Here is a 57,671-nt window from a genome sequence, read left to right on the forward strand (position 1 = left end):
TACTATTTATGAGCATTATTAGCATATTATACATTACAAAACAAATGGGAAGTACTATACAATCACTAAGTGGTTCAATTAAGGCTACTGAAGAAAAAACACTTCCTAAATCAACGAAAATAAATTTATTCCAAATTGAAAGTGAAGAACTTTTATTTGAAAAACCAACTTCAAATATTAATATATTATTTGAAATCGAAGCCGAAAAGGAAAGAATAAATAATCTAATAAAAAATACTAGCGATTTTAATTCTGCAAATGCTAAAGAATTAAAAATTTTACTAACAAGACTATCCAATTATAAAGCTAAACTTAACTTGTCTGTAAAATCCCATGAAATTCAAATGGTAAGCGTAAATAATTATTTATTTAAAATACAAGAATATATAAATTCTCTACATAAAAACTCCATTTCTATTGAATTAAAAACTGAGCTTATGCAATTAGATGAATTTATTAACTCTATTATTAACTCTTAAGCAAACTAACAGCCATATAAGTTATAGCTTATATGGCTGTATATATCTTTATCATCTCATACTCTACTCTATATAAAATAGAAGACTTACACAACTCACTATAGTATAAATCTTTTATTATATATATAAGAAATATTTAGCTGCAATTGAAATTATAGTAAAATCTATGTAAGATTATAATCAACCATCTTAGAATGTAATTTTATATTATGAATTAACTCAACACACATTGTAATTATATTTTTTTAAATTTCATTAATATATTTTTGTCTTTTTTAGAGTATCAAATTTTCCATTTGAAAAACACCATGAAGCCATTTTATATTAAATCTTACCTACATTTGTTTTATTTAATTAACATATCTACTTAGATTCTAATATTTTTGCAGAATCATTTGTTATCTTAGCTAATAAATCATATTCTTCTTTTCCTAAGATTTCTTTATAACGATCGTGTAACTTTACCCTATACTTCTGTATATTTTCTTGAATTTCTTCTCCATCTTTAGTTAAGTATATATGAGATAACTTTCCTTCAGCTCTTCTCTCAACTAAACCATTCATTACTAATTTATCTATAAGTCTAGTTATTGTAGATGGCTTTAAATGAAGTTCTTCGCATAATTCCTTTTGTGTTATTCCAGGTTTAAATTTTACCCCAAGAAGTACATATACATATGAAGGCGACATTCCTAGTAACTTCAATTCGTCTTCAGCTATTTTAGCTGCTACCTTTTTTAATCTAGTCGCAGTAAAAAATAAACACTCGCAGAAATTTTGTTCAAGCATTATATCCTCCGTTCTAAACTCTTATAATTTTATCTATAATAATATATTAAAGAAAATTTCTAACATTTGCAACTAAGTTAATGCCACTATTTTATATAAAAGTATTTCTTTTTTATATATTTCTACTATTAAAAGGATTATTTAATTGTATAAACAGAGTTCTTGGCTTCAGAGGGAGTTTTTACTCCCGCTGAGGCTTAGAAATCGTTATCCAGGGACGTAGCCGTTCTTTACTCCCACTTTGAAGAAGATAGGAGTATTAGAGCGGGTAGCCATCGGATAAATAATATCTAAAAAAAAGTTGATTAATATTAAAATAATAATCAACTTTTTTAAAACAACTGTATTTATTTAATAAGTAATTGTTCTTTTGCATGAACAATAGCTGTACATAAATCATTGTATTGTGTATTTATATTAAATTCTTTACCTTTTCTAGATACATATCCATTTATATAATCAATTTCTGTAAGACGATGATTTTGAATTAAATCTTGATGCATTGATGGATAATGCGCTCCAGCTTGGCTTGGATCGTATACCCCCTCTACTACTTTTGCAACTTCTTCAACATTTAATTCTACTCCATATTTAGCAGCAATATCAGCAAATTCTTTTATAATGTTACGAATAAGTTGTGGCGCTTCTTTTAATTCTCCGAATTCCTTAATATTACAATCTAAAATTGTACAACAACTATTTAAAGTTCCATTTACGCAAGCCTTACGCCATGTTGAGAATATTACATCTTCGCTATAATGAGCTTTTAATCCAGCTTGGCTTAGTATGTTGCAAATCTCTTTTGTTTCTACTTCCATGTTAGGATCAATGTTTTGTACTTCTAAGCTTCCATCTCCAGTTAACACAACATGTCCAGGACCTGCTAAGCCAGCTGTCCATAAAGTTACTCCCATAAGTATATTTTTTCTATCAACATATTTTTCAACAGTTTCGTTATGACCTAATCCATTTAATAGGCATAATACTTTTGTATGCTTTCCTAAAATATTTTTTATAGATTTCAGCATAGATTCTAATCCCATTGACTTAGTAAATAAAATTATTAAGTCTGGAGCTTCTATAGCATCTTCAGGTAACATTGCTGGTATTTTCACCTTGTTAAATGCTCCATTTTCTTCAACTGTTAACCCTTCTTTATTTATAATATCTACATGTTCTTTCCAAGCATCTATTAATAGAACTTCGTTTCCAGCTTCATGTAACATATATCCAAAACGTGAGCCCATAGCTCCTGCTCCAACAATTGCAATTTTCATTTCAATTCACACTCCTCTTTTGTATCAACTTAAATGTATTTAAAAATATTTTCATCATATAAATGTATAACTTTTCTACAGAACCAATCAATAACAAATGCACCTACAAAAGGTATCACAATGAATGCTAATAACACTGCCATGATTGAACTTGAGCTGTTTATAGCCGCTAAAGGACCAACTAATCCAGTTATTCCAAATCCAGCACTTTTAGCTGTACCTGATATATTAAATAGATATCCACCTATTCCACACAAGATACCGTTGGCAATAATAGGTACTGCTATTATAGGATACTTAACTAAATTTGGCATCATCATTTTCATAGCACCTAATAAAACAGATAAAGTAACTCCACTTTGATTTACTCTACTTGATCCAATTACTAAAATAGCTGTACAAGCAGTAACTCCAATAGCAGCTGCTCCAGCACCTAGTCCTGCTATTCCTATAGCAATTCCTATTGCTACAGTTGAAATTGGTGAAATAATTAAAATTGAAAATGAAATACTAATTAAAATACACATTAATAATGGTTGTAACGCTGCAAAGTTATTAATTCCATTACCTATTATCATAGTAATTTTACTTACATAAGGAAGCATAAACATACCAATAATACCGACACCTGCTCCACCTATAATTGGTAATAGCAATATTGTTAAAGATCCTAGCCTATCTCCGATTGCTCTAATAACATACACTGCTATAGCTGAAAGTAACATTATATTTATTAAATCACCTATACCAACCATCTGTACACCATGTTCAGTAACCTTATAAGCACCTGATCCTAAAAATACTGCTGATCCAACAATGATTGATTTCATAGGATTAAAATTAAATTGTAAAGCCACTAAAACCCCTACAAGAAGTGGCACTACAAACTGCATAATACTTACAGCATTATAGAAAGTAGCAAATATAGGTGAAACATGTATTAAGCTTTTAAATACTGAACCTAAAATTGCGTTTGGAATTAATCCAACAACAATTCCAGTTGCAGTTCCAGCCAAAACTTTATTTAAATAATCTTTAGGTGTTAATTTTTCTTTAGATGTTAAATTTTCTTTAGGTGTTACTTTTTCTTCTTTTACTATAATCTCTTGCATCATATCTTTCTTCCCCCTATCATAAAATTCATTTCTAATTATTGTTTATTTTTTATCATCCAGTCTTAAAATTTTTAAAGTCATTTTTACATTAATTACTAGTAATCTGTTTAAAAGTTAATTATTTCGACTTAATTCTACTTTATAAGTCACTCATTTGTATGTACAACTAACTTCCGGGAGTAAATATATCATATTTAAACATAAATTGCAATACGTTTAAATAATAAAAGTTAAAAATATAACAATTAATTTTATAAAACAACCGTTTTTGGATTTTTTAATAATTCATCGTAATCTAAACTTCTTTTAAACATATCATCAAAACTAATTCATTTTATAATGCTGTTCCATAATAATGAATCTCAATCCATTTACTCATAGCATTTTTGTAAATACCAAGTATAATATAATAAAAATAGCCGAACAAAGCATAACTTAACACTTTAATCGGCTATTTTATATAGTTCTATTCAATTATAACTTCTATCTCTCTAAAAGCAAATCATATCAATGGCTTTAAAGAAAGCCTACTATTCCTCCACTATCCTATTTACTATCTTCTCTGCCAATGGAATAAATATATTAGCCAATGGCACAGAAATGGCTGTACCAACCAATGAAGATTTTAAAAATGCTATAAAAAAGCCTGATCTAAATCCATAATTTATTATTACCATAAAAAAGGCAATGGGTATAGATATAAATACAGCAGCAAGACATGAAAATACAACTCCCCTATACTTCTTATTTATTTTCACAAATATCATCCCCCTTATTAATCTCTATTCAGTGCCTTTACTGACATATTCTTCAATATATCGGATACCATTTTTAATTCTCCATCATTTACATCTGATGAAATCAAATCATCCCAAGATTTTAATGCATTATATATTCTGTGTTTAACCTTTAAAGCCTTTTCTGTGACTTGTATTCTATAGGACCTTTTGTCACTTTGATTTTTTATTCTTTTTATATATCCTTTATCCTCAAGGCTCTTTATGCTCCTTGTTATCGCTGCCTTATCAATATAATATATTTCAGCTAAATCCTCTTGAGTCAATTCTTTATTTTCATAGAGCTTTATCAAATATATATATTCACCCGATGTTATATTTAAGTCCTTCAATTCATTATTTATAAATATCTGAAACTGTCTATACAATATAGATATCCATCTGCCAAATTCTTCATATATGTTTTTCATATTTATCACCATTTTTATTTTATAATATTTTACTTGACAAGTCAACTATATGACAAGCAAGAATGTTCACAACCCTCGGGGTCGTTGCGACCATCGATATAATCATATCTTGAAATCAATATTCACTCCTCCTAAAAATTACAATACTAATTTATAATATGCTTTTATCCTCAACATAGTTACACTAGCTCCCTCTTATTAGCATGGTTCTTGAGCCTTCTAGCTCATTCTTATGGGCTCAATAAAATAAAGACAGGAAGAAGCCTTCCCTGCCTCTTTATATATACTCATGTACTGAGTATATATTGTTTTCTTGTTCTCGTATTTCCGTTTTTGGTTACTTTCTTACTTCCTGCTTGCCTGTTATACTGGGCTTATCATCCATTATGAATTTCTTCTGAGCTTCCTCATCTGAAAAGTACAAGCTTCCATCTATTAATGAAATTGTAATTTTAAAAACCTCCATTACTTGTGGTACGGTTCATCGACCCAATTCTAAATTTATTTAATTTGATTAATCATGCCTTCAGAATAACCTGCATATTCAGTATTTGGGTAATCCTTCTTAACTTTTTCAAAAAATACAAGTGCATTTTTATTATCATTAGCTTGTTTGTAACAAGTTCCTATTTGATAAAGAACCCAGGGCATGATATCCAATTCCGGTGCAATTTTTTGAACCATTATAAGCTTTGGTAATGCCTCCTGATACTTTCCCTGTTTATATAATTTATTTGCCTCATTATATATAGTCCATACATGATTTGTTTTTATATTATTCCACAGCTTATCAAGTCTTGATTTTTCTGTATCATCAAGTTTTAAAGACTTTAGTGTTATCAAATTATTCAATGCTTTTTCATAATTTCCTTCTGCATAGGATTTCTCAGCATCACTTAGCATTGAAATAATGTTATTTTTATTTTCAATGTTATTTTTAATATTATTTTTATTTTTATAATTATCAAATTCTAATTTTGTAGTCTCTAAATCCTTTTGAAGCTTCTTATTTTCTTCATTTATCTTATTATTTTCTTCATTTACTTTCTTATTTTCTTCATTTATCTTATTATACTTTTCATTTATTGCCTTTTGTTGTTCAAGCTCCTTGTTTTTATTAATCTCAGTATTTTCAGTTTTACTAAACATACCTTGAATGTTGGAACGATTCCAATAAGCCAATCCTGAAATAGCGATGATTATAACTGCTATTAAAAATGATGAAATACACTTTTTTGAAACATTACTAGCCTTTTTTATTTTGCTTCTATTATTATCTGAATTTGAGCTAGCACCTTTTATGGTATCAAGGGCTTTTGAAATAGTCCTCTCAGCATTTAGCTCCTGCAAATACTCATTTGCCAGCTTAGTATATATGTTGTATTTAGCTAGTTTCTTGAAAGTCTTCTCAGCCTTATTAAAATCCTTTGTATACACATAACATAGGCCTAAAAATTTTATTGCTTCGCAAAAATCTGGATTAAGGGATAAAGATTTCTTTAAATCTGTTATAACTAAGTCCACACACTTTAGTTTTAAATTTATAATAGATTTGTTGTATAGAGCTATGGATTTCCTAACATTACTAGGAATCTCATTAGAATTAAATTCCTCAGAACTAATATTAATAGGGTTTATTTTTTCTATTTCGTAATCAAAATTCATAAGTTTATCTCCACCTTTATTTCAGACAAAGTACTATTTTTATTCATCTATTACCACAAACATCCTCAATTTATATATTTTCCAAATAAATCTAAAATATATATATTCATTATACATTTTTAGACATTTTCTTTCAATACATTACGCCAAAGAATTTTTTCACCACGTATTTGTGAATATAACTATACATTTAATTAAAAACCTATTGTTACTTAATACTAAAAAAGCATCTGCGACATTGATATACTCCCTTCATGGAAACAGTTTTATTATTTTAACTGTCTACCATAAAGGGAGCATATCAAATTACAGATGCTTTTAAACTTTAGTGTTTTTAAAAGTTAATATGATATTTTATCTAATATTTATACCTAACTAAAATTTTATTAAACTGACAATTTAGCCCTTTCTTCACAGCAATCAATTGCCCTATCATTTTCAAGTTGTTTTAACATTTTCATTTCATATCCTATGAAAATAAACGTTATTATCGATGAAACAAAATCTGAAATCGGTCCTGATATCCATACACCATTCAATCCATAGAAATGTGGAAGTATCAGTATAAGAGGTATAAGAAGTATAATTTGTCTTAATAAACTTAAAAACATTGAATATTTAGCTTTTCCCACAGCCTGAAAATAATTAGTGCAAGTTGCTTGCGGTCCAACAAAGGCAAAGGCCATAAGATAAATTGAAAGTCCATTTGCTCCTAGAGCTATAAGCTTAAGGTCTGTCTTATTAAAAATTTGAATAATTTCAACTGGGAATAATTGAACTAAAATAAATCCAACTGTTGATATACACGTATTTACAATAACTGCATATAACAATGCTTTTTTAACTCTGCCCATATTTTTAGCACCATAATTATATCCAATTATAGGCTGTGCCCCTTGATTTACACCAAACACAGGCATTAATATTAAAACAGCAATGCTCATTATAAGAGAATAAGCTCCTATAGCAAGATCTCCACCATACTTTGCCAAGTTTGTGTTTATAGTAATAGTAACTAAACTAGCCGCAACCTGCATAGCAAAAGGAGACATACCTATTGCTATTATTTCCTTAATAACAGATTTTTCTAACTTCATATTCTCTTTTTTTAGCTTTAACATGCTTTTGCTGCCTGTGAAATATTTATATATCCATATTGAACAAACAGCCTGTGAAGTAATAGTTGCCAGTGCTGATCCTACTACACCTAACTTAAATCCAAATATTAATATAGGATTTATAATTAAATTAAGTATAGCACCTATAAGCATAGTAATCATAGCTGTTTTAGGATCACCTTGTGAACGAATTATAGGATTTAATCCAAATCCAACATTTTGAAGTACAGTACCTAAAAGTACTATGCCTCCAAATTGCTTTGCATAAGGCATGGTTTCTGCACTTGCACCTAATATTTTTAAGAGAGGCTCCAAAAATATAAGTCCTAAAACAGTTACAATTATTGATATTATTATTGTAAGAACATAAGAAGTACCTAAAATCTTTTCCGCCTCATCTTTCTTCTTTTGTCCTAATTTTATAGAAACTACTGCTGCAGCACCCGTTCCCACAAGCATTCCTACTGCCATAATTATGTTTGTAATAGGAAAGGTAACTGCCACACCTGAAAGTGCAAGTGACCCAACTCCTCTGCCAACAAATATCCTGTCTACGATACTATATAAGGCATTAACAAGCATGCCTATAACAGCTGGAATAGAAAATTTAAGGAGGAGTTTGCCTATACTTTCCGTTCCTAGTTCTTTTGATTCATCCATATTTTATTGCCTCCTTGATTCTAATTATTATATTTAGCTTCCTAATCATATGAATATAATTAAAGCGCATTAAAATATGCTATATACTTATTTTTCTATAGCATTAAGATTATTATATAACTTTCTCATCCAGGATATAAAAATTATTCTTTCATCATCAGAAAACCCTTGAGAAGCCTCATCTTCAATCTCTTTTAAAATTGTTATAGATATATCTTTCAGTTCTCTTCCCTTTTCCGTTAGATAAAGTCTTTTAAATCTTGCATCTTCATCATCCTGTTCTCTATATATAAAGCCTTTTTTTAATAATATATCTACAAGTCCAGAAACAGAAGCTGCTTTTAAGCATAAATTTTCTTGGATTTCCTTTTGAGTAAGTCCATCCTTATTCCAAAGCTGATATAAAATTGATTTTTGTGATGTAGTTATATCATACTTTTGAAACCTTTTATCATGAACATTTTTCATAGATCTATCAATCTTATTAATCCAATATCCAATCCAATCCTCAGGTTTTTCCCTCATAAATTAGTTAGCCTCCTAACTTTTTCTTATATAAGCATAACAAATATCGAATTTCACTGCAAGTAAATTTAATTAAAGACTTAAATCCTGCTATGCTCCAATGCACATCTATAGCTGCATTAAACATATACAAAAATCTATAGAACAACTTGCCCTATAGCCTTTCTCTAAGACTTATTTTTAATTTATAAGGTTCCGCAAACATATCATATATAGAATTTTCAATTACACAGTGTTTAACTGTAAACAAAAATCCATCATTTACTGGATAAGCTACTTCCTTACTATTTAAGATTACAAGAATCTCCTCATTGGTTAATTGTTTTTCTATATTATTCTCTGTAAGTACTTTTCCACTTGAGTCTTTAAATTCAAATATTACTCTCATAGTTTTTTCTCCTTAAATTGTTATTTACATCTCACTTATATTTATATTTGGATTTTTATATCTTCCCTTGTTTTGTGTGCTCTTACCATATTCAATAGCTTTTACTGGACAAAGATTAATACATGCTAGACATTGTGTACATGTATCTCCCCATTCTGGCTTTTCTTTAACCTTAATGGTTTTAGAATTACATACTCTTTCACATAATCCACACCCAGTACACTTATTATTTACATTGAATTTTTTTGTATTCATGGCATGTTTATTGAATAAGGGATTTATGACTGATGTCAATATTCCTGGCAAGAGTCCCTTTTGAATTTGAAATATGCCTGTTCTTTTTTCTTTAATAATCTTATTAATATTTTTCAAGGTTTCTTCTGCAGACTGTAGCTTCTTACTTTCAACCTCTTTTGAATCAACATTACCCATAATAATATAGTTATTAGGCATTACAAGTGAAAATCCACTACTTAATTTCATGTCCTTTTTATTTAAGTAATTATCAAGAACCTTCATAGTGTTTCCTATATTTTCTCCGCAAGTTGCTACAGAAAAAATATAATTATTGTTATAATTATTAAACTTTAGTTTTTCAATAAATTCTAAAACCATCTTAGGCGGTGCCCAAGCATAAACCGGAAATACAAAGCCTATGGTTTCTTTACTTTTTAAAGTATATTCAAAACTCACATCCTTGCTGTTCATTTCTTTTGATATAGAAATCAATCTTTCATCGTTGTAATTTGCAATGCTTTTAGCTGCCTCTAAAGAGTTGCCAGTGCCTGAAAAATAAAATATCATGATAAACTCCCTTTTCTATATATTAATTATTATTTTATTATCCTTAGCTATTATTTTTTAACTTAATTGTTATTTCTTCGCACACATTATTTATGGACGGATTGTTCATGTCAGATACTATTGCCATAAATTCACCAATGTTATTCATTATCTCTTTAGTTTTTTTAAGTTCTTCTAATAATTTTATGGTACTTTGATTATCATCAATTTCTTTTATTGTATCATATAATTCACTGTATTTTTCTTTCCAGTATTTTATATACTTAGCTTTACCTAACGCATCATATATAAGAGCATCATTTAGAACTACAGTAAGTATTCTTTCCCTATAATTTTCATCCTTCATGACTTCTAGTACTTCATACATACAGTTTATAGATTTTAAATAGCTGTCACTAATTACTAATATTGCATAACTACTTTTTCTTATTCTTTTCATAAAAACTTTTATACTTTCCCAAGTTTCAATATCTCTTTTATCCCTTTGAAATATAACCTGTCTACTTTTAAAGTAGTTATCTATTTCATTTACAATTTCCTCGTCTCTCCAACAATAGGATAGAAAAATATTGTTATTCATGTAACCTCATCTCCCTGTAATCAATAATAAATTTTATTCTGTACCCTTAAGTTTTTTACTTATTTTTAAATTATTAAATCTTCATATCCTAGTACAATCCTATATCTAGCTTGCCACTTGCCATGTGAGTGGCACTAAATTTTATAAAGCATCCATCTACAGGTTTTTAAATCATACTTAATTTCAAAAAGTTTCATTGCATCATCAATTAAGCTTTGGCACTTAAATACAAGCATGATGTTACCAGCAAGCTTTTCGGTTTCTTTTACAATAACTTTATCAACTTTTATTACCTTTATGGTTTCATCCTCCATTTGCAGTCTAAATCTTAAAGGCCTTACATCACCTTTATTGCTGGTGTAAGAAACTACTTCGATCGGCCTTGCTATGATTTTCATAAATCTCACCTTCCCCTATAACATAGAGCTAATTAACGGGTAGTCCTCTTCTCCTATACCTCCACACATTGAACTTAAGCCTGAATGCAGAAAGCATGATCTCATGATAGCTTTATTACCATACTTTAATCTAATTTCATCCACTGCCCTGTTTAATTCTCTATCCTTATCATAATTAAAGGAATCAAGTATACTATATTGATAAAAATCATTTTTACAAAAATCTGTTATATGCACCCCTAAATGTCTTACCTTATTACCCTTCCATACATTATCAAATAGTAGGCATGCTACTTCATATATTTTTCTAGTGGAATCTGTAGCTGTAGTTAACTTCTTTTGGCGTGAATAAGATATTAAATCACTGCCTCTTATTGATACTGAAACCACCTTGCAACAGTTACCTGAATTTCTAAGTCTCATGCTTACTGTTTCACATAAAGATAAAAGTACCTTATGTGCTGTTTCTTTATCTTCTACATCAAAGGGAATTGTTGTAGAGTTTCCTATACCTTTCATATCAATATAATTACTTTTTCTCACCTTTGAATTATCTATACCATTAGCATAATTCCATATTAACTCTCCATGACTTTTTAAAATACTTTTTAGTATATCTACATCATAATTTGCTAAATCTCCTATTGTATTAATGTTTAATTTGTGCAATTTAGGAGTTGTGGCTCTACCTACCATAAATAAATCTTCAACTGGAAGATGCCACATTTTCTCCTTTATCTCCTGTGGAAATAGGGTGTGTATTTTATCTGGCTTTTTTAGGTCTGAAGCAACTTTTGCAAGCAGTTTATTATTTGATATTCCTATATTTACTGTAAACCCTAATTGATTCTTTATTCTTTCTTTTATAGTTTCAGCAAGCTTCATATAATCTGGATATAAATTTTCCATATCAGAAAAACCTAAAAAACTTTCATCCACAGAAAATCTTTGTATGTTAGGTGTGTACTCTTGTAATATCTCATGCATAGCTGAACTGCATTGCATATACAACCAGTATCTTGGCGGCACCACTACTAATTCGGGGCACTTTATTCTAGCATTATACAAAGTTTCACCGGTTCGAATATTATATTCCTTTGCAGGAATTGACTTTGTCAAAACAATACCATGTCTACTTGACTCATCTCCACCTACCACAGATGGAATTGTTCTAAGATCTAATTGCTCTCCTTGCTGAAGCCTATAAGCTGCCTCCCAAGAAAGGTATGCACTATTTACATCAACGTGAAAAATTAATGTACCCATAAACCATCAACCTCTTAATAAATTTAATTGATCACTTCCAGAACATACGTTCGTATATATTATATACCATTTTTATACTTTTTATAAGAGGTTTTTTAAAAAAATTATGCCTCAATTAAAAACGGTAAATTAAAACGACAATTTGGCTATTATTATCAAGGAGAAAAAACAAATGCAATAAAAAAAATTCTGATACCTTATTTTATAAAGTATCAGAATTTCTGGTTTTTATGAGTAATTGATTTATACTCATTTTATAATATTAGTTTTTATAAAGTTATTAACTTTTTAGAGCTAATATTACATCTAAAGAACATAACAATCTAAGTTGCACTAATATAGATAGTTTATTATCTTGTTATAATCTTTCGACTATAATAAAACAAATCACAACCTATAATAATGATTTCCTCAACTATATAACATATATAATAAACCTTATAGAATCTCTCGACCCTATAAAATCTATTTCAATACATCATATAATCTTAACTCGACCTTATACTATAAGTTTCAGCCTCATTATAATGAATTTATTTTTCAAAATCAACTATAATAAAGCTTTATCTCACAGTATAAAATCTTATCGCCGACCATACATAGACCCTTATAGATCTATGTAAGATCTTTGTTCGACCTATATACACCCCAAAACCTAAGAGCATATATAAGTCTTCGCTCAACTGTCATGTTCCTTATGCTATTATTGTGCTCAATCATAAAAATATAATACATTGTTTTTTTATTTTAAAAATTTAAATCCTTTTATTTTAATAAAGCTTCGCAAATACTTTCATATCCCACAGTAGCTTTTATGAGTTCATGAATTTCTATATGTTCATCAATGGTATGAGCTAAATTTTCACGAGATGGTCCAAATCCAATTGTTTTGATTCCTGCTTCTCCTGCATAGTGACTTCCATTTGTACAGAAAGAGTAGTATGTTATTATTGGATTCAAGCCTAACTCCTTTAGAGAACTGTAACATTCCTTAACAAAATCATCTTCCCTTGAATACTTCCATGCTGGGAAAAATCTTTCATCAGAAATCTTCTCGCCTGTATAGCATTTTTCTTCTCCTCTTGCATAAAAAGCTTTAGCATTAAATTCCGGATCATCCTTTTTTATTTCTTCAATTAAATCTAATACTGGTTTTAAAACTTCTTCTTTTGTTTCACCAACTAAAAGCCTTCTGTCATAAGTTATTCTGCAATAATCTGGCACTACAGAAGCTCCTGGATATGGAGATGACTTTATGTCAACTAATTCAAGTATTCCATGTCCCAATTCTTCATCATAGCTCATTTCCATTTTTCTTATCTTGTCAATTAATTTTGATGCCTTATACACTGCATTTATTCCTTTTTGAGGATTTGCTGAATGAGCAGGCTTTCCATAGGTTTCAACAATAATTTCCGCTCTGCCTCTTTGTCCTATTTTTAAGCTACATTCTGAAGCTTCTCCAATTACTACATAATCGGGTTTTACCCTTTCACTTATCTTTCTTGAAGCAACTCCTTCAAAACACTCTTCATGAACTACTCCTGCCACATAAAGCTCGCCTTCAAATTCCTTATTACTTCTCTTTGCAAAGTTTGATACTCCACAAAGCATAGCTGATAAAGCACCCTTCATATCGGAAGTTCCTCTGCCATATATCTTTCCATCAATAATTTCTCCACCAAAAGGGTCTACTGTCCACTTAGAACTATCTGCTACTTCTACAGTATCTATATGAGCATCAAATAATACCCTTTTACCTGGCTTATTTCCCTTTATACACCCCACTATATTTCCATATTCATCAACATAAAAACTATCAAATCCTAAATCGTTAAATATAGATTTTAACTTTTCTACTACTTGGCCCTCTTTACCTGAGTAGCTTTTAACTTTGATAAGCTCTTGGCACACTTTAATAACATTTTCTTGGTTTTCCTTTGGTAACATTAGCAATTCCCCCTCATACTAATATGTAATCAATTCTTACTACTTCACCATAGATTCCATTAACTTTCATCCCCCTGAAAATATATTAAGCAATGTTTATGCCAACAATATTAATTTGTATTTCACAAATTGATAAATTTATAAATCTATTTTTATAAATTTGATAAACTCTATTATAATTAAATTTGTTTATCTATAAATTTCTATCAAATTGATAAAATTATTAATTTGGTAGAAAAATTAACACATTATTACTATCATAGTGATAATAATTGTTAAAATGATAAAATTTAGCCATGTATATAGTACGTCATGTAATAATTTAACAATTCACTATATAAACTTACCAAAATGATAAATATAATACACTTAGTAGATCTACCATCCTAAGTTTAAAGAGATGATTAACAGTTGTTAGCAAAAATGAATAAATAGCTGCTAAGCATCTCTTACCTTTTTCATTTATTATTAATTCAAAGTAATCATATACTGTAATTATTATCATAAATTATTAGTATAAAAAATAAATTTTCGTAATTCAATGTTACAAATCAAAATAATAATAATTTGGAGGACTAATTATAATGAAAATAAAATGTATTTTTAAAGGCTTTCTCAAACTAGCATTTTTAGTAATTGTGATGTTTATGAGTCTAGCTGTAAGCTCATCTATTGTGGGCATTAGCAGCAGTTCAGATGCAGCTAACACCTCAATTTTACCAATACTTGCTTATAGCTTTATGAACACAGTTATAATTGCTTTGTTTATTGCTAACTCACGACTTAATAGAATAAAGCTTATTGCTGTAACGTCTTTAATTTTTTTCAGTATACAATACTTTATGACACAAATAGAAACCCTATATTTTAATTCTGCAATCAATATGCCAATAAAGGTTATTATAAAAGTTATTATAAGTGGCGCTCTAAATTCAATTATTTTTTCAACTGTAGCAGTTATTATATTAGGTAAATTTAAAAAAGGACTAGTTGTCCCTATAAAAAACTCCTCTATTCCTAAGCCCATTGCTTACATGGCTATTTTATCAATTGCTTACACTTTTATTTACTTTATATTTGGATACTTTGTAGCTTGGCAATTTTCAGAAATAAGAGTTTTCTATACAGGTTCTAGTGATATTCTAAATATGTTTAATCATTTAGCAAACGTGCTCCGTAATGATACTTGGCTGCCCTTATTTCAAATCTTTAGAGGATTTTTATGGGCTGCTATAGGTCTTATAATTATAAATTCCTTAGCCGTTAAAAAGAGTATGGAATATTTAATATCTTCCCTATTGTTTAGTGTATTAATATCCTCTCCATTGTTATTTTCAAATCAGTACATGCCTGGAGCTATAAGGTTTGGTCACTTTATTGAGTTATTTACCTCTATGGTTTTATTTGGAGCTCTATCTATATTTGTAAAAGATAAACTTATGAGTAGTGAGAAATCTAATTTAAGCGCGTAAAAACGGGGACGGTTAACAACTATTTTATTTGTTAACCGTCCCTTTTTTCTCTTTATTATATTTAAATTTAATCTAAATATAATAAAACCTTCTCATCTAAAAAGATAAGAAGGTATCAACTATTTTTTGTGCTAACTTTTATTCAATAAATAATAATTACTCCTTTTAATAAGCTATTACTTATTGAAACAGTGATTTCAGCGCGATTTTCATAGGCTTTTTTCTATGAAAAAAGCACCTGCAAATTGCAGATGCTTTTAACTTGCCACTTGCCATGTGGGTGGCACTATTCTTCTCTTACCACATCTATTAAATTATCCTTTTTCATTCTTCTAAGAGGTGCCTGCACAGAAATATAGCCAATGATCATAGCCCCCGCTACTGCAATAGCTATGGAATCCATAGGTATTTTGTAACTTTGCTCTCTTACATTATTCATACCTTTATAGATAGCATAGGATAATAAGGACCCTATTATTGAACCATATAAGCTTCCTACAATTCCATAAAGCATTCCCTCAAGGGTTATAATTTTTTTAAGTCCCTTTTGAGTAAGCCCAATACACTTTAATGCTGCAAACTCTCTTCTTCGTAATATTAAATTTGTGGTTAGCGTATTAATAATATTAACGCTGCCTATTAATGATACCACCACAACAAAGCCAAATAATAAAATTTTAACCATCAATATAGACGCTTTTGTTTTTCTATTTTGATCTATAATATTTATAAGCTTTAAATTCCCTTCCCCACTTATTATAGATTCAATATCTTTTTTAGCTGCATCTTCTGCCTTTGCATCCTTTAGCTTTATGTTTAACGCTGAAGGCTTTATATCCTTGCCTATTAACTTTTCAGCAACCTTTTCTGTAGTTATTATTTTAATATCCTTTTCATATCCTCTAAAATCAAAGGGGTTGCTTTCAAGAACAGCCAAGACTTTAACTTTATTTACATCTCCCTTTCCAAATTCAGAGGTATTCCCCTCTTCATTAAATCTATTTTCATTGCTTTGGAGAAGTATTTCATCTCCTACCTTTAAATCCGTTACAGGTCCGTAATAATTATTCTTCGTTTTTTCATTATATACTCTGTTTTTTCCTACTATAATTACTCCGTTTTCATTGTTTAATTCATCAGCACTTATACTTCCTTCCTTTAAATGCTTCTTTCCAACTTCTAAAGAAACTTCATCATAAACAACTAAGGAAGCATTGACCAAAGTCTTATCTTTTCCTTGATATTTTATATCCTTGTATACTCCACCTATAGTCTTTATAGGATCTAATTCCTTAGTTTTATCTATAACTGCATGAAAAAACTTTGGATTATATACCTTATACGAAACTTGTGTTTCAGGCAGCCTTTCTATGTTCCTTATAACTTTATCTTCAACACTTTTAGTATTATCATCTCCAGAAGTTACTACTGAGAAATGTACATTGTTGGACTCATTCATTTCACTATAAACATTTAATGACATATCCATAAAAGCTTTAAAGGTTATAAATAAAGTTACGCTGATTACTATTGAAAATACAGTAGTTCTATATCTTTTTCTGTTCCTTTTTATATTCTTTGAAGCTAAAGCTCCTTCAAATCCAAAAATTCTTCCTATAATCAAACTCTTTCTTTTCTTTATCTTTTCTTTTGTTATAGAATTTCTGCTGCTGATTGCAACTAGTGGTGAAATTCTTCCTGCAAATACTGCTGGAATCATTGCTGATGCATAAATTGAAAGTAATCCAATAATACTACTTATAATCAAAACATCTATCGTAATAGTTGGCTTAATGAAAACAAGCTCACCCTTGCCTATAATTTTAAAGGCTAAATCTATTCCATATAAAGCAATTATTCCTCCAACTAGCCCTATAGGAATACCTATAGCTGCAAGAAAGGTAGCTTCTCTTAATATAATTTTTCTTATTTGTCTTGGAGTAGTTCCTACAGCCCTTAAAAGACCAAATTGTTTAACCCTTTCCACCACACTTATCTGAAAAGCATTATATATAACAGCTATAGTTGCAATTATTACAATTCCAATTATTACTGACAATGAGCCTAATAATTCCTTAGGGAATCCTTCGCCTTGCATTGCTAGTAAATTAACATTTTTCATCACTGATTTCTCATCTGATAACTTTTTAAGCTCATCAAGGTTTGCTCCTAGCTTTTTATTAACATGTAACTCCGCTAGTAAAATTCTTTCATTTTCATTTACATCAGAATTGTTTGTAATTATTTCTCCTATTCCCGAACTTTGACTCATAAAAGTATCGCTTAATATTCCCACCAAAGTGTACTCTTTATCTAATATTTTTATAGTGTCTCCCAGCTTTGCATCCTTATTTATCTTACCAAGAAACCAACTTTCTAAAACTACTTCCGTACCATTTTCTGGAAACTTACCTTCTTTAAGAGTATATGGTAGTAGTTTTACCCCCTCATCTGTTACAAATATTTCTTGTCCTTTAAGATTACTACCTATATTTATTTCTTTTCCTTTTGCATAGGTACCACTTCTTAAAACATTTGGATTGCTCTTTATTTTAGTGATAAGATCATCATCAGCTTTAGAATACATAATGTGCCAGGAACCATAAGTATTTTTCATATCCTGCACTTGTGCCTCTTGCATACTCTTTAGGAAAAATCCTATGGAAGACACTAAAGCAACTGATAATATAATCCCAATTAAAGTAAGTATTGTCCTTTTTTTGTTTCCTATTAGATATTTTCCTGTTATCTCCTTGTAACTCTTAATCATATTTTCCACCTCTAATCTATTTCAAATATTTATCTGAAACTATTCTTCCATCCATAATTGTTATTACCCTATCTGCACTAGAAGCTATATTAACATCATGAGTAATCAAAATTAAGGTTTGATTATATTTTTTTGCTGAAAACTTTAAAAGCTCGATAACTTCCTTAGAATTGCTACTATCAAGATTTCCAGTAGGCTCATCTGCAAGTATTATAGAAGGTTTATTAAGAAGTGCTCTTCCTATAGATACCCTCTGCTGCTGGCCTCCTGAAAGCTCTGATGGCAAATGATTTTTTCTATCTTCTAGACCTAAAAGCTTTATTATCTCAGCTAAATACTCCTTATCTACCCTATCGTTATCAAGTAAAGCTGGCAATGCAATGTTTTCTTCTACATCAAGTATTGGTAATAGGTTAAAAAACTGAAAAATGAACCCTATTTTTCTTCTTCTGAATATAGCAAGCTTTTCTTCCTTATATTTATAAATATCCTCTCCATCAATAATAACCTTTCCTTCAGTAGGTCTATCCAATCCTCCTAAAAGATGAAGTAAAGTACTCTTACCGGAACCCGAGGCCCCCACTATAGCTACAAATTCACCTTTGTTTATACTTAAATCCACACCCTTTAGTGCTTCTACTTTATTTCCTTCTTTTCCATAAATCTTTTTTAAACCTTTAACCTTTAATATCTCCATTTTTCTACCTCCTAATATATTTTCTATCCTTAAAACGATATCTATTAATTAAAATTAGAACTAGCTTCTAACATTCAATTCTAATCTGCCTTTTCTCAATGATATTATTATAATCTTATTTAGACAAAGGCTCCATGACAGCCTACTTACAAAGAAAAAAGTTATCTTACAGTTTAGTAAGATAACTTCAATATTTTAAAAATGTAATTATAAAACTTGTTCCCTCATGATCTTTACTTGTAACTTCAATGTATCCCCCATGCCTTTCAACTACTGACTTTGCTAATGCCAGCCCAATTCCTATGGAGTCACTTTTTTGTGATTTCTTACTCTTATAAAACCTCTTAAATACATGGGGTAAATCTTCTTCTAGAATAGATTCTCCAGTGTTTTTTATGATTATTCTTGTATATATAGGGTTGTCTTCTATGTTGATGGTTACCCTTCCACCTTCGTAAGCATGTTCTATTCCATTTTTAACTATATTACTTAGTGCTTCTTGTAGCCATAGCCTATCATGCTTTAAGATTACAGTATCCTTTGATATAAGTTCTACCTCAATCTTAGCTTCCATAGCTTTGCTTTCCAGTATTTCCAGAGTTTCTTCTATAGTTTCATTTAAGCTCTGCTCCTCCATATCAAGTTCTATGGCATTAGCATCTATTTTAGCAAGCTTTAGCAAACTTAAAATAAGCCAGCTCATACGATTAAGCTGATTTTCATTATTCTTCAAGAAAGTAGTTTGCTGCTCTTTTGTTAAATTCTTATTTAAAAGAATATCATTATATAAAATCATTGTAGAGAGAGGAGTCTTTAACTGATGAGAAATATCTGAAAGTAAATCTACTAAAAACCTTTTTTCTTTGTTAAGAGCAAATAGGTTTCCCCTAATAACCTCCCCCATGGAATTAAAGGATTTTGTGAGCTTTGATAAATCTCCTTCCTTCTCTTCACTAAGTTTTAAATTGTAATCTCCTTCCACAATTTTTTTAGCTGCTAAGCTAAAGTTTCTCATACTTTCATAAAAATAACCATGCTGAAGATAGTTAAGAATAAAAAGCAGCATTGTAAGGATAATTCCTGCACTAAGCATACCTACTTCCATGCTTTTAAAATTCTCCTTTATATAAGGGAATAAACTTATATCTAACTTTTCGCTCAATCCATATTGTCTTAAAATTTCTCTGCCTTTTGTCTCTTCTTCCTTACTTACTTCCCTTGTCAAAAGTGGTACTATTTCTTTTTCAAGCTTTGGATCAGCTTCAACTATATTAGCTGTAACACTTGCAAAAGCCTTTACATAATTACTTTTTAGTTTTTCATTATAAGACTTTATCATAAAATAATTGCAAGTTAAGAATATAATCATTATCAAGAGAAATATACTAGAGCTCTTCTTTATTTCTGGATTATTAAAGTATCTTTTCATAACACTACTCCTTAACTACTTCCTTATTCCACTTATACCCCAGCCCTCTTACAGTTACGATATACTTTGGCTCCTTAGGATTTTCTTCTATCTTCTCTCTCATTCTTTTTATGTACACAGAAAGGGTATTTTCATCAAAGAAAGCCTCCGCTCCATCCATTAGCTCTCTCAATATTTTTTCTCTTTTCATTAAGGCATTTGCATTTGACATAAATATTAGAAGCAGTCTATATTCCTGAGCTGTAAGAGCTAATTCCTTGCCATTTTTTTTAGCAAGCGCCATGGATGTATCTATAATAATATCTCCACTCACCAACTTATTTTCAGAAACCGCTGTCTTACAATTTCTTCTCAAAATTGCTTTTATCCTTAGCAGCAGTTCCTTTACTCTAAAGGGTTTAGTTATATAATCATCTCCGCCCATTTGAAAGCCAAGCACTACATTTACTTCTTCATCTAGAGCAGTTAAAAATATTACTGGTACATCCCTTTTCGTTCTTATGTGCTTACAAAGCTCATATCCATTACCATCTGGCAAATTTACATCTAATATTATTAAATCAAAATCTTCTCTTTCAAAGAGTGCTTTTCCCCCCTCTAAAGTGGAAGCACTAAAAACTTCATAGCCTTCATCTTTAAGAGTAAATTCTATGCCCATTGATAATGCCTCATCATCTTCAACTAATAGTAATCTATTCATACATTCCTCCATTACTTTAAAATTACAATTAATATTTTCATTTTAATTAGATTATACATCTATATTACAATTATTAACACACTTGTCATGCATATAGCAAATTGGTCACAGTTAACAGCAATATTTAATCATCTGGGCTAATTGCATTTATAAAGATAAATGTTTAACTTCTAACAAGAGATGTTTTAGGGCTATTATGCCGCATGTTTGGAAACAGTATAAGGATGAGATTTTTAATTTTGTAAAAACTGCAAAAATGTTAAAATATTATCTTTAATATGACATATAGTTGTCCTATTCTATAACGTATAATGGCCTTATCAAATATATGGAGGTTATTCAAAATGAATTATGAAATCGTAAATTTGGAGCAAAAAATTGTTGTAGGTGTTAGCGCAATTACAAGCAATAATAATCCTAAAATGGGTGAAGTCATAGCTGGTCTTTGGGTAAAGTTATATGAAGGTGGCGTACACTCTATGATCAAAAATAAAGTTAACGAGTATGCTATTGGACTTTATTCTGACTACTCAAATGACCAATACTGTGTAACTGCAGGCAATGAGGTTTCAAAAGCAGACAATGACCAGTTGACTGTAAAAATCATTCCTGCTGGAAAATATGCCAAGTTTTCTATTCATGGACATATGGAAAAAGCAGTTGCAAAGGCTTGGGGAGAAATCTGGCAAATGGACTTAGACAGAAGTTTCACAGGAGATTTTGAGGAATATCTTAATAGTGACTGGGAGAATGCAGACATCGATATTTATATTTCATTAAAATAAAACCAAGATCAAGTGATTCTTAGACTCAGGTGGAGTTTGCTTATGAAGAATACTTATCTCCAGCTGAGTCTTAGAATCACTTATCCAGGGGCGTATCATCCGTTATCTCCCACCTAAGAGGATGGGAGTATTACGGATGGTTGCCATCGGATAAATCCATACAAAAGCATAGAATTAGAATATTTAATAATAATTATTTCATGGATGCCAAACGGGTAGCAAGTTTAAGTTTGCTACCCATAAATATCAAAATGAAAATTTTATTTGCTTTCTTCAATTAAATATAAAAGATTATCATCTACATTATAAAATAACGGTACAACTGATATGTTTGGATACTTTTCACTTAACCTTTTTGTTTCACTCAATAAAAAATCTATTTCATTTTCAATTTCAAACATTGGAGCAAAACTTGTAAAATGTTCTTCTGCATGTTTTTCATCCCATCCAGCATTCTCAACTAATCCTTTTATAAAATTCTCCTTTTTAGATATTAAATTTACCATTCCGCAATTATTATGACCTATTAAAGCTATGGTCTTAATTCCTCCAATAGCAACAGCATAGGATACCTTAAATTCGCTATATCTCAAATTTCCTCCGCCTGTTCGTAAAATATACGCAAAATTATTTGGAATCCTAAGTTGTTTACGATTATCCATGCACATTCCTACTAAGAGTTCAGCCTTAGTATATTTTTCAATATCATACCCCAAATTATGATATTGTAACAACTTTTCAATTGGAGTGTTTATATATTGTGATGATATGTCCTTTTTATCTAATACCTTTATTAATCTATTCATAAATAGCCCTCCTTACTTTATATACATAGAAGTAATTACAAACTGTCTTTATTATCTTCTTTAAGTATATAGTTTACTATAGTATATTTAACAGCTCAAGCCAAGTCTTTTTTTAATGTCTGAAAATGTGTAATGCCCAAAGGGACGGTTAACAACTGTCTGATAAAATCACAGTTAGTTGTTAACCGTCCCTTTTCATTATAAATATTCTCTTTTAAATTCTACATATCCATTTTTTCTTAATTTACAAGCTGGGCACTCTCCACAACCATTTCCTTTTATTCCATTGTAACAAGTTAGGGTTTCTTCTTTCACAATACTAAGAACTCCTAAGTCACTGGCCATTTTCCAAGTCTCTGCTTTATTTATCCACATTAAAGGAGTAAGAATTTCAAACTCATAATCCATAGCTAGATTTAATGTAACATTTAAGGATTTTATAAACACATCTCTACAGTCTGGATATCCACTAAAATCACTTTGAGAAACACCAGTTATAATAGTGTTTATTCCTCTTTGTTTTGCAAATACTGCAACAAAGGTTAAAAATAACATATTTCTTCCATCTACAAATGAATTAGGTACTCCCTCCGTTGGTGCATTTTTATCAACAGTTATATCCTGTCTAGTTAATGAGTTTGGTGCTAATTGATTTAATAAATTTAAATCTAAAATATGATGTTCTACATTATATTTTTTACATATATCCTTAGCACATTCTAGTTCTAGTTTATGCTTCTGATTATAATCAAAGGATACTGCTATAACTTCTTCAAACTTTTCCTTTGCCCAAAATAAGCAAGTTGTACTATCTTGTCCACCACTAAATACTACTATAGCTTTTTTCTTGTTCATTTATTATACCACCCTTAAATTTTTATTTAGTATAAAGCATCATCAACTTATTATTTAAAATTGTATCCGTATTAAATCTTCCTCTTAAAGTAGTTGATATTGTTTTAGTTCCTGGCTTTTTTATTCCCCTAGTGCTCATACAACCATGTTCACCTTCTATAATAACTGCTACATCTTCTGATCCAGTTATCTTTTCCATGATTTCTGCTATATCACTTCCAATTCTCTCTTGAAGCTGCAGCCTGCGACCTACCATATCCGCTATTCTTGCTATTTTACTTAAACCAATAACTTTTCCATTAGGCACATATGCTATTGCCACCTTCATGTTATACATCAATGCTAAATGATGCTCACAATGGCTAAATATTTCTATGTCTTTCATAAAAACTATATCATTAGAATTTTCTTTTATAGATAAATCATCCTCGAAAGTGGTATTAAACATTTCTGCAATCTCATCGTTAGTAAAGCACATTCCTTTAAACACTTCTTCATACATTTTAGCTACACGTTTAGGCGTGTCCTTTAGCCCTTCTCTATTAGGATCATCACCTAAAGCTACCAAGATACCCCTTATATGTTCTTCAATTGCTTTTACATCAATTGCCATGCTATTATACCCCCTTTTTGCTTGGTTCCCATATAATTTTATGAAGTTGTACCTGTAAGTTAACTCCATTCATTTTATTATGCTTCATAAATTCTACTATATCTTCCATTTGAATTTCCCCAAATACAGGACTAATATAAACACTAACTTTATCTACAAGATTATACTTATTTATTATATACTTAACTTTTTCTAAATCCTCAATAGTTCCAGATACAAATTTAACTGTATCTTTCTTAGTTAAATAATTAAAATTTTCTATTGTCATTTTATCTTCCATATTACTTGATGGAAGCTTGTAGTCCATGGTAAAGCTTGGTGCATTTTCTATTGTAGCAAACTTATTTAAAAGTATAGTTCCGTTAGTTTCTATTTCAACCTGAATTTCTTTATCTTTAGATAGAACCTCTAAAAGTTCTATTATTCCTTCTTGAAGAAGAGGCTCTCCCCCTGTTAAAGTTACATTTCTAACACCTGTGGATTTAATGTACTTATATATATCATTACAAGACATTAAATCATATGGTCCATCTTTTTCATTGGCCCAAGTGGTATCACAATAGCTGCAGTTTAAATTACACCCTGCAAATCTTATAAATACTGCTAATTGTCCGCAAAGTAGCCCTTCGCCATTAATACTAATAAACTTCTCAACTACCTTTAAATGCACTTTAAATCCCCTCACTTTCTTCATATACTGCACTATTAGTAGGAGTTTCATAAACCGTAGCTCTTTTTACGTTGTATCCTTTATCCTTCATTGTTTTAAAGAAAAATGCTGCAAAATTTTCTGCTGTTGGCCTGAAATCTACTTCTATAACTTTAAATCCGTCCTGGCATATACAGCGTAATGTTTCTTCCCTCATAGTTCCTTCTTGAATTATTAATGCATGATCATAATAGTCTATAACAGCTTTAATATCTCTTTTTAAATCACCAAAGTCAATTACCATGCCATCAAGCTGGCCGCCCTTTACTAATGTTTCTGACTGCACTTCAATTTCAACTTTCCATCTATGTCCGTGGATGTTACCACATTTTCCTTCATAATTAGCAAGGAAATGAGCACTATCAAAGCTGTGATCTGCTTTTAAAATGTACATATTTACTCCTCCTAAATTTATCTTAAAATCTTACTTCCATAGTAGCAGCATCCAATTGCTCCATTAAATTGAGGTTCTTCTACGGATACTATTTCTTCATAATCATTCTTAAGATATTCCTTTATTGCAGTGTTATTAGCAACACCGCCAGTTAAAACTAGCTTTTCCCCTCTAAATTTAGTTAAAAGATGCTGTAATCTTTTATATAGAGAGTAATTAACCCCCGCACATAATCTTTCTATACCTACACCTTCAGCTATTTTACCAATGAGCTCCGACTCAGAAAATACTGCACAAGTTGAATTTAAATCCACAGGATTCTCTGAGTATTTACTCATTTCATCAAGGGATATTTCAAGTACATTTGCCATATTTTCTAGATATCTGCCGCAGGAAGCAGCGCATTTTTCATTAAGCTCCAAATCCGTAGTGATACCTTTTTCTACTTTAACTACCTTAACGTCTTGACCCCCTACATCCAAAAGTATAAAGTCTTTTAAATTAGCTTGATAAATAGCTCCATAAGTATGAGCTTTTATTTCGTTTATTGGCGTAAAGAGTCTTAAATCAGTATTGTTTTTTCCGTAACCTGTAGACACTGCTTTATCAACTTCACCTATATTAAGCTTTTCTAAATCTACAATAATCTTACCATCAAAGCTGCAGTAATCTCTATAAAAACTCATTGTACTTACTTTTTTCTTTTGGATTATATTATTGTTTTCCATTAAAACAATCTTAACTTCTCTACTTCCAAGATCTATTCCTAATATTTTCATCTTTCAGCCTCCTTTAAATCAAGAAGCATATCAAGAAAGGCTTCTAATCTAAGTTTTGTTCTTGCATCTAATGTATTTAACTTGTCTCCTTCAATATTTAAGATTGGAATATTCAATTGACTCTTTAATACTATATCTTCTACTGCTCTATGACAAAAAGCCTGAGTGTAGTGAATTATACCATCTAATTTTCTATCTTCAATTTGCTTTTTTAATTCTTTAATTCTAAATTCAGTATCATAAGGATAAGTATAGTCGTAATACTGCTGAAATATATTTAAAGCTTTATCTCCTCTAGGGAAAGCAAATTCTCTTTGAACCTCATTATATACAAAATGAGCATTAAAATTTTCAACAAACTCATATATATCTCCAGTCATTGGAGGAACCCCAATATACCCTAATCTTAGTTTTTTATTTATTGGTTGTCTCTTCTTAATGTCATCAATGACCTTTTTAAGGTCAGCTTCAAATGAATCTATGTCTCCATTCAAGTCACTTAAACTCACCTGATATAGATGATTTTCAAAACCAGTGGCCTTATTTTCCTTATATGTCAATTCATCAATTTCTTTACCTAATTGTCTAATTTCATTTAATTTTTTTCTAGCTGCTTCAACTTCTTCCTGATTCACATTGAAGATATCCATAAATCTTTTTATTTCATTTTCTACATCCTTAAGATTATGACTGTTTGGAAAGGAAAATGGATAAACCTTTATTCCTCGTAACTGAAGTACTTCAATAAGTGCTTTAGTATTAGAACAATCTCCCCCCATAACTCCAACTATTTCTTTAATGTTATTTTCTAGACATACTCCATAAATCCCCTTTATCCAAGCACATAAGCTTTTAGGAAATCCATCTCTTTCAGCTATATCTATATATTTCAAATAATTCTCTGAGGTTATAAAAATATTATTTAAATCTATCGGTGTATACCCTGCAGCAATTATAACTTCTATTGGTACTGTTGTAGTTAAACCTATTTTTTTCATTATAATTTCTCCTTACCTTAGGAATTATATATCTATAATTTTTATTTTTTGCAAATAAAAAAGGGCATAAGCCCCCCATAAACAAAAAACTACCTAAGCCGGTAGTTACGTCCTAGTTTTGTTTATAGACAGGATGGTTACGAACTGTCTTTATTACTTTTTATTTGGCTACAGTTTACTATAAAACTTTCCTTAAGTCAAGTTTAATAGCCGATCAATGCATTTTATTACACATTAATCGGCTTATTTTATAAACTTAAATTTCTTCGGTAACGTTGATATTAATGTCAGGTCTACCTGTGTAATAGCCCTGTGAAAAATCCACACCTAATTTTTCAATAGTATCCAGTATTTCTTTATCCTCTACAAATTCTGCGACGGTTTTTACTTTAAAGGCTTTTGCCATATTTACAATTGCCTGAACAATATATGAATTTTCCTCTTTATCATTTATTTCTTTAATAAATGAACCATCAATTTTAAGATAATTTACATCTAATTTTTTAAAATAATCCATGGACGAAAAACCTGTTCCAAAATCATCAATTGAAAATCTATAATTATTCTTTTTACATTCATTAATTATTGAAGTAAATTTTTTAAAGTCCTTTATATTTTCCGTTTCTGTAATTTCAAATACTATATTTTCATGTTTAATATTATATTTATCTACAATTGAATCAATTTTTCTTAAGTAATTAATATTATCTATCTCTTTTACAGATAAATTAAATGCAAAAACTAATTTATTTTCTTTATCTATTTTACTTTTATAATATAATGCTTTTTCAATTATTATTAAATCAACGGTTTCTATCAAATCATTTTTTTCAGCAATTACAATAAAAGGATATGGATTCAAATAAATTTCTCCATATTTTATTCTCATAAGCACTTCATATTTTTCTACTTCTTTTGTTCTTATATCGATTATTGGTTGAAAAAATGGTACCAATCTCTCTTCCTTTATTGCTTCTTTTAATAATATCAATTTATTATTATCTATTTCTATATCTTTTGCTAATATTTCTAAACTAGAGCATATATACTTATTTTCACCATATTTTAAATCATCTACTATTTTTTCTATCTTAAATAAACTATCATTAGCGTTTTCCATTTCCAATTTGTTTATATCTATAAATGCCAAAAATGATTCTATTTCAATACTTTTATTTTTTATATTAAATTCCCTATATTCCAACTTTGATAAATTTTTATCAATAAAATCTAAAAGCTCCTCTTTATTTCCATCTTTAAATAACAAAGTAAAAGATTTATCACTATAGCTATATAAAGTTGCCCTATTATCAAAGAGTTCTTTTATTAATTTTGCATATTTATTTATAGCTATTTCATATAAGTTTCTTCCATATGCAAATTTAATGTTGCTTAATTTCTTAATACTAATTATTAGCAAGCTAGCATTGTCACAATACTTAGCATTTCTTATGATGTCAGTATATAATTTGTTTTTTGTTTTAAAACCCGTTAAATCACTAAAATTATAAAATCTATTTATAAAATAATTTGCAAGTATAAGAAGTAATAAACAAATAATACTACCTATAGCTATGATACGAAAATTTGACACATTCTTTTCATTACCTATTATAGTGGGTTTAGTAAAAACAAATATTTTACATTGTAAATCTTTCATGTTATTGTAACATCCATATATCTCATTATTATTAATATCTTTATAATTTATGTAGCCTGAAATATTATTATTTATTCCAATCCATTTATCTTTAATTTCGTTAATATTATTATCTATTGAATTCCCAGATGATGAAATTATTACATTGTGAGCACTAAATACTAAATATATGTCATAATCATATACTTTTTTTACAAGTAAATTATATATATTTTCTAGTAGTATATCCTCACCAACAACACCAATAAATTTATCATCTTTGTATATAGAGTAACTTATTGTTATGCATGGTTTTTCAGTGGCTATATCAGTATAAACATTGCTTACAATAGGAATCCTTGATTTTCGGGCATCTTTGTACCAATTTCTTTCTCTTAAATCATGTTCCATATAACTTAGTTTTACTATTCCATTTGAATTAATCTTATTACCAGATAAATCATCAACAAAATATATATTATGTGGCGTATCGGATAATAAGTTTTTATCTTTAAATATACTTGATATTATATTTGTATTATCTGTTAAAGTATCCTCTAGAGAATTACCTAGAAGATTTGCTATTACACTCCCCTTAGATTGTACAGATAATTTTTCATAGGAAATTTGTTGATTAATAAAGTAAATACACTCCTTATTGTTATTGCTTAAATTTAATTCATACATAGTTTTTATATCACTATGTTCTTTAACTGTGAACATTATAATTGCTCCAATAAAAATAGTGATAATAATTGAAGATATTAGTAAATGATTTTCAATATGCTTAGTCATAATTCACCCCTATTAACCAAAAAAACAGGCATAACACGCCTGTCCAATCCTTAAAATGTAAATTAACAGTCTTAATAAAATTCTATAGTCCTTATTTTTTTATGATTTTGCCAAAACATACCAATTATATTATATTACCAAAAATATCATAATGCAATAAAAAAATTCACCTAATAAAAAATATTAAATTGATTACTTAAATGAACCATAAAAACATTTTAAATCATTTATATAAATCTGCTGCAAGCTTTCTTAAATTTATCTCATCTATTACTTGAAAATAATTATGCTTCTTTCTTATAAGTCCTTTTAAGCAGAGAAGGTCTAGTGTTCTCAATAAATGTCTATAACTTGTTCCCAAGAGTTCTGATATCTCAGTTAAATTTTCATTAAATTCTATTATCATTTCACCATTATTGTTTACTCTTTCTCCAGTAGCAAGAATATAACTAGCTAACCTATTTTGAAGAGAATAAAGTAAGTTTATAGAGCTATTTTTTGAACATCTATTTAATTTTTCACCTAGAGAGTTGCACATAAATTTTAAAAACTTCACATCATTAAGCAGGTATGTCCTTGCATTTTCTAAAGAAATACCTATACAATAAGCATCTTCTATAACCTGTACACTTGAAGAAGCATTTTGAGGATTGATAATTTCTAAGTCCCCTAAAATTTTGAAATCTTGATAAAAGCAAAGTAGTAAGGATTTTCCATTACTAAGTGTAGTATACACTTTTGCTTTACCTTCTACAAAGAAAAAAAGATAATTAATATCTTCACTTTCCCTGCAAATATGTTCATTCTTTTTAAAAAGAAACAATTCCATTAAAGGCTTCATATCATTAGTGAATATATCAGTAATTCCATATTTCAAAATATACTTATCTAGTAACTTTAAATCATTAATCTTTATCATAGTTCCTCCCTTCAAACTCATATAACAATTAGCTTATATTTTCTCTCAATTATGACATATGTCATAATCCCTTACAACTGTTTTGTGATAAATTAAACTTAGAATTTTAAGGAGGGAATAAATTCTATGAATACTTCAATTTCAGCCATTATAGGTGCTTTAATATCTGTAATGCTTATGTTTAATGGAACCTTGTCTGCTGCTTCTGGAAACTATACTTCCAGCGTAATCATTCATATTGTTGGACTTGTTTTTATCACACTAGTGATGTTAATAAACAAATCAAAGATTAAACTTAAAAAAGATATTCCTATATATCTATACAGTGCTGGTGCTATAGGTGTGTTTACTGTTCTTTTTAATAATTTGAGTTTTTTAAAACTTGGAGCATCTTTAACTATCGCTTTAGGTTTATTAGGTCAGTCGCTTTCATCCATAGTTATAGATCATTTTGGTTTATTAGAAATGCAAATTTATAAATTTGAAAAGAGAAAACTTATTGGCTTACTATTTATTATTTTAGGAATCTTTATAATGACCATTTATTAGAGGAGGATTAATAATGTTATATATACTTATATCAATTTTAGCTGGTGTTTCCATTGTAATTGCAAGAATTATTAATTCCAACTTAGCTAAAATAATTGGTATTCTTCAAGGTACTTTTATTAATTATATTATCGGACTACTTTTTTCTCTTATATTTTTACTTTTGAGTAGCGAATTTCTACGTATACCTAGTATAAAGTTTGAATCAATTCCTCTATGGGCTTACCTAGGAGGGCTATTAGGTGTATTAGTAGTTGTACTATCAAGCTATATAACTCCAAAAATTTCTGCCTTTTATTTGACTTTGCTTATTTTTATAGGTCAATTATTTTCAGGAATAATCATTGATTATTTTACTTTAAATGGATTATCAATAGGTAAAGTTATAGGAGGATTTTTAGTATTACTTGGACTTACCTATAATTTACTAATAGATAAGAAACATGAAATGCAAGCTAGTAGTGAACAACCTATAGTATCCAGTACAAAGTCTATGGATAGTTAGCATTTATTTAATAATTATTTGCAACTTGCCGCTTGCCACTTGCCATGTGCCTGGCACTTGACATCTATGCTACACTATATAAAGAGGTGTTTGAAATGAAAAAAATAGTAAAAGTAGTTGGTGCAATTATTGAAAATGAACATAATGAAGTACTTTGTGCTCTTCGTTCCACAAAAATGACACTACCAAATCTTTGGGAATTTCCTGGTGGGAAAATTGAACAGGGTGAATCAATTGCCGATGCAATAGTACGGGAAATTAAAGAAGAACTTAACTGTGATGTTGAATTCATTAATATATTCAATGACAATACTCATGAATATGAAAATTCTATAGTAAATTTAATTACTGCAAAGTGCAAAATTGTAGATGGACACCCTGTTGCAGATGAACATGCAAAACTTATATGGTTAAATAAAGAAAACTTGCTTTCTTTAAACTGGGCACCTGCAGATATTCCAGCAGTTAAATTATTGGTATCAAAAATCAAGTAGGAGGGAAAATTAGATAAATTTTCCCAACCTCAAAAATGAATTGCCTTTAACAATAATTCACTTTCCCTAACTTTCACCACCAAGAAATTATTATTTTACATTTTACCCCAGGGGTCTGGCCCCCTTTATTCATATCTCAAAGCATCGATTGGATCAAGTTTTGCTGCTTTTTTAGCGGGATATAGTCCAAAGAAAATACCTACTGATGATGAAAATAAGAAAGCAATGAGTATAACTTTTAACGATACTGGAATGTCTACTTTCATTAGCTTACTTGCCATTTTCCCTGCTGAAATACCTAATATCGTTCCAACTATTCCTCCTATTAAACACAAGATAACTGATTCTGATAAAAATTGGAGTTTTATATCGCTGGTTTTAGCGCCAATTGCTTTTCTTATACCTATTTCTCTTGTTCTCTCTGTTACAGATACAAGCATTATGTTCATTACTCCTATGCCGCCAACTAATAATGATATAGCTGCAATTGTTCCTAACCCAAGTATAAGCATGTTTAATATCTTATTAATACTATCAAGTTCTGCAAAACCTTTAATAGCTGTGTATTTACCTGAGTTTCTATGTTTGTTTTCAATAATTCTTATTATTTTAGAGCTTATGTCATCTGCTTTTGACATATCTGATACTATAACAGACATATAACCTATATCAGTAGATTTCATTATTTGTTCTCGTATTGTTATAGGTATATATATCTGTCCTGGCCTACCACCATCAAAGGAAGCTAAACCCTCTTCACTCTTTAAAACACCTACAATAGACAGATCCAAATATTTATCACCTATATTTATTTTTGCCTTTTTTCCAACTGCACTTTCTGCATCATTAAATAATTCTTCCGCTGTTCGCTGATCTATCACTGCAACATTTTTGTTAGTATCAACATCATGCTCATTTAAAAATCTTCCGTTGGAAAGCTTTATATTTTGAATCTCTGGATATTTATGATTTGATGCACTTACATATACCCTCTTGGATTTATCGTTTGCTTTAAAGGACCCCATGCCACTGACTATAGGTACAACTGCAGTAACTTCTGGCACCTTATCTGTTATTAAGTCTACATCTTCTAAGGTAAAATAATCCCTTTTTTGTATATCATCTGACGAGGAATTCATCTGTAAATTTATTACATTGGTACCCATACCCTCAAATTCTCCTGTAATAAACTGCTTTGCCCCTTCTCCAATTGATACTATTGTTATAACAGATGATATACCTATTATTATTCCAAGCATAGTTAAAAAAGACCTCATTTTATTCGCCTTTATACTTTGAATAGCAGATTTTAAACTTTCAAGAAAATACATTTATACCTGCCCCCTAATTAATGTTCTATTTAAAACAGGCTTATCAGCCACTATATTTCCATCCTTAAAAAGAATATTTCTCTTTGTATATGCCGCTATATCTGGCTCATGAGTTACCATTACTATGGTTACACCCTCATCATTTAACCCCTTAAAAATACCCATTATTTCTTCACTGGATGCACTGTCCAAATTTCCTGTAGGCTCGTCTGCTAAAAGTATTGATGGATTATTAACTAGAGCCCTTGCAATAGCAACTCTCTGCCTTTGACCTCCAGATAATTCATTTGGCTTATGATGTATTCTGCTTTCAAGCCCTACCTTTGCCAAAGCTATTTCTGCCCTTTTACGCCTCTCTGCTAAAGGCACTCTATTATACATCATAGGCAGCTCAACATTTTCAAGAGAACTAAGCTTTGGAAGTAAGTTAAATGACTGAAATATAAATCCTATTTTTTTATTTCTGATTTCAGCAAGACTATCGTCATCTAATGTAGATATATCTCTTCCATCCAAAATATATTTACCAGAAGAAGCCCTGTCTAAGCAACCTAAAATATTCATAAGTGTGGACTTACCTGAACCAGATGCGCCCATAATTGCAACATATTCATTCTCCTTAACCTGAAAGTCAATACCCTTTAAGGCCTTTAGCGTAATAGCTCCCGTATCATATATCTTTATAAGACTCTGAATTTCAATAACCATTATTTATGTCCTCCAGCTTCAGAAACTTTGTCTCCTTCTTTTAGAGTTTTTTCTGGACTCAATACGTATCTTTCTCCTTCTTTTAATCCACTTAAAACCTCAATATTATAATCCGTTTCCAATCCTGTGGTGATGTATCTTCTAGCTATTGTATTATTATCACCTATAATAAAAACATATTTTTTACCTGCATCTTCTTTTATTGCTTCAAAACCTATTTGTAGTACATTTTTCTTTTCATTTAGAATAATTTCCGTATCCACTTCATACCCCATTTTAACATTTGCATCCGGCTTGTTTATGGATACTTTTACATTCACCTTTGAATCCTGATCTGTTGAATTTAGCTTCTTTTCTGCCCGCTGTCCAATATCTGTGATAGCTCCTGTGTATTCTTTATTTCCTCCATTTACCTTAATTATTGCCTTTTGTCCCTTCTTCATCTTTATAGCATCATACTGACTTACATCCATGGAAGCCTTATATAATGAAATATCATCTAGTATAATCTTCTCCCCTGCTTCTGGATACTGATTTACTTTAGCATCTAGTTTTGTAACTCTTCCATCCACATTTGCTCTTAAGTTACAATCCTCAATCTTCTTTTTAATACCTTCAATTTCTGACTTAACTAGTTCAATTTGATTTTTTTGATTTATAATCTTATTGTTTATAGTTGAATCCATGTTAGAATAGGTACTTTTTGAATTTGCCAGAGCAATTTCAGCACTTTTTACAGCATTTTGATTATCCTTAACTGCTTTTTGGGCTGCTTCAAATTCATTGGCTGATATCAATCCACCTTCAAATAACTTTTTACTTTGTTCAAATTTTTTATTTACATCTTCCAGGTTAATTTTGGCATTTTCAAGTGATATCTGCGCTTGTTTTAATGCATTTTCAGAAGTTAGTTTGTCGTTTGATGAGCTGTTTTCTAATATGTAATTTAAATTATATTCTGCATTAGATAAATTAAGTTTTTGCTTTTCTAACTGACTTTTAAAATCGGAGTCATCTAACTTGGCCAAGAGATCACCCTTTTTGACAGTTTGTCCTTCTTCTACAAAAACCTCTACAACCTTTAGAGAAGGTGATAATGATATTTCGTTTCTGCCGTTTGATTCAATACTACCTGTAAGTGTTACCGATTGAGTTAACGGACCTTTTTTAATTGTTGCAATGCTAACTTCTTTAATCATTGCCTTCTGAGACTTTGAATAGGAATTAATTCCAAATGCCACTACTACAATGATTATAAGTAAAACAACTATCATTGGTTTTTTAAACCTAAATATAGATCTTTTAGATTTTCGTGGCTTATTATTCCCGAAACCTGTATCTGAAGTAGATTCTGCAATTGGCTTTGCATTTAGCTTTGTATCTACTTCTATGCTTGATTGATTTTCTAAATTTTCATTATCCATAATTCTCCCCCTTTATACATATAAATCATTCTAATGTTAGGCTCATTTTGTGATTTCTTTTATTTTTCATTAAAATGCCCTAATAATTAACTAAATCACTTCGAAAGAAGATATTTAGTTAAATTATCAGGGTAATTTAATTTCATCTTTACTATCCTAACTTCATTAAATTTCAATAAACTCTAATTAAGTTATATTATTGAAGTAATTGCCTTTTATGCCATTTATGATACCATATATAAAGTAATAGTTCAATATTTCCAATTCATTCATAATAAATTTAATATATTAATTATTTCTTAACAACTACAATTAAACTTCTTTCTTGCGAAAAAAATTATTGATTATAAAAATCCATTAACCCTGGTCTTTTGTATTATTTAACAATTACCACTTCTTCAGTACTACTTTGAATTTTACTTTTTCTTTCATAAGATTCAAGTATAAGCATAAAGCAAGATGCAACTATGCTTATACTGCCAACTATCTTCCAAGCATTATTTATATTTACGAATCTTAGTACTTGACCCATACCTATAGGTCCTAATGTATAACCCAATCCGTATATCATAGGAATAACTGCACTCATCCTTCCCTTATGAGATGCTGGTGTATGATTTGCAATAAATGGTGATGTACTAATTGCAAGTGATATTTCTCCTAAAGTAAATATAAATGTGCTTATAAAGAAGTATGTTAATCCATTATAGAATCCTAGCATTCCGAATCCTAAGGCATATAGCAATCCCCCATAGACCACCCTTCTAATACTCTTAACATTCTTAGATATATAAGTAATTAAAGGAGTAAATAGTATTACCACTATTCCATTAAGACCTGATATGCGCCCCAAAATTTCAGCTTTATTTTCCGGATGAATGGATATAAGATGAAGCGGCATCAAGTATGACCATTGAGAATACACAAAATTAAATCCACATATAATTATTGCAAAGTAAATTAATATTGGTCTTTTTATAAGCACCTTAAAAATAGAACCTTCCTCGCGCCTTTCCATAATACGGTCTTCATCAGTAATTTCTTCCTTAGTTTTATGAATAGTTTCTTTAATAAATAGTGTGATTAATGTAAGAGAAATTAAAGCTGTTATTGCATCCCCTATAAATATAAGAGATAAGTTTTTTTCATATAAAAGCCCACCCATAACTGGTCCTATGGCAAACCCTAAATTCCATCCCATATATGAAAGAGCATATGCTCCTTGTCTATTTTTATTAGTAGTTAAGTCCGCTATTAAAGAGTCATGAGCTGGCCCAGCAGTAACCATTGAAGCTGATGCTAGCATTAATACATACACCATAGTAATAGATGGCTTCATAAATCCGCAAGTTATATAAAATAATGCAGCTAAGCAATCAAATATAATTATTACTTTTTTTCTTCCAATGCTGTCCGCCAGTTTTCCCCCAAGCATAGCAGCTGGCAGGTGTAATATACCTGTTGTACTTATATACACTCCTACCATTTATTCTGATAGTCCTATTTTGTCTTTTAGTATAATTGTTAATAATGGCATTACAAAACAACCAAAAGCATTAATTATTCTAGCAACAAATATTACATATATTTCTTTAGGCAATCCTACATAGGGCTCTATTAGCTGTTTTAAATATTTCATTTTGTATCCACGTCCTTGCATAATATTTAATTTATTAATTAATCTTCATTATATTTAATCCATTCTTCCATTAACCCTTCTAGTTCCTTTTCAAGGATCACCTTTTGAGAAGCGTATTTACTTAGTTCAATATAATCAGAACATAGAGAGTTTATTTTAATATCCACTTCAGAAATCTCTTGCTCAAGCTTATTTATTTTTTTCTCTATTTTTTTAGTTTCTATTTCTTTTTTCTTCACCTCATTTATTTCTCTTATCTTCTTTGGCTTTTTTTCCTTTATCTCTTCCTGCCTTTCTTTTAGTTCACTTCTTTTAATTTTATAGTAATCATAATTTCCCATGTAACTTGATAGCTGCTTATTTTCAAGAGCCACTATTCTATTGCAAATTTTATTTATAAAATATCTATCATGAGATATAAAAAATATAGTTCCTTTGAAGTCTATTAATGCATCCTCTAGGATTTCTATTGAATCAATGTCCAAATGATTCGTAGGCTCATCTAATATCAATAAGTTTATGTCTTCATATAAAAGCTTGCTTAGTTTAAGTCTTGTTTTTTCTCCTCCTGATAAACTTTTAACCTTTTTAAACACACTTTCTCCAAAAAACATAAATTTTGAAAGATATTCTCTTGCTTTACCTTCTAATATATCTATATCATCTCTAAAATATTGAATGACTGTTTGCGCTTCATCCTTAAAAATTATATTTTGTGGTAAATATGCAGCTTTAACATTAGCTCCAAGCTCTACTTTACCTTTACTAACACCTTCTTCTCTCAATAAAACTTTCATTATTGTAGATTTTCCACTTCCATTTGCTCCTATTAAAGCTACTCTTTCCCCATAGGCAACTAATAAATTAGCATTATGAAATAATATCTTATCATCAAAACTCTTACATGCACCTTCGATCTTTACCGCTTCTCCCCCCGACCGCTCACTATTTATAAGATTTAGTTTCATATTTTGTTTTTGAGTATTAGGTTTATCTACTTTTTCTATTTTGTCTAGTCTCTTTTGCATACTTGCAGCTCTTCTAAAAAACTTTTCATTTCCACTTCTATTAGCCCAATCCCTTAAAGTCTTTATTGAATTTTCCATAGCCCCTACTTTCTTCTGCTGTTCTTTATATGCTTCTAGTTCTAGCTTAATATTTTCTTCCTTTTGCCTTAAAAAATCAGAGTAATTCCCCATGTAAGTCTTACTTTCTAAATCCTCAATTTCAACTATTTTAGATACAACACTATCTAAAAAATATCTATCATGAGATACTATAAGAACAGTTCCCTTATATTCTTTTAGATAACTTTCAAGCCAATCTAAGGAATCCATATCCAAATGATTTGTTGGTTCATCTAAAAGTAATATATTTGGATTTTCTAGCAATATCTTTCCCAGCATTACAGTAGTTTTTTCTCCTCCACTTAAAAGGCTAAACTGCTTATTTAAAAATTCATTTGTGAATTTTAATCCATTGCATATTTTACTAAGCTTCTCCTCCTTTTCATATCCACCCATTATTTCATACCGCTGCTGCATATTACTATATAGCTTCAATATCTTATCAAGCTCTTCGTTCTCTAAATTTCTCATCTTCTTTTCAAGATTTATCATATTTTCTTCAATCTCCATTAAATCTTTGAATGCAAGATTTAAGACTTTACGGGTTGTGTACCCATCTTTGTAGTTTGGTATTTGCTCTAGGTATCCAATTTTTGTTCCCTTTCTAATAGCCATATCTCCTTTATCAATAGGCTCTAGTCCTGATATTAGTTTTAATACTGTGCTCTTCCCACTTCCATTTCTTCCAACTAAGCCAACCCTTTCTCCCTGATGAATCTCAAAGGTAATATTACTTAAAATTAAGTTAGCTCCAAAATACTTCATTACTTCATTTAATGATAATTCAATCATATAAAACCCTCCTTTTAAAATAAGGATAAGGTGTCCTTGCTAGATTTATTTGATTTTTAGCAACAAAAAATCCAGGCAAGTAAACACTGCCCGGACTGCTCTCCAAAAAAGAATATAAAAAAACCGGACAAGGCCACACCTTACCCGGATATTATTAACTTAGTATATCTGGTAAAATATGAATCACCTGCTTACCTTGGAAAAATATTTAATTTTAGACGCACTTGTCCCGTTGAATACAAAATTTGCTGAAATTCTTACAGATATTGGTCTAATTTTATCCATTTTTCTAGTAACGCGAATATTCATAAATTTACCCTCCTTTACTTTAATATGTAATATTATAATTCAAAATAATTCTAAAATCAATGAATTTTTGAAATTTATTGGTTTTTTCTATAAACTTTTCCATTAACCTAGTACATTTTTCATATTATATTTACTTACTCTTTCTTATATAATCATGATTCTATATTATTATGATAATACAAATTGTATTAACGATACAGAAACCCAAATTTGTTCAATTCCAGATAATATTATTAAATCTGCCGAAACTATTTCAAGTATAAATATAATTAAAGATGAAATAACTAAATTAGGATTGGATCCTGAAGAAAAAAACTATATAGAAACTTATATTAATCCTTTATTAAATATTTTATATTCACTAACTGCTAGTTCAGAAACCTTAGCTACCTCTGCTAATCTTTTAGCTGTCTCTATCAATACTTCATCTAAATCTTCTAAGATAAAAGATACCGAAAAATTAGTGTATAATATAAATGAACAATGCGAAGAGATTTATTGTATTTTAAAAAAGAGAATCAATGTGCTTTTATAAATCAATAGGGGACGGTTAACAACTATTTGCCGCTTGTCTGGCACTACTAGGTGTTAACCGCCCCCCTATAAACATTGTTATTCTTTAGATTGTCATATCATAAATCCCACTGGTGTTGATATAAAGTTACTTAAAGAAGTTACTGACTATTTAATGTTTTTACAACTTTATCTACAAATATTTTACCTAAATTAGGATCAAACTGTTTTCCTGAATATTTTATGATTTCTTTAACAGCTTCATTTTTTGTAAATGCTTTTCTATAGGGTCTATCACTTATCATAGCATCATATGCATCAGCAATAGATAAAATTCTTGACATTAAAGGAATTTTTTTACCCTTAAGTCCTTTAGGATATCCAGAGCCATCATACCATTCATGATGAGCAAGAATATAATTACCTAAAAATGCTAGATCATTTGAAGATGATATAATATGATAGCCTACCTCTGAATGTTTTTTTACTTTATTCCACTCTTCCTCATTAAGTTTATCTGATTTGTTTAAAATATTTTCACTTATAGATATTTTACCTATATCATGCATATTTCCTAAAAGTTCAAGTTCGTGAATCTCTTTTTCCGAAAGCTTCATAGCTATACCTATAGCCTTACAAATTTCGCTCACATTTTTTGAATGCTCTGCATCTTGCGTACTTTTCTGATATAATGTATCCATTATAATTTTCAGCGTTTCACTCTTTTGACTTTTACTCTCAAACATTTTTATTTTATACATCATTTCTTCAGCATTGGTAATTGTTCTCATTATATCTTCATTATTATTTTTTTTTGTACTAAATCCCAATGAAATTGATACATTTATAATACCTATATCTTCTTTTTTACATTCTTCTTTTGTCCTTTTAATTATTTTTTCTGCATCTTTTTCTTTAGTTTTAGGTAATAAAACTATAAATTCATCTCCGCCCCATCTAATAATCATATCTTGAGTCCTGCAAGAATTTTTTAATGTATTTGAGGCTGCTATTAATAGCTTATCCCCCATTAAATGTCCAAAGGCATCATTAGTAAGTTTTAAACCATTTATATCTCCCATAATTATAGATATTGGTAAATTTTCTTCTATATCAATACTTTTAATTTTTTCATTAAAGAAATTTCTATTATATGCTCCAGTTAGACTATCATGATGATTTATGTATACTATTTCTTTTTCTTTTGCAACTTTGTCTGTTATATCTCTAAAACTAATAACCCTGCCATATAATATTCCTTTATCATCTTTAATTGGAGAAATATTATATACTATAGGTACGTTGGTACACTTCCTTGTTTTAAGAACTACATTATTATCTTTATCTGTATTTTCACTTCTATTTTCTAATATAGTATTAGTGATTTCCTTTTCATCATTTTTATCATAAATTTTAAAAACATCCTGTACTTTTTTATGTAAAGTATTTTCTTCTTCACATGAGATTAACTTTTCTGCCGTCTTATTTATCATAATTATATTTCCATGTAAATCCACAGCTATTACGCCTTCGGCAATTGATATAAGGGTACTTTTAAATAATTCTTTTTCTTTTATTTCATTTGATATATCAATAAAAAAAGTAATAACATAATATTTTTTAGGAGAATATATTTTTACCTTATACCATCTTCCTGTATCTTCTAAATATTGTTCAAATTCACTTTCTACTCTATTTATTGCAGTATTTCCATAATGACTTATCCAATCAAAATCACTTCCTTTGACATTGGGAAATACTTCTGTCGCTCTTTTACCTATTACTTGAGTTTTATTTAATCCAGTTAATTTTTCAAAAGAATCATTTATTTCTATATACTCACAATCATCTATATCTCCATCATCATTTAAAATTACTTTCTGTAGTGCATATCCAAAAGGAGCTTTTTCTAATATATCACTATAAAATTTATTATCCATAAAACACCCCACCAATTCATTAGATAATCTAGCTCATAAATCTTATTTAAAATATAAATCGTTAGATTTATTATTAATTTCCGAAACTCTCATTGCAATATCCATTGTCCCTCCAGCTCTTTCTCCTGCTGCTTTTGCAACTCCATCTATGGCTTTTAACGCATCACTTATGGATGCTAAGAGCTCCTCTGAAGTTAAATAGTGCCACATTTACTTTGAAAATATATTTAAAATTAAATCTTAGCAGAGTATTTATACTTTATTTTGTATAAATATATTCGACATTTTTTCTATTTCCTCTATTTTGTAAATCATTAAAGTATACTGCATAATATTTTTGTAAAAATTAGGTAATTCTGATGTAATTTTATATTGTTTATTGTAAAATATTGTAGTACTCCTTAATAATGTCGTAAAAAATTGTAAATGTCAATATATTTTCGAACAAAAAATGGAAATTAAACATCCCCTATTGCACAATAAAAAAGCATCTACAAATTGCAGCTGCTTTTGGTTTAAACTTATATTTTGCCACTTGTCATATGGGTGGCACTATAATTAAAAGAAACTTATTTGCTTTACTTCATAATTCTTTTTGTAGCCAGCAATAATATCCTCCATTTTATATAATATTTTTGCTTTATCACACTCTGCTTTAAAGAGTTCCCATAACTTAGTTGCTCGTTTTGAACGACATTCATATGCAAATCCATACTCTTTTATGTATCTTTCAGTTATGCCATAAAAATGTTCATCTAACTTTCTAAAAAAATATTCTCTTTGATTTTGCCTAAGTGTGACTCCAAAGGCAGGATAAATAAATTTTGCTCCATTTTCCTTTGCGAGTCTTATAATTTTAAGTATATTTTCATCACTATCTTCAATAAATGGCAATACAGGCATTAGTAATATACCTGTAAAGATTCCTTGAGAAGAAAGCTTATTTATTGCTTCAAATCTTTTAGATGCAACTGATACGTTGGGCTCAATTTTTTTACACAGACTATCATTTGCAGTTGTAATTGTAATTTTAATAAGAACAGGTGAATGACTCTTAATCTCATTTAATATATCTATGTCCCTTGTAATAAGATCACTTTTTGTGGCAATGCCAATTCCAAAGTTATATCTATTTATAAGTTCTAGTGCACTTCTGGTAAGCTTATATTCTGCTTCAAGAGAATTATATGGATCTGACATTGCACCAGTTCCAACTACACCCCTTTTTCTTTTTGATTTAAGTTCACTATTCAATATTTCAATAGCATTAGCTTTTGCACGAACAATATCAAAATCTTTAATTTGATAACATTCACTTCTTGAATCACAATAAATACATCCATGACAGCAGCCTTTATATATATTCATATTATAATTTGTTCCAAACCAATTATTATTATTTGCCCAGGTCGATAGTATCTGTTTTGCAGAAATGAATTCCATTTTATTTTACCTCATTATAGTTATTTAATTTAACACCATTAAAAATCACCGGATGCCTCACTACTGTTTTTAGCTTAGAAGAAATCGTCTTTCTTGGATCAGATAAATATATTTCATGATGCTTTCGAAATTGCCCAGTTTCATCCTTTAAATTGTTTTGTGCCATAAAATCTTCTATTATTAGTACTGTTTTAGTTTCATCAACATAAGGTCCAATATGTAGTGCTTGAACACATAACCCCTCGCTAAAGTTACTTAGACGTGCTTTTGAAGTATCAATTTCTGGTTTTTTCTTTTTTAATACATCCACAGCCCACCTAAACACTTCATCTGTAACAAATTCTGGCTGCCTTATCATAGAAGTCCATAGCCAATTATCTCTTTTATTAAAGTTAAACTCCCCTTCTTCACACCACCAAAGTCCTTCAAGTGGCGGAACTACATACTGAAAATATCCTTCTATGTCTTTTCCGCTTTTATAACTCATCTTAATAATAAAGGATAACCCATATATTAATTCAACAGCATTTTGATACTCCTCGCCTTGTGGATCACCTATTCCATCTACCATTATAAAATTCATCTCTGGAACATCTATCATCATTGGATTGCTTTTAGGAAGATATAAATTCTTAAATTGTTTTTTATAATCAAACTTATCTATATTCATCATTTATCACCTCATGCTTTTTTCTTTATCTTACACAAAGTAATACGACATCAGTATGTCATATTATTAAAAACTATTTATAAACTTTTAATGCTAAACATAGTCTTTCCTTTATTTCATCTCTAATATCCTGTGGCTCTAGAACCTGGACAAAATGACCAAAAGATAAAATATATCCATAAACCCATTCCCCTTTAGGAAAAGATATAGTTGCCTCTACCGTTCCATCCTCATTATACTTAATATTTTTATAATCAAAATCATCATAAACTCTATATGTTATTTGTGGGTCAAACTTAAGCCTAAGAGTAATAATATTATTGCTATCTATTGAAGTAGGTTCTATTGCTAAGTCCATTGAATATATATTTTCAAAAGTTTCATCCTTTACTAATAAATTTCTTATTCTTGATATTCTAAAAGTTCTATTTTGCTGTTTATTTCTACAAAGCCCTTGTAGATACCAAGCCTGACCTTTAAATAGCAATTTTAAAGGTTCTACTACTCTCTTTGTTTTCTCTCCATATGAACTTACATAATGAAATTCTACAACCTTGTGCGTAAGTATTGCAGATTTTAGATTATTAAATTTATCTTTCTCCTGACTATCACTGCCCCAATGTGAAAAATCAACCTCTATCCAATTGTAGTTATTGGAGCTTTTAAAAATTGCTCCAAGCTTTGTAATCACAGTATCTACCTCACAGTAATTAGCTGCCTTTAAGCTTTGAAGTGCCGCTATAATATCACATTGCTCCTTTTCTGAAAGAATGGATTTATTAATAGTGAACTCTGGTAAAATACTAATGCCTCCTCCACTTCCCTTATTTGTATATATAGGAATATTAGATAAACTTAACGTGTTAATATCTCTGTAAATTGTTCTCGTTGAAACATCCAAATGCTGTGCAAGCTCTTTAGCTGTAATAGTTTCTTTATTTAACAAAATCATTATTATCTCAAGCAATCTATTAATTTGCATATTCATCACCTCTATTATTTTACCATACAAATATGACAACATATGGTCATATTCAAAAATAAAAAGCTGGTTTAGATGACTTATGTCATATAAACCAACCTAGGGACGGTTAACAACTATACTAAAATTTTAGCCTAAATTAAATAATAATTTATTGTATCTAAAAGTTATTATTTAATTTCTTGTTTGAAATTTGGCTTATATTGCTCGATATTTTTTCCTTTATACAAAAATGCGTTTTTAGGACAAATGTTAAGACATCGTTGGCAAAATGTACATGTATCTTTTATTTTAAGGCTTGGACTTATAGTTATGCTGTTTGTTGGACAATTTATTTCACATAATCCACATTCCACGCATTTATCTCTATCTATAGAGAGTTTTTTCATCAGCCATTTTCTTAAATATGGATAGGTCATTTTATAACCAACTTCCGCCAATTGAACTCTAAAATTCGATATTTCAATCTTACTTTCTTTTCCTTCTAGAAATTCTTTAACCATTTGCCTTGCCTTCTTTGATGCAGCTTCTATTGCTCTCTTTTCCTCATCATCAGTATATTTTTTAAACATGAAGTTATAAAAATTGTTAGGCATCGAAATAAAATCACAATAGGTAATATTAAGATTTTTAAGCCTTTTTAATGCATGCTGAAATACTGAGCTTACTACATCACTAGCTTGTGTTGAAAACATCATACACTTTCCCTTATAATTAGAAAGGTTTTTTTCAATATATTTAAGTAATATTTCTGGATATCTTTCTACAAAAACTGGCCCACCAAATACAATATAATCATACTGTGATAGATCAATAACCTTTTTCTCAATATCAACTAAATCACATATAATATTAATCCCATTAAAATAACTTTTCATTATGTTTACAACATACTTTGTATTACCAGTACCTGAAAAATATATTATTGCTGCCTTATTCATAATTCCACCCCCCTTTTGGGGACGGTTAACAACTTTTTATTTATCTTATTGATATTTAGCAATTATTAAATAAAATGTTATATATATAATAGTTGTTAACCGTCCCCATTTTCAAATAATCCTAATATTTCTTCGTCACTTAAAGATGCAAAGCCTTCACCGCCTGAAAGTTCATCTCCCATTAATTGTGAAATAAGCTTTTTCTTTTCTTCTTGAAGCGCTATAATTTTTTCCTCAATAGTTCCCTTGGCTATGATCTTTATTACTTCTACCACGTTCTCTTGACCAATTCTATGAGCTCTATCTGTGGCCTGTTCTTCAACTGCTGGATTCCACCAAGGATCAAAGTGAACTACTACATCTGCCGAAGTCAAATTTATCCCTGTACCCCCAGCCTTTAAGCTTATTAAAAACACTGAGTTTTCCCCTTCATTAAAAGCCTTTACCATATTCATTCTCTTCTCTGAAGGAATTGAGCCATCTAGATAACTAAAGGCTATTGATTCTACCTCAAGTCTTTTTCCAATGTTCTTAAGTACAGATGTAAATTGTGAGAAAATAAGTATTCTGTGGCCTTCTTCTATACTTTGAAAAAGAAGTTCCACAAGCGCCTCCATCTTTCCGCTGCCTCCTGTATAGTCCTCTATGAGTACCTTTGGATCTAAGCACAACTGTCTTAGCTTTGTTATGTAAGAAAGTATTTCTATCTTGCTCTTTTTAAACTCATCATTACGCACCTTTTTTTCAATAAGTTCCACTGCGTAATTTGCATAAGCTTTATACACCTTTTTTTGCTCATCATCCAAGCTTACAAGTAGCCTTTTTTCTATTTTATCTGGCAGTTCTTTTATAACATCCTTTTTTCTTCTTCTAAGAATAAAGGGCTTTATAAGTCTATTTAATTCTTCTAGAACCTCTGGGCTTTCTTTAAGCTTTTTATGATATCTTACGCTAAATCGTTTTTCATCATATAAATATCCAGGCATTATAAAATCAAATATAGACCATAATTCCATAAGAGAGTTTTCAATTGGTGTACCTGATAATGCAAATCTCGTTTTTGCCTTTATATCTTTTACTGATATAGCATTTTGAGAACTTGAATTTTTTATATATTGAGCTTCATCTAATATACAATAATCAAATTCTATGGACTTATAAATATCTGAATCTCTCTTTAATAAATTATAGGTTGTTATTACTACATCATAACTTTTTATGTTTTTAATTATTTCTTCTCTTTCTTCTCTTGACCCATTAACAGCAACAGCCTTAATAGATGGAGCAAATTTTTTAAATTCATTTATCCAATTATATATTAATGATGTAGGTGCTACAATTAATGATTTCTTCTCTTTATTAGATAGTATAAAAGCAATGGTTTGAAGGGTTTTACCAAGTCCCATTTCATCTCCCAAAATCCCTCCAAATCCTAAATAATCTAGAGTTTTAAGCCAATTATATCCAAGCTTTTGATATTCTCTTAGATTTCCATTTAAATCCTTTGGAACTTCAAACTTTAATTTCTCTATATTCTTAAATTTATCTCTTATTTCTTTTAATTCTTTTTTACCCTTTATATACCTAATATCATTTTCCTCTAGATAATTATCAATGAAGGCTCCTTTACTTTTAGATATTTTAATATAATTTTCATCTATATCATCATTAGAAACCACATCTAAAAGCTTTAAAAACTTATTAAGTTCCAGTTCTTCTAAGTCAAGGTATTCTCCATTATCCAGTTTATAATATTTCAAATTATCTCTAAATGCCCTTAATATTTTAGACGTCTCCTGAGGTGAGATGTCTCCTATTTTAAAATCCATTTCAAAATAATTGTATTTACCAGATTTAATATCTCCACTAATTCCTTTTTTGCCAATAGATTTTATGCCCTTAAAGTTTTCAGAGTAATATACATCTCCTATTTCTTGGAGCTTGCCTATTTCACTTTTGAAAAACCTAAATATATAATCATCTCCCATTAAAAGATAAAACTTACCGTCAATTCCTTCAAATCCTAGTCCTCTAAGCAGTGAAATAGCATCATGTTCTTTTTTAGAATCTCTATATATAATTTTCCCATTGTAATCCTCAAATATATTAAATTCAAATGCTCCATATTTAACCTTTAAAGTGAGCGTAATATTTTTACCTTCCTGATCAAAGTAAAAATTAAACTTGCACTCATCCATTACTATTTTATCCTTTATATTTTTAGACAAAGTAACATTAGGTGTTAAAAAATTAAGATTAGGAATTAATTTTCTTAATATAGTCTCCTCTTCTGCTCTCGGAATAGTTACAACTTTTGCTTCCTTAAATACTTTTACATAAGGACTTATTTTATAGCAAAACTCATAATCTGGAATATATATAGTTGTACCATATAAAAAGGCATCATTTTTAGAGCTTAAAACCATCGGCATTCCCTCTGATGATTTAAGAACATAATTATCCTTTACAGTTTTCAAATCAAAATTTATAGCTGGAGAATCCTGTAGAATTTCTGTTTCTACAGTTCTATAAAAAAATCCTTCATTTAAATAAACTCTGTGCTTTCTTATAACTTCAAAAAATTCTCTAACTAAATATTTAGGAATATTAACATACTTCCCATCTACAGCCTTTTTGTCAGTTCTATTAACATACTTTTGACTTCCTTCTATCTCCTTTAACATCATAATAAAATCAATAAGCCTTTTATCTTTGATGCTTAATTTTTGATTTCCGATGTCAAAAGTAAAATTTTTACTGTATTTTATAGGAATCCTATTATAATAAGATACTAAAAAATGATCAATATCTTTTAATATGTACAGATTATTAGAACTTATAGAGTTAAGCCCTATTTTAAATTCTGCTGAAATAGTGTGTTTCCACTCATTTCTATTTATATAAACCTCTATTTTTATTTCGTCTTTATGCTTTTCATCTCCTAAAAGCATAGATACTACATTATCTCTGCTTTTAAATATTCCCTGTTCCTCTTGCATTTCCTCATTTATCATTTCTTCATTTAGAAGAGGATGCTCTGCTAATTCATCTATAGCTTTATAAAAAGTTGCAACTAAATGCTTGCAACAATAATTTTTCTTTTTAAACTCATTTTTTTCATAATCTGGACAGCTGCAAGAAGTAGAAAATATACTTTTCTTTGTTGCATCCATCTCAATTTTTGTATTATATTCATTAAAAAGATTTTCTGAAATCACATTTCCATCTATACAAATTAAATTATCTTCACTAGTAATATCTAAAGAAGAAACTAAATCATTTTCTAGCACTCGTTGCCCTTTATCATAATTTTTCCCAGCGGTTTCTTCATTAAATATCCTTAACAACCTATTTTTATCTAGCATATTTTCTCCTAACTCCTGTAGTAGTATCCACTTCGGTCTTGGGTCTTGGGGACGGTTAACAACTATTAAAAATAGTTGTTAACCGTCCCCATCATCTAGCCAAGACTCTCATGTGCGTTTTTAGCCCAATTGGAATTATTAAATATTGCTCTTCCCACTCCAATAAGATCTGCTTTCTCTTCAACTAATAGTCTTTCGGCTACTTCTGCTTCTATAATTCCACCGGTAAGGATTACAGGAATATTTATAACTTTTTTAATTGCTTCAGTTAATGGTGCGAAATATCCTTGTCCTGTAAGGTGTGGAACATTATATCCACAGAATCCACCGGATATATCCAAAATATCCACTCCTGCTTTTTCAAATTCTTTTACAGCAATTTTACTATCTTCAATAGTAGTTCCACCTTCTATAAAATCTGAAGCCCCAAGTCTTAATAAAATAGGAAAATCTTCTCCTACCGCTTCTCGTATAGCCCTTATTACTTCAAGATGAATTTTAATTCTATTATAGATATCTCCCCCATATTCATCTGTTCTTTTATTTGTTAATGGAGAAAAAAATTGATTTAAAAGATATCCATGAGCTGAATGTATTTCTACTCCATCAAATCCAGACTTTTTAACTCTCAAAGCAGCATTCCTAAATGCATTTATAACATCTTGAATCTCATTACGACTAAGTTCACGAGGTATACTTCCTCTACGGGGATTAGTTACAGCTGATGGTGCTACAGGTGTTGTTTTTATAACCTCTTTAGTAGTCCCACTACCTGCATGATTAATCTGCATTATAGCTTTAGAACCATTACTTTGAATTACTTCTGCTAAGCTTTTCAATTCCTTAATTAAGCTATCATCTGCAATAGACATTTGATTATTACTTGCCTTTCCTTCAGGCATTATAAAACTATGCTCAATAATTATAAGTGATATATGCCCGCCTTCCGATTTTTCTTTATAATAATCTAAAATTGCCTGACTTACCTTTCCATTCTCCTCAGATTTTGCAGTAGCCATTGGTGGCATAACTAATCTATTAGTTAACCTTAATTTCTCTAATTCTAAAGGTTTAAATAAATATGACATACTCCAATCCTCCCTGTAACCATTATGTTTATCTTCATTATTATATCACTATTTTAAACTAATATTAGGGACGGTTAACAACTATTTGATATATGATTGTCTTATAACATTTTTATTAACATATTAATTTATATATCTTCAACTGCCTTAAACTATAATTTATTAAAGTACTTGTACACCTTTTTCACATAAGATTTTTTTAAAAATCTTCATGCATTTTTTAATTCATCTATTATATAACGAAAATAATTGACTTATATGATTCTAAGATTGATAATCAATAAAGTCACCTATAACATTTTTATATCTTTTATCATTATTTATAAGCTCTACTCCTAAGCTGCTTAATTTAGAGACCCCTGCACTTGTTATATTTCCTAATATATTGCATACATCTTTACATGTTGCATTACATAAATTTCTTAAGAGTAATACAAGAATAGCTCTAGCTGGCTCAACTTCTTTTTGATATTTTAAATATAATAATGTTCTTTCCATTTTAAATTTGCTTAAAATGTATTGAATTATATCTTCAGCTCTAAAATTTCTTTTTAATACTTTTCTTTCACTTCTGTATTCAGTTTTTTCATCCTCAAATTCTATTTCTTCCTTGCTTATATCATCTAATGAAATTATCTTAGTTCTTAATATGAAATTCATATATCTTTTATTAGACTTTTTCTTATCTTTCCCAAAGATACTCAATATAAATTTTTCGTCTAAAATATTAAAAGGATCTTTTCTCAATCCAATATATACTGCCAAACTTGAAAAATAGTACTTCTCTGGATTATTTTCATACGCCTTAATGTCTAATGGATTATTATGAATATAAATTGATAATGCCACAAGATACCTATTGTCTTGTATTATTTTACTTTTAAATCTATCTTGAAAAAGATGTCCATGCCTTTTATGTATTACATTATAATATCCAGCATATTTAAAATTAATACACTGCATTATCTTTGATATATCTGCTCCATTGGAATCTATTATCAAATGTAAATGATTATCCATTAGACAGTAAGCATATACTTTGAAATTATAGACCTTCTGATATAGTTTTATAATCTTCATATACTTTTTCTTATCTTCATCTGTTTTAAATAGTTGAACTTCACTTATACTTCTTGCCATAATGTGATAAATTGCACCTTCTAATTTTTTTCTAGCTGTTCTTGGCATAAAAAACACCTCACTTTTGAATGAATTTATCTGAAATTCTATCCAAAATGAGGTATTTTAAACAATTATATCTCTCTAGTATTTATTAATTAATAGATTTTTACTAGCCTTCTGCTTTTCGTTGTTAACCGTCCCTTTTATCCTATTCTTCATCATAAAAATCTAAGTATGAATACTTTTGCCCATCCTTTACCCAGCCTAAAATGGAGTCCATTCCAACATTTTGTGCTGATTGAAATATAGATTTCTCAACATCTTTAAAGTTTTTCTTTAGATCTTTAATTAAATTTTTCATTTCAGTACGCTTACCAGAAATTTTTTCAGCTGCAACCATACAACCACAGTTCATAGGAGAAATCCCGGCATTTACTGTATATCGTCTAATATCATCTTCATGAACATAAAAAAGTGGTCTAATTAATTCTACGCCTTCAAAATTTTTAGCTTTTAATTTAGGTCTCATAGTTTGAAAATTTCCAGAGTATAAGACATTCAACAAGGTCGTTTCAATAACATCGTTAAAATGATGTCCTAATGCTAATTTATTGCAGCCCAGTTCTTGTGCCTTACCATATAACGAACCTCTACGCATTCTTGCACACATATAACATGGATAGTCCTGAGCAATTCTATCCACAACTTCAAAGATACCCGACTCAAACATCTTAACTGGTATATTTAAATACTCACAGTTTTCAAGCAGTAACTTTTTATTGCTTTCATGAAAACCTGGATCCATTGCAATAAATTCTAACTCAAATTTAGTTTTTGAGTGTATTTGAAATTCCTGAAATAGCTTTGCCATAAGCAAACTATCCTTACCTCCAGAAATGGCTACTGCAACTTTATCCCCTTCATCTATTAATTTATAATCGCTAATTGCTTTAATAAACTTTGACCATATTCCTTTTCTATAGGTTTTAATAATACTTCTTTCTATATCTTTTAATGGCTTTCTTTCGTTTATTGGAATTAATAACTCACAGCCTTCTCCTGCTATATTATTACTAATATTATCACTCATTTTATCACCTCATGTTGGATGTATAATTATAAATCTTATTCTTTTCTATTTTAGTGCAAAATAATTATAATTTCAACGTTATTTATCGCGGTGCGGAAATTAAACATAAGAAATCTTGTATCCAAAGGTCTCCCAAAATTTTATACTGTTAGATTTCTAATTATAAATTGTTGTTAACCGTCACTATTATTTTCTTTTAAGTTTTTTAGCAAACTGTTGTTAACCGTCCCCATTTACCCATTTAAGCAACCTGAGACAGTTCTTTTTTATGCTTCCTTCTTTGAAATAATCTAAGAGCTGTAGTTAAAGCGCCAATTGCACATATTATTGCCGCGCAAATGTACACAATTCTCATTCCATAAATAAATACATCTTCTCTTCCTTGAATAAAACTTGAAACCTTGTATCCAATTTTATAACTCATTCTATTATAGAGTAGAGTTGTTGAAAATGAAACTCCAAATACCATTCCTACATTTCTTACTAAAGCGTTGACGCTACCTGCAATACCAAGTTTGTGTTTTGGTACAGTGGACATTACTAAAGAAGTGTTTGGAGATTGGAATAATCCATTCCCTAGAGATAATATAGATACAAAAATCATCATAACTCCTATAGTTGAATATTCATTTAAAGTCGACATAAATACTAATCCTACTGCTGTAAATGAAATCCCTACGAATGTAAGAAATTCTGACCCAATCTTGTCAGATAAGTATCCACTAATTGGGGCAACTACAGTTAAAATTAGAGGATAAACCATCATAAATAATCCTGTAGATGAAGGTGATAATTTTATAACTTCTTGAAGATAAAATGGTTGAATAATATTTAAACAACTAATTGCTGCAAATGAAATAAATGCGCAAAATACACTTATTGAAAATAATTTATTTTTAAAAATATCTAATTGCAATAATGGTGACTTTGTTCTTTTTTCAAGTAATATGAATGCCACAAATGAACTTATTGCTAAAACAAACCCTAAAATTATTACGAAATTATTATATCCAATTTCCTGACCCTTTGTAACACACATAAACAACGAAACAATTGCTACTAAAAATAAAAGTGCACCTTTAACATCTAACTTTTCATTTACTCCATCATTGGACTTAGGTAAAAATTTCATACCAAATATAAATATTAAAATTCCTATAGGCACATTAATTAAAAATATGTACTGCCAGCTTGCAACAGATACTATAAGCCCTCCAAGTGGGGGGCCTACGAGTGTTCCAAGTGCCACAAATGTCCCTGATATTCCTAAAGCTCGCCCTCTTTCTTCTGCTGGGAATACATGAGTTATAATTCCTTGATTTGTTGCCATGGTTGCTGATGCCCCAATAGCTTGCACTACTCTCGAAGCCACAAGCATAGACAATGTACTTGAAATCCCGCAAAGCAGTGATCCTATAGCAAAAAGTACAAGCCCCCATTTAAATACAGTGGTTTTTCCTTTTATATCTCCAAGCCTCCCAAATACTAAAATAGTTGCTGAGATAACTATAAGATAACTTGTTACAACCCACTCGATGGATGACATAGTTACAGATAGCCTTCTTGCCATAACAGGTAAAGCAACATTTACAATGCTACCGTCCAAGCATGCCATAAATGGCTGCATAACAACAATAAGAAGTATTAGCCATCTATTTTTGCAAATATTGTCTTTTGTATTTTCCATAGTTTATTAAATCCTCCACTATTATTTTTAGTTAGTATCAAATGCATAATAGTTAATACTTTGATTAGAAAATTTATTTACAAAAATTCCTCACAAAATATTAACTACTATATATTAAATCCTATTAATTTAATTTTAGCAAATTAGTTTACCATGTGAAACTATATCAGCTACACATAATTTTTTTGTTAATCATATTTTTTAGTCTATATTGTTGTTAACCGTCCCTATTCCCCGCTGGCAGCTGAGAACTGGCTGTTGTAAAGATCAGCATAGAATCCGCCTTTTTCCAAAAGTTCATGATGATTTCCTTGTTCAATTATAGTTCCATTGTTCATAACAAGTATTAAGTCCGCATCACGAATGGTTGATAATCTATGAGCAATAACAAAGCTTGTTCTTCCCTGCATTAAGTTATTCATAGCCTTTTGTATTTGCACTTCTGTTCTTGTATCAACACTTGATGTTGCTTCATCAAGTATTAATATTGAAGGATCTGCAAGTATTGCACGTGCAATGGTCAAAAGCTGCTTCTGTCCTTGTGAAATATTAGAAGCTTCTTCGTTTAGTATCGTATCATAACCCTCAGGTAAAGTTCTGATAAAATAATCTGCATGAGCAGCTTTTGCAGCTCTAACAACTTCTTCAAAGGTTGCACCTTTACGACTGTAAGCTATATTATCCTTTATAGAACCAGTAAATAACCAGGTATCTTGAAGAACCATACCAAACATACTTCTTAAATCTCCACGCTTTAAATCTCTGATGTCTATTCCATCAATTAAAATTTTTCCACCTTGGATTTCGTAAAATCTCATAAGTAAGTTTACCAGAGTAGTTTTGCCTGCTCCTGTCGGTCCTACAATAGCTATGGTCTGTCCTGACTTCACATCTATATTCATATTTTCCATTAATGTTACAGTTTCTTTATATCCAAACTTAACGCCTTCAAACTTAACTTCACCCTTTAATTTTCCTACTACTTCAAGTTCTCCGCTATTTAAGTTTTTCTCTTTTATTTCATTGTTTTTAAGGTCGATTACCTTAGCATTCTCTTCATCATGAATTTCCTCAGCTTCATCTAATATTTCAAAAACACGTTCTGCTGCTGCTATAGTAGATTGTAAAATATTTGCAATATTTGCAGTTTGAACTATTGGCTGCCCAAATTGTCTTGAATACTGAATAAATGCCTGAATGTTTCCTACTGTAATTTTTCCATTAGTTACAAATATACCTCCAACTACTGATACTAAAACATAGCCAATGTTGTTTATAAAATTCATCATAGGCATTATTATCCCTGAAATAAATTGGGCCTTCCATCCTACATTATAAAGTTTTTCATTTATTTCATTGAATTCATTTATAGCCTTTTCTTCATGTCCAAATACCTTTACTATTTTATGTCCAGTATACATTTCTTCTACATGTCCATTAAGCTCTCCTAAAGCCTTTTGCTGTTCTTTAAAGTAATTTTGAGACTTCTTAGCTATTAGTATTGTAACTATTATAGAAAGTGGCAATGTTACAATAGTAACTAAAGTAAGCATTGGACTTATACTAAGCATCATAATGATTATACCAATAATAGTTACAACCGATGTGATAAATTGTGTTAAACTTTGTTGAAGTGTGGATGCAACTGTATCTAAATCATTTGTTACTCTACTTAATATTTCTCCATGGGTACGTGAGTCAAAGTATTTAAGTGGCAATTTATTAAGTTTTTCATTTACATCTCGACGCATATCAAAAACAGTATTTTGAGCTACTCCTGCCATGATATATTGCTGAATATAATTAAATAAAGCACTGATTAAATAAAGTCCTATAAGTATTAAAACTATCTTTCCAATATAATTAAAATCTATTTTAGGACCATGTTTACTAATAAAGGTCCAAAGTTCTGGATCAATATTTGTAACATCTACTTTAGGTGTTGCCCCATCTGTTACAGCTTTTGGATTTGCCATCATGTTAGTTATCATTTTTCTAATAGACTCTGGTAGATCTGGCATATTTAAAGTATTTGCTATATTTTCAGGCTTAAATAAATCCATGGCATATTTGCCTTTAGCCATCAACCCTTCAAATATCTTAGTTGTGGCATTACCCATAATTTTAGGACCTGCAATACTAAAAATTGTACTTATAATTGCTGTTATAAATACTACTATAAGATTAAACTTTCTAGGCATTAAATATTTTATAAGTCTTTTTAGCGTTCCTTTAAAGTCCTTAGCTTTTTCTACAGGCATTGCCATTGGACCACCACCATGCCCAGGTCCTCTTCCTGGTCTTCCTAGTTTTTGTCCTTTATTTTCACTCATGCTAATTCCTCCTCACTAAGCTGTGAAGATACAATTTCTTTATAAACTTCACAAGATTTTAAAAGCTCTCTATGAGTTCCAATTCCTGAAATTCTGCCTTCATCTAAAACTATAATTCTATCTGCATCCATTACAGTACTTACTCTTTGAGCAACTATAATTACAGTTGAATACTTAGTTTCATCCTTTAGGGCACCTCTAAGTTTTGCATCAGTTTTAAAATCAAGAGCTGAAAAACTATCATCAAATATATATACTTCTGGTCTTCTTATAAGAGCACGTGCAATGGATAATCTCTGCTTTTGTCCACCAGACACATTATTACCACCTTGGGCAATTACAGCATCATAGCCTTCCTTCATATTAGCTATAAATTCAGAAGCCTGAGCAACTTCTGCTGCATGTTTAACTTCTGCCTCAGTTGCATCTTCTTTACCATATTTAATATTTTCACTAATAGTTCCAGTAAAAAGTACTGCCTTTTGAGGTACAAATCCTATCTTTTCTCTAAGATTTTCTTGAGTCATTTCACGAATATCCACGTCATCAACTAAAATATTTCCACCTTGGATATCATAAAAACGTGGAATAAGATTTATAAGAGTTGATTTACCAGACCCAGTCCCTCCAATTATGGCAGTTATCTCCCCTGGGTTTGCACTAAATGAAATATTCTTTATAGCTGGTTCTTCTGCTCCTGGATAGCTAAATGTAACATCCTTAAATTCTATATATCCCTTTCTTCCATCAGTATTTTTAGGATTTTTAATATCAATGATTTCTGGCTCAATACCAAGCACTTCATTAACTCTAACCGCTGAAGCTTCAGCACGAGGTATCATAACAAACATTATTGCAACCATAATGAAGGAAAACATAATTTGCATAGCATATTGTAAAAATGCCATCATATCTCCAACTTGTATGTCTCCACTATCAATACGAAGACCACCAAACCAAATAATTGCAATACTAGTAAAGTTCATTATTACCATCATAACAGGCATTACTACAGCCATCATCTTATTTACTTTAATG

General features: G+C 29.7%; 55 protein-coding genes (2 of these 55 cut by a window edge). 7 read left to right on the plus strand and 48 right to left on the minus strand.

The window, feature by feature from the left end; all coding sequences use genetic code 11:
* A protein-coding gene (locus CRN98_RS08470; protein WP_097026994.1) for a cache domain-containing protein crosses the window boundary here: on the plus strand, nucleotides 1-479 show its 3' end. The gene continues 901 nt to the left of window position 1, outside the view; only the last 479 of its 1,380 coding nucleotides appear in the window; its start codon lies off the left edge, out of view; its stop codon occupies nucleotides 477-479.
* 363 nt (nucleotides 480-842) lie between these two features.
* Here the strand turns inward: CRN98_RS08470 and CRN98_RS08475 are convergent, their stop codons facing one another.
* The 15 genes from CRN98_RS08475 to CRN98_RS08540 all read right to left on the minus strand — a co-directional run bounded on the left by CRN98_RS08475 (nucleotide 843) and on the right by CRN98_RS08540 (nucleotide 14,221).
* On the minus strand, nucleotides 843-1,268 hold the full coding sequence (locus CRN98_RS08475; protein ID WP_097026995.1) for a MarR family winged helix-turn-helix transcriptional regulator: 426 nt from the start codon (nucleotides 1,266-1,268) through the stop codon (nucleotides 843-845).
* A gap of 347 nt (nucleotides 1,269-1,615) precedes the next feature.
* The gene (locus tag CRN98_RS08480; RefSeq protein WP_097026996.1) at nucleotides 1,616-2,545 is read right to left on the minus strand and encodes a 2-dehydropantoate 2-reductase; all 930 of its coding nucleotides are present in this window, start codon (nucleotides 2,543-2,545) and stop codon (nucleotides 1,616-1,618) included.
* A 29-nt stretch (nucleotides 2,546-2,574) separates the two neighbouring features.
* Nucleotides 2,575-3,657, minus strand: a complete 1,083-nt coding sequence (locus tag CRN98_RS08485) for a PTS sugar transporter subunit IIC (protein ID WP_097027062.1) — start codon at nucleotides 3,655-3,657, stop codon at nucleotides 2,575-2,577.
* A gap of 533 nt (nucleotides 3,658-4,190) precedes the next feature.
* Complete coding sequence (locus CRN98_RS08490; RefSeq protein ID WP_179632049.1) at nucleotides 4,191-4,418, minus strand: DUF2798 domain-containing protein; 228 nt, start codon at nucleotides 4,416-4,418, stop codon at nucleotides 4,191-4,193.
* Nucleotides 4,419-4,435: 17 nt separating this feature from the next.
* Nucleotides 4,436-4,867 carry a MarR family winged helix-turn-helix transcriptional regulator gene (locus tag CRN98_RS08495; protein WP_179632051.1) on the minus strand — a complete coding sequence of 144 codons (432 nt, stop codon included), beginning with the start codon at nucleotides 4,865-4,867 and terminating at the stop codon, nucleotides 4,436-4,438.
* Nucleotides 4,868-5,204: 337 nt separating this feature from the next.
* Nucleotides 5,205-5,333, minus strand: coding sequence for a hypothetical protein (locus CRN98_RS18050; protein ID WP_278335418.1), 129 nt, complete (start codon nucleotides 5,331-5,333; stop codon nucleotides 5,205-5,207).
* A gap of 35 nt (nucleotides 5,334-5,368) precedes the next feature.
* Entirely contained in the window at nucleotides 5,369-6,532 is a 1,164-nt protein-coding gene (locus tag CRN98_RS08500; RefSeq protein ID WP_097026999.1) for a tetratricopeptide repeat protein, read from the minus strand.
* A 386-nt stretch (nucleotides 6,533-6,918) separates the two neighbouring features.
* The gene (locus tag CRN98_RS08505) at nucleotides 6,919-8,310 is read right to left on the minus strand and encodes an MATE family efflux transporter (RefSeq protein ID WP_097027000.1); all 1,392 of its coding nucleotides are present in this window, start codon (nucleotides 8,308-8,310) and stop codon (nucleotides 6,919-6,921) included.
* An 87-nt stretch (nucleotides 8,311-8,397) separates the two neighbouring features.
* Nucleotides 8,398-8,835, minus strand: coding sequence for a MarR family winged helix-turn-helix transcriptional regulator (locus CRN98_RS08510; protein WP_097027001.1), 438 nt, complete (start codon nucleotides 8,833-8,835; stop codon nucleotides 8,398-8,400).
* A gap of 154 nt (nucleotides 8,836-8,989) precedes the next feature.
* Nucleotides 8,990-9,223, minus strand: a complete 234-nt coding sequence (locus CRN98_RS08515; RefSeq protein ID WP_097027002.1) for a hypothetical protein — start codon at nucleotides 9,221-9,223, stop codon at nucleotides 8,990-8,992.
* Between the two features lie 24 nt (nucleotides 9,224-9,247).
* Nucleotides 9,248-10,027 carry an EFR1 family ferrodoxin gene (locus CRN98_RS08520; RefSeq protein ID WP_097027003.1) on the minus strand — a complete coding sequence of 260 codons (780 nt, stop codon included), beginning with the start codon at nucleotides 10,025-10,027 and terminating at the stop codon, nucleotides 9,248-9,250.
* Between the two features lie 43 nt (nucleotides 10,028-10,070).
* A complete protein-coding gene (locus CRN98_RS08525) occupies nucleotides 10,071-10,607 on the minus strand; it encodes a toll/interleukin-1 receptor domain-containing protein (protein WP_097027004.1) in 537 nt (178 codons plus the stop codon).
* Between the two features lie 134 nt (nucleotides 10,608-10,741).
* Complete coding sequence (locus CRN98_RS08530; RefSeq protein ID WP_097027005.1) at nucleotides 10,742-11,005, minus strand: hypothetical protein; 264 nt, start codon at nucleotides 11,003-11,005, stop codon at nucleotides 10,742-10,744.
* A gap of 15 nt (nucleotides 11,006-11,020) precedes the next feature.
* Nucleotides 11,021-12,271, minus strand: coding sequence for a Y-family DNA polymerase (locus CRN98_RS08535; protein WP_097027006.1), 1,251 nt, complete (start codon nucleotides 12,269-12,271; stop codon nucleotides 11,021-11,023).
* Nucleotides 12,272-13,036: 765 nt separating this feature from the next.
* Nucleotides 13,037-14,221 (minus strand): YgeY family selenium metabolism-linked hydrolase, encoded by a 1,185-nt coding sequence (locus CRN98_RS08540; protein WP_097027007.1) that lies wholly within the window; start codon nucleotides 14,219-14,221, stop codon nucleotides 13,037-13,039.
* 584 nt (nucleotides 14,222-14,805) lie between these two features.
* Here CRN98_RS08540 and CRN98_RS08545 point away from each other — a divergent pair.
* Nucleotides 14,806-15,693: a hypothetical protein gene (locus CRN98_RS08545; RefSeq protein ID WP_097027008.1), complete on the plus strand. Its 888-nt coding sequence runs from the start codon at nucleotides 14,806-14,808 to the stop codon at nucleotides 15,691-15,693.
* Between the two features lie 286 nt (nucleotides 15,694-15,979).
* Here CRN98_RS08545 and CRN98_RS08550 read toward each other — a convergent pair whose 3' ends face one another.
* The 4 genes from CRN98_RS08550 to CRN98_RS08565 form a co-directional block, all read right to left on the minus strand.
* Nucleotides 15,980-18,463, minus strand: coding sequence for an ABC transporter permease (locus tag CRN98_RS08550; RefSeq protein ID WP_097027009.1), 2,484 nt, complete (start codon nucleotides 18,461-18,463; stop codon nucleotides 15,980-15,982).
* Nucleotides 18,464-18,479: 16 nt separating this feature from the next.
* Nucleotides 18,480-19,160 carry an ABC transporter ATP-binding protein gene (locus CRN98_RS08555; protein ID WP_097027010.1) on the minus strand — a complete coding sequence of 227 codons (681 nt, stop codon included), beginning with the start codon at nucleotides 19,158-19,160 and terminating at the stop codon, nucleotides 18,480-18,482.
* Between the two features lie 187 nt (nucleotides 19,161-19,347).
* Nucleotides 19,348-20,589, minus strand: a complete 1,242-nt coding sequence (locus CRN98_RS08560; RefSeq protein ID WP_097027011.1) for a sensor histidine kinase — start codon at nucleotides 20,587-20,589, stop codon at nucleotides 19,348-19,350.
* A gap of 4 nt (nucleotides 20,590-20,593) precedes the next feature.
* Nucleotides 20,594-21,289: a response regulator transcription factor gene (locus CRN98_RS08565; RefSeq protein WP_097027012.1), complete on the minus strand. Its 696-nt coding sequence runs from the start codon at nucleotides 21,287-21,289 to the stop codon at nucleotides 20,594-20,596.
* A 344-nt stretch (nucleotides 21,290-21,633) separates the two neighbouring features.
* Between CRN98_RS08565 and CRN98_RS08570 the strand changes: the two genes are divergently transcribed.
* Nucleotides 21,634-22,074 (plus strand): GyrI-like domain-containing protein, encoded by a 441-nt coding sequence (locus CRN98_RS08570; protein WP_097027013.1) that lies wholly within the window; start codon nucleotides 21,634-21,636, stop codon nucleotides 22,072-22,074.
* Nucleotides 22,075-22,334: 260 nt separating this feature from the next.
* Here the strand turns inward: CRN98_RS08570 and CRN98_RS08575 are convergent, their stop codons facing one another.
* The 9 genes from CRN98_RS08575 to CRN98_RS08615 form a co-directional block, all read right to left on the minus strand.
* On the minus strand, nucleotides 22,335-22,880 hold the full coding sequence (locus CRN98_RS08575; RefSeq protein WP_097027014.1) for a carbonic anhydrase: 546 nt from the start codon (nucleotides 22,878-22,880) through the stop codon (nucleotides 22,335-22,337).
* A 198-nt stretch (nucleotides 22,881-23,078) separates the two neighbouring features.
* Nucleotides 23,079-23,735 (minus strand): 7-cyano-7-deazaguanine synthase QueC, encoded by a 657-nt coding sequence (gene queC / locus CRN98_RS08580; RefSeq protein WP_097027015.1) that lies wholly within the window; start codon nucleotides 23,733-23,735, stop codon nucleotides 23,079-23,081.
* 22 nt (nucleotides 23,736-23,757) lie between these two features.
* Entirely contained in the window at nucleotides 23,758-24,348 is a 591-nt protein-coding gene (gene folE / locus CRN98_RS08585; RefSeq protein ID WP_097027016.1) for a GTP cyclohydrolase I FolE, read from the minus strand.
* 4 nt (nucleotides 24,349-24,352) lie between these two features.
* The gene (gene queE, locus CRN98_RS08590; protein WP_097027017.1) at nucleotides 24,353-25,018 is read right to left on the minus strand and encodes a putative 7-carboxy-7-deazaguanine synthase QueE; all 666 of its coding nucleotides are present in this window, start codon (nucleotides 25,016-25,018) and stop codon (nucleotides 24,353-24,355) included.
* Nucleotide 25,019: 1 nt separating this feature from the next.
* Nucleotides 25,020-25,451 (minus strand): 6-carboxytetrahydropterin synthase QueD, encoded by a 432-nt coding sequence (queD, locus tag CRN98_RS08595; protein WP_097027018.1) that lies wholly within the window; start codon nucleotides 25,449-25,451, stop codon nucleotides 25,020-25,022.
* A 17-nt stretch (nucleotides 25,452-25,468) separates the two neighbouring features.
* Complete coding sequence (locus CRN98_RS08600) at nucleotides 25,469-26,230, minus strand: acyl-CoA dehydratase activase (protein ID WP_097027019.1); 762 nt, start codon at nucleotides 26,228-26,230, stop codon at nucleotides 25,469-25,471.
* Nucleotides 26,227-27,228: a 2-hydroxyacyl-CoA dehydratase family protein gene (locus CRN98_RS08605; protein ID WP_097027020.1), complete on the minus strand. Its 1,002-nt coding sequence runs from the start codon at nucleotides 27,226-27,228 to the stop codon at nucleotides 26,227-26,229. Before CRN98_RS08605 ends, CRN98_RS08600 begins: the two co-directional genes overlap by 4 nt.
* Before the next feature lie 256 nt (nucleotides 27,229-27,484).
* Nucleotides 27,485-29,662 (minus strand): EAL domain-containing protein, encoded by a 2,178-nt coding sequence (locus tag CRN98_RS08610; RefSeq protein WP_097027021.1) that lies wholly within the window; start codon nucleotides 29,660-29,662, stop codon nucleotides 27,485-27,487.
* Nucleotides 29,663-29,885: 223 nt separating this feature from the next.
* Entirely contained in the window at nucleotides 29,886-30,581 is a 696-nt protein-coding gene (locus CRN98_RS08615) for a cyclic nucleotide-binding domain-containing protein (RefSeq protein ID WP_097027022.1), read from the minus strand.
* A 126-nt stretch (nucleotides 30,582-30,707) separates the two neighbouring features.
* Between CRN98_RS08615 and CRN98_RS08620 the strand changes: the two genes are divergently transcribed.
* From CRN98_RS08620 to CRN98_RS08630, 3 genes are all read left to right on the plus strand, one after another.
* On the plus strand, nucleotides 30,708-31,130 hold the full coding sequence (locus CRN98_RS08620; protein WP_097027023.1) for a DMT family transporter: 423 nt from the start codon (nucleotides 30,708-30,710) through the stop codon (nucleotides 31,128-31,130).
* A 13-nt stretch (nucleotides 31,131-31,143) separates the two neighbouring features.
* Nucleotides 31,144-31,635 carry a DMT family transporter gene (locus CRN98_RS08625; RefSeq protein ID WP_097027024.1) on the plus strand — a complete coding sequence of 164 codons (492 nt, stop codon included), beginning with the start codon at nucleotides 31,144-31,146 and terminating at the stop codon, nucleotides 31,633-31,635.
* Nucleotides 31,636-31,730: 95 nt separating this feature from the next.
* On the plus strand, nucleotides 31,731-32,129 hold the full coding sequence (locus CRN98_RS08630; protein WP_097027025.1) for a (deoxy)nucleoside triphosphate pyrophosphohydrolase: 399 nt from the start codon (nucleotides 31,731-31,733) through the stop codon (nucleotides 32,127-32,129).
* Between the two features lie 125 nt (nucleotides 32,130-32,254).
* Here the strand turns inward: CRN98_RS08630 and CRN98_RS08635 are convergent, their stop codons facing one another.
* The 7 genes from CRN98_RS08635 to CRN98_RS18055 all read right to left on the minus strand — a co-directional run bounded on the left by CRN98_RS08635 (nucleotide 32,255) and on the right by CRN98_RS18055 (nucleotide 39,459).
* A complete protein-coding gene (locus CRN98_RS08635; RefSeq protein ID WP_097027026.1) occupies nucleotides 32,255-33,460 on the minus strand; it encodes an ABC transporter permease in 1,206 nt (401 codons plus the stop codon).
* Nucleotides 33,461-34,168, minus strand: a complete 708-nt coding sequence (locus CRN98_RS08640; RefSeq protein ID WP_097027027.1) for an ABC transporter ATP-binding protein — start codon at nucleotides 34,166-34,168, stop codon at nucleotides 33,461-33,463.
* On the minus strand, nucleotides 34,168-35,592 hold the full coding sequence (locus tag CRN98_RS08645; RefSeq protein ID WP_097027028.1) for an efflux RND transporter periplasmic adaptor subunit: 1,425 nt from the start codon (nucleotides 35,590-35,592) through the stop codon (nucleotides 34,168-34,170). Before CRN98_RS08645 ends, CRN98_RS08640 begins: the two co-directional genes overlap by 1 nt.
* Before the next feature lie 376 nt (nucleotides 35,593-35,968).
* On the minus strand, nucleotides 35,969-37,078 hold the full coding sequence (locus tag CRN98_RS08650) for an MFS transporter (protein WP_242960870.1): 1,110 nt from the start codon (nucleotides 37,076-37,078) through the stop codon (nucleotides 35,969-35,971).
* A complete protein-coding gene (locus CRN98_RS17930; protein ID WP_242960871.1) occupies nucleotides 37,079-37,231 on the minus strand; it encodes a hypothetical protein in 153 nt (50 codons plus the stop codon).
* 38 nt (nucleotides 37,232-37,269) lie between these two features.
* The gene (gene abc-f, locus CRN98_RS08655; protein WP_097027029.1) at nucleotides 37,270-39,150 is read right to left on the minus strand and encodes a ribosomal protection-like ABC-F family protein; all 1,881 of its coding nucleotides are present in this window, start codon (nucleotides 39,148-39,150) and stop codon (nucleotides 37,270-37,272) included.
* 183 nt (nucleotides 39,151-39,333) lie between these two features.
* A complete protein-coding gene (locus tag CRN98_RS18055; RefSeq protein WP_278335421.1) occupies nucleotides 39,334-39,459 on the minus strand; it encodes a hypothetical protein in 126 nt (41 codons plus the stop codon).
* Nucleotides 39,460-39,613: 154 nt separating this feature from the next.
* Here CRN98_RS18055 and CRN98_RS08660 point away from each other — a divergent pair, with 154 nt between their 5' ends.
* A complete protein-coding gene (locus CRN98_RS08660; protein WP_097027030.1) occupies nucleotides 39,614-39,994 on the plus strand; it encodes a hypothetical protein in 381 nt (126 codons plus the stop codon).
* A gap of 139 nt (nucleotides 39,995-40,133) precedes the next feature.
* Here CRN98_RS08660 and CRN98_RS08665 read toward each other — a convergent pair whose 3' ends face one another.
* The 13 genes from CRN98_RS08665 to CRN98_RS08720 form a co-directional block, all read right to left on the minus strand.
* Complete coding sequence (locus CRN98_RS08665) at nucleotides 40,134-41,912, minus strand: sensor domain-containing diguanylate cyclase/phosphohydrolase (RefSeq protein ID WP_097027031.1); 1,779 nt, start codon at nucleotides 41,910-41,912, stop codon at nucleotides 40,134-40,136.
* 42 nt (nucleotides 41,913-41,954) lie between these two features.
* Entirely contained in the window at nucleotides 41,955-42,122 is a 168-nt protein-coding gene (locus CRN98_RS17710) for a hypothetical protein (protein WP_179632053.1), read from the minus strand.
* 348 nt (nucleotides 42,123-42,470) lie between these two features.
* Nucleotides 42,471-43,355 carry an SPL family radical SAM protein gene (locus CRN98_RS08670; RefSeq protein ID WP_097027032.1) on the minus strand — a complete coding sequence of 295 codons (885 nt, stop codon included), beginning with the start codon at nucleotides 43,353-43,355 and terminating at the stop codon, nucleotides 42,471-42,473.
* Between the two features lies 1 nt (nucleotide 43,356).
* Complete coding sequence (locus CRN98_RS08675; protein ID WP_423237092.1) at nucleotides 43,357-44,028, minus strand: GyrI-like domain-containing protein; 672 nt, start codon at nucleotides 44,026-44,028, stop codon at nucleotides 43,357-43,359.
* Nucleotides 44,029-44,098: 70 nt separating this feature from the next.
* The gene (locus CRN98_RS08680) at nucleotides 44,099-45,007 is read right to left on the minus strand and encodes a helix-turn-helix transcriptional regulator (protein ID WP_097027033.1); all 909 of its coding nucleotides are present in this window, start codon (nucleotides 45,005-45,007) and stop codon (nucleotides 44,099-44,101) included.
* 170 nt (nucleotides 45,008-45,177) lie between these two features.
* Nucleotides 45,178-45,948, minus strand: a complete 771-nt coding sequence (locus CRN98_RS08685; protein WP_097027034.1) for an EFR1 family ferrodoxin — start codon at nucleotides 45,946-45,948, stop codon at nucleotides 45,178-45,180.
* A 95-nt stretch (nucleotides 45,949-46,043) separates the two neighbouring features.
* Nucleotides 46,044-49,313, minus strand: coding sequence for a DEAD/DEAH box helicase (locus CRN98_RS08690; protein ID WP_097027035.1), 3,270 nt, complete (start codon nucleotides 49,311-49,313; stop codon nucleotides 46,044-46,046).
* A gap of 95 nt (nucleotides 49,314-49,408) precedes the next feature.
* Nucleotides 49,409-50,401, minus strand: coding sequence for an NADH:flavin oxidoreductase (locus CRN98_RS08695; RefSeq protein ID WP_097027036.1), 993 nt, complete (start codon nucleotides 50,399-50,401; stop codon nucleotides 49,409-49,411).
* A 264-nt stretch (nucleotides 50,402-50,665) separates the two neighbouring features.
* Nucleotides 50,666-51,589 carry a transposase gene (locus tag CRN98_RS08700; protein WP_179632055.1) on the minus strand — a complete coding sequence of 308 codons (924 nt, stop codon included), beginning with the start codon at nucleotides 51,587-51,589 and terminating at the stop codon, nucleotides 50,666-50,668.
* Nucleotides 51,590-51,731: 142 nt separating this feature from the next.
* Entirely contained in the window at nucleotides 51,732-52,613 is an 882-nt protein-coding gene (locus CRN98_RS08705; protein ID WP_097027038.1) for a tRNA 2-thiocytidine biosynthesis TtcA family protein, read from the minus strand.
* Between the two features lie 241 nt (nucleotides 52,614-52,854).
* The gene (locus CRN98_RS08710) at nucleotides 52,855-54,300 is read right to left on the minus strand and encodes an MFS transporter (RefSeq protein ID WP_097027039.1); all 1,446 of its coding nucleotides are present in this window, start codon (nucleotides 54,298-54,300) and stop codon (nucleotides 52,855-52,857) included.
* 227 nt (nucleotides 54,301-54,527) lie between these two features.
* Nucleotides 54,528-56,633: an ABC transporter ATP-binding protein gene (locus tag CRN98_RS08715; protein ID WP_097027040.1), complete on the minus strand. Its 2,106-nt coding sequence runs from the start codon at nucleotides 56,631-56,633 to the stop codon at nucleotides 54,528-54,530.
* A protein-coding gene (locus tag CRN98_RS08720; protein WP_097027041.1) for an ABC transporter ATP-binding protein crosses the window boundary here: on the minus strand, nucleotides 56,630-57,671 show its 3' portion. The gene runs 686 nt beyond the window's last position; only the last 1,042 of its 1,728 coding nucleotides appear in the window; its start codon lies beyond the right edge, outside the window — the gene reads right to left on this strand; it ends in the stop codon at nucleotides 56,630-56,632. The genes CRN98_RS08715 and CRN98_RS08720 overlap by 4 nt, the downstream gene beginning before the upstream one ends.

Origin of the sequence: Clostridium peptidivorans, from assembly GCF_900205925.1 — a bacterium.
Classification (GTDB): Bacteria; Bacillota; Clostridia; order Clostridiales; family Clostridiaceae; genus Clostridium_AK; species Clostridium_AK peptidivorans.

Bases quoted from the DNA above. Each gene is read 5' to 3' on its own strand.
- CRN98_RS08475 (WP_097026995.1), bottom strand. From the start codon at position 1,268: ATGCTTGAACAAAATTTCTGCGAGTGTTTATTTTTTACTGCGACTAGA.
- CRN98_RS08480 (WP_097026996.1), bottom strand. From the start codon at position 2,545: ATGAAAATTGCAATTGTTGGAGCAGGAGCTATGGGCTCACGTTTTGGA.
- CRN98_RS08485 (WP_097027062.1), bottom strand. From the start codon at position 3,657: ATGCAAGAGATTATAGTAAAAGAAGAAAAAGTAACACCTAAAGAAAAT.
- CRN98_RS08495 (WP_179632051.1), bottom strand. From the start codon at position 4,867: ATGAAAAACATATATGAAGAATTTGGCAGATGGATATCTATATTGTAT.
- CRN98_RS18050 (WP_278335418.1), bottom strand. From the start codon at position 5,333: ATGGAGGTTTTTAAAATTACAATTTCATTAATAGATGGAAGCTTGTAC.
- CRN98_RS08500 (WP_097026999.1), bottom strand. From the start codon at position 6,532: ATGAATTTTGATTACGAAATAGAAAAAATAAACCCTATTAATATTAGT.
- CRN98_RS08505 (WP_097027000.1), bottom strand. From the start codon at position 8,310: ATGGATGAATCAAAAGAACTAGGAACGGAAAGTATAGGCAAACTCCTC.
- CRN98_RS08510 (WP_097027001.1), bottom strand. From the start codon at position 8,835: ATGAGGGAAAAACCTGAGGATTGGATTGGATATTGGATTAATAAGATT.
- CRN98_RS08515 (WP_097027002.1), bottom strand. From the start codon at position 9,223: ATGAGAGTAATATTTGAATTTAAAGACTCAAGTGGAAAAGTACTTACA.
- CRN98_RS08520 (WP_097027003.1), bottom strand. From the start codon at position 10,027: ATGATATTTTATTTTTCAGGCACTGGCAACTCTTTAGAGGCAGCTAAA.
- CRN98_RS08525 (WP_097027004.1), bottom strand. From the start codon at position 10,607: ATGAATAACAATATTTTTCTATCCTATTGTTGGAGAGACGAGGAAATT.
- CRN98_RS08530 (WP_097027005.1), bottom strand. From the start codon at position 11,005: ATGAAAATCATAGCAAGGCCGATCGAAGTAGTTTCTTACACCAGCAAT.
- CRN98_RS08535 (WP_097027006.1), bottom strand. From the start codon at position 12,271: ATGGGTACATTAATTTTTCACGTTGATGTAAATAGTGCATACCTTTCT.
- CRN98_RS08540 (WP_097027007.1), bottom strand. From the start codon at position 14,221: ATGTTACCAAAGGAAAACCAAGAAAATGTTATTAAAGTGTGCCAAGAG.
- CRN98_RS08545 (WP_097027008.1), top strand. From the start codon at position 14,806: ATGAAAATAAAATGTATTTTTAAAGGCTTTCTCAAACTAGCATTTTTA.
- CRN98_RS08550 (WP_097027009.1), bottom strand. From the start codon at position 18,463: ATGATTAAGAGTTACAAGGAGATAACAGGAAAATATCTAATAGGAAAC.
- CRN98_RS08555 (WP_097027010.1), bottom strand. From the start codon at position 19,160: ATGGAGATATTAAAGGTTAAAGGTTTAAAAAAGATTTATGGAAAAGAA.
- CRN98_RS08560 (WP_097027011.1), bottom strand. From the start codon at position 20,589: ATGAAAAGATACTTTAATAATCCAGAAATAAAGAAGAGCTCTAGTATA.
- CRN98_RS08565 (WP_097027012.1), bottom strand. From the start codon at position 21,289: ATGAATAGATTACTATTAGTTGAAGATGATGAGGCATTATCAATGGGC.
- CRN98_RS08570 (WP_097027013.1), top strand. From the start codon at position 21,634: ATGAATTATGAAATCGTAAATTTGGAGCAAAAAATTGTTGTAGGTGTT.
- CRN98_RS08575 (WP_097027014.1), bottom strand. From the start codon at position 22,880: ATGAATAGATTAATAAAGGTATTAGATAAAAAGGACATATCATCACAA.
- queC (WP_097027015.1), bottom strand. From the start codon at position 23,735: ATGAACAAGAAAAAAGCTATAGTAGTATTTAGTGGTGGACAAGATAGT.
- folE (WP_097027016.1), bottom strand. From the start codon at position 24,348: ATGGCAATTGATGTAAAAGCAATTGAAGAACATATAAGGGGTATCTTG.
- queD (WP_097027018.1), bottom strand. From the start codon at position 25,451: ATGTACATTTTAAAAGCAGATCACAGCTTTGATAGTGCTCATTTCCTT.
- CRN98_RS08600 (WP_097027019.1), bottom strand. From the start codon at position 26,230: ATGAAAATATTAGGAATAGATCTTGGAAGTAGAGAAGTTAAGATTGTT.
- CRN98_RS08605 (WP_097027020.1), bottom strand. From the start codon at position 27,228: ATGAAAAAAATAGGTTTAACTACAACAGTACCAATAGAAGTTATAATT.
- CRN98_RS08610 (WP_097027021.1), bottom strand. From the start codon at position 29,662: ATGACTAAGCATATTGAAAATCATTTACTAATATCTTCAATTATTATC.
- CRN98_RS08615 (WP_097027022.1), bottom strand. From the start codon at position 30,581: ATGATAAAGATTAATGATTTAAAGTTACTAGATAAGTATATTTTGAAA.
- CRN98_RS08620 (WP_097027023.1), top strand. From the start codon at position 30,708: ATGAATACTTCAATTTCAGCCATTATAGGTGCTTTAATATCTGTAATG.
- CRN98_RS08625 (WP_097027024.1), top strand. From the start codon at position 31,144: ATGTTATATATACTTATATCAATTTTAGCTGGTGTTTCCATTGTAATT.
- CRN98_RS08630 (WP_097027025.1), top strand. From the start codon at position 31,731: ATGAAAAAAATAGTAAAAGTAGTTGGTGCAATTATTGAAAATGAACAT.
- CRN98_RS08635 (WP_097027026.1), bottom strand. From the start codon at position 33,460: ATGTATTTTCTTGAAAGTTTAAAATCTGCTATTCAAAGTATAAAGGCG.
- CRN98_RS08640 (WP_097027027.1), bottom strand. From the start codon at position 34,168: ATGGTTATTGAAATTCAGAGTCTTATAAAGATATATGATACGGGAGCT.
- CRN98_RS08645 (WP_097027028.1), bottom strand. From the start codon at position 35,592: ATGGATAATGAAAATTTAGAAAATCAATCAAGCATAGAAGTAGATACA.
- CRN98_RS08650 (WP_242960870.1), bottom strand. From the start codon at position 37,078: ATGGTAGGAGTGTATATAAGTACAACAGGTATATTACACCTGCCAGCT.
- CRN98_RS17930 (WP_242960871.1), bottom strand. From the start codon at position 37,231: ATGAAATATTTAAAACAGCTAATAGAGCCCTATGTAGGATTGCCTAAA.
- abc-f (WP_097027029.1), bottom strand. From the start codon at position 39,150: ATGATTGAATTATCATTAAATGAAGTAATGAAGTATTTTGGAGCTAAC.
- CRN98_RS18055 (WP_278335421.1), bottom strand. From the start codon at position 39,459: ATGAATATTCGCGTTACTAGAAAAATGGATAAAATTAGACCAATATCT.
- CRN98_RS08660 (WP_097027030.1), top strand. From the start codon at position 39,614: ATGATTCTATATTATTATGATAATACAAATTGTATTAACGATACAGAA.
- CRN98_RS08665 (WP_097027031.1), bottom strand. From the start codon at position 41,912: ATGGATAATAAATTTTATAGTGATATATTAGAAAAAGCTCCTTTTGGA.
- CRN98_RS17710 (WP_179632053.1), bottom strand. From the start codon at position 42,122: ATGTGGCACTATTTAACTTCAGAGGAGCTCTTAGCATCCATAAGTGAT.
- CRN98_RS08670 (WP_097027032.1), bottom strand. From the start codon at position 43,355: ATGGAATTCATTTCTGCAAAACAGATACTATCGACCTGGGCAAATAAT.
- CRN98_RS08675 (WP_423237092.1), bottom strand. From the start codon at position 44,028: ATGATGAATATAGATAAGTTTGATTATAAAAAACAATTTAAGAATTTA.
- CRN98_RS08680 (WP_097027033.1), bottom strand. From the start codon at position 45,007: ATGCAAATTAATAGATTGCTTGAGATAATAATGATTTTGTTAAATAAA.
- CRN98_RS08685 (WP_097027034.1), bottom strand. From the start codon at position 45,948: ATGAATAAGGCAGCAATAATATATTTTTCAGGTACTGGTAATACAAAG.
- CRN98_RS08690 (WP_097027035.1), bottom strand. From the start codon at position 49,313: ATGCTAGATAAAAATAGGTTGTTAAGGATATTTAATGAAGAAACCGCT.
- CRN98_RS08695 (WP_097027036.1), bottom strand. From the start codon at position 50,401: ATGTCATATTTATTTAAACCTTTAGAATTAGAGAAATTAAGGTTAACT.
- CRN98_RS08700 (WP_179632055.1), bottom strand. From the start codon at position 51,589: ATGCCAAGAACAGCTAGAAAAAAATTAGAAGGTGCAATTTATCACATT.
- CRN98_RS08705 (WP_097027038.1), bottom strand. From the start codon at position 52,613: ATGAGTGATAATATTAGTAATAATATAGCAGGAGAAGGCTGTGAGTTA.
- CRN98_RS08710 (WP_097027039.1), bottom strand. From the start codon at position 54,300: ATGGAAAATACAAAAGACAATATTTGCAAAAATAGATGGCTAATACTT.
- CRN98_RS08715 (WP_097027040.1), bottom strand. From the start codon at position 56,633: ATGAGTGAAAATAAAGGACAAAAACTAGGAAGACCAGGAAGAGGACCT.